This window comes from Microcystis sp. T1-4, from assembly GCF_000297435.1.
GTDB lineage: Bacteria > Cyanobacteriota > Cyanobacteriia > Cyanobacteriales > Microcystaceae > Microcystis.
The window spans coordinates 1-40,901 of sequence record NZ_CAIP01000368.1 but is presented as its reverse complement, the minus strand read 5'-3'; the positions used below and the strand labels follow the sequence as shown (position 1 = coordinate 40,901).

Here is a 40,901-nt window from a genome sequence, read left to right as displayed (position 1 = left end):
AAAAGTATTACCATCCCCCTTGCAAAAACGCCGGATTGCATCGCGATAACGGCCATTCCATTCTCCCCAACCTGTCGGGAAATTCCCCACTTCGTAACCCCAGCGATCCCAAGCTTCGGCGATCATTTCCGCATCGTATTTCTTGCCTAATTTCTTGATCTTTGCTAACAAAGGATGTTTAGGAAAAAATTGTTTTTGTTTGCCCCGATCTTCTCGTTCATGACTAGAAGGAGTTCGACCGAGAACGGGGGCCAGATCAAAACGAAAACCATCAACTGCCATGGTTTCTAACCAATAGGTGAGGGAATCAAGAACCAGATTGCAGGTGACACTATGGGAAAAATTTAATTGATTTCCGCAGCCAGTGGCCCCATCGACTAGATAATGTTCGTCGGTGAGTTGATAGTATTCCACCACATCAAAACCACCAAAACTAACCAATCGGGTGACATCGTTGCTGCCCCAATTGCCCCCTTCTCCGGTGTGATTATAGACCACATCGAGATAAACTTCCATACCCTGGTCGTGGAAAGCTTTGACCATGGACTTAAACTCTCTGGTGGGTCCCCCGGGGGAGCGATCATAAGCATAACGGCGATCGGGGGCGAAATAACCAAAGGTCATGTAACCCCAATAGTTACCACCGGGGCGATCGTCGGGGTTATTATCGTTAGCGGTTTCCTGGACCGGTAAGAGTTCGATCGTGGTAAATCCTAGCGCTTTTAGGTATTTGGCCATATAGCCGGCTCCCGCATAAGTTCCCCTGTACTGGTCGGGAACGTTGGCCACTTCCTCAAAACCCCTAATTCCCTTGAGAATATCTTCTAAACGACTAGCGGAGGGGTGATTGCTGAAACCGCGTACATGGGCCTCATAAATGATCGCTTTTTCGGCACCCAGACGGGGACGAATCCCGGTAGAAGTCCCATCTGGAGCGATCACAATGCCTTTGGGCGACCATTTACCCGTATCGTATTGCCGCTGGATTACTCCTTTGTAGTCCCCCCCTCCTGTGGCATAGATTCCAACATTTTCTCCGGCCGCGACCATGGCCGGGGTTTCTAGGTCGTGGGAAAGTTCTCGCGCGTAGGGATCGAAGAGGACTTTATTGGGGTTAAAACGATGGCCAAAATCGTCCACATCTGCCCGAAAACCGGCGTTACTGTGGCCTCTTTGCCATTTTTGATCAAATTGCCAATTGGGACCCCAACAGCGAAAAGCGTAGTAGCTGCCGTGGGCAATACCAGCGATTTTTGCCCGCCATGTATCATCCTTTGGGTTTTTTGTCAACCAGTAATCATACTTAGCGTTTTCTCCCGTCGGGCGATCGTAGATTTCCAGAAGAATCTGACTGGCATTTCTAGAATAGACGGCAAAGGTGACACTATCGCTCCGATAATGCGCCCCCAGGGGATAGGTGGCATCAGCCCAGAGATGGCTATCTAAGGGCGCATAATTACCAGATTGGGGATGATTTTGACCGATCGCTGGTAACATAAATTGGCGGAATAATATCGCCTTTGATAATAGACATTTTTTGATCGAGGAAATAAGAAAAAAATCTAAAGCTTGCTCCCCCCAAAAAACCAGCTATGCAATTTGACCTAGAGATAAATTTTCGGCTTGTAAACAACCATTTTCTCGATGCAAGTCCCATTCAAGATAGGCTAATCTTTCTTTAATGTCCCGATTTTCTGCCGTCGGTAAACTAATTTGGTTAACTAAATCACTGACTAATTCATCTAGATGGTGTAGATTGCTAGGGAAATTACTAAGTACCTAAGCAAAATTAATTACACATTTCGATCAAGCTTTTGCCTTTTGCCTCTTGCCTTGTGCCTATCTTCACTAGGAAATTTATTTTGCACGACTACTTACATAATTTTCCTCTCTAAAGCCAGAATTGACAATCATCTTCTAATAAACTAGGATAAATTCCTTGTAAGCGTCGATAAGCAATAATATCCGCTCCATACAAAGGGATAGGTAAACGGGGATCTTTGAGAGAACCATAGTGAAGTAAAGTTAATTTTAACGTAGTGTCAACTAACTGTTTTAAATTTACTTGCTCTCCCAATTCATTAACTTTTAAGCGCAAGGGACGAGGAACACCAATTTTTTCAGAAACTTGGGACGTTATCAGGATAACTTCCCGATTTGATAAAGCTAAAGCTAATCCTTTGGAGGGAGCATTTATCTGTTTTTGCTCAAAATTATAAAGTCTAGGAATGCCAGTTTTATAACATTCTACGAGAATAAATTTAGCATTAATTGCTCTAGCTCTTGCCAGTAAATTGTCAACCTCCTTTCCTTGAAATTTACCATCTCTGTAAATGAGAACTGTCTGATTTTTTAGTTCAGCTTGCGGTAAACAATTTTCCAGAATCCGTTGAGGAATTTCTTCTCCCTCGGTTAAACTATCTTCTACCCGACAGCGAACAAATTCTCCCTGTTTTCCATATAGTCGCACACTTGCACAAACATTGAGACTCCCCGGAAGATTTTTTTTGGGCATTCTTCCCACATCTAAACCAATAAAATAATCGGCAATTTCTAGAGGTTCAGCAAGAACATAGGGTAAATTTCCTAATTTGGCTAGGATTCCGGGGACAACTTGATTGAGAATATTATTATATTGGCTCTTATTATTTAAAGTCTTCTCATAAATCATTTGAGTTATAACTCCACGATCCAAAAACTTTCTTTTAATCCACGAATATAAACTCCCTTCTTCAGTATTATCAGCATTGCGATCAGATTGGGGAAGAAATACTAAAGCAATATCTACAGGAATTTCTCCTCGAATTAATCGATCAACTGCTTCTTCCAGTCTAGCTCTTTTTTCAGAGCCTTCACCTTCGACAGAAAAATTTATTTGATTCTCTGGTGGCAAAATAGTCTCAAATTTATAAAGTTTTAATCGCTTTTCTAATTGCTCTCTAAAATCTCCCACTCTCAAATTAGCTGGTTTCAGAATAGCTAAACGAATTTTACGAGCAGTATCGACATATTCTCGATGACGTTTATACACACCACCCTTCGATAATCCTTTGAGAATTTCTCTTTTTTCTCCCCTTTCTCCCTTACCAAATAAGATAGGAGTTTGCTCAAGAGAAATAGAAGGAGTCCAAAAGACTTCGGGGTATTCTTGGCTGTTAATACTTCTTTCTCTTAACTGAAAACCAAAGTTATTTAAAGTCTTTTGTGCCTCCTGTTTATATAACTTTAATAGTTCTTGTCGTTCAGCATATAAGATTTTTGTTTCCTTTAATAAGTCTCCATGATTGACTTGAAATAAACTCTCATCCTCATCTGTTACAGAGGGTTTTAAAGCTGCTAATGGATAAATATACTCCTGGGGATTTTTGCCAAATTGTACCGCAACCACTGGTTGCTCCAGATGAGCTTCTTCTAATTTTCTTCGACTCATTGAACCTGTGGCTTTTTTTAATAAATCTTCTCTTCTTTCCCCAATTGTACCCGCTATTCTAATAATTTTAGCTGTCCCATTGGTTTCTATAGTTTTAACCTTTAAACCTACTAATAATTTCGCAGCATCTTGTCTATAGGGGTGATTTTCATAAAATTGTTCTAAATCTCCACTATAGACAATACTACTGTCAACAGTTAAACAAATAGCTGGATTAGTGTCATTGATGATTTCTGCCCAAAAATCAACTTCTCTCCTTACCTGTACTTGGTTTTCACTTATCTGACTATCTTTGGGAAAAACTATTGGATAGGAAAATTTACCAAATATTTTCAGAATTCTAACTGCTAATTGTGCTGTAACTAAAGCTTTTATCTGAAAGTCTTTTAGCCAATAAATAGAATAATAGTGATCGCCAATATCTTCTCGTAAAACCTCTTGAATATCTGATAAAGCTTCTTTCCACTGTTGTGGAGAGGGAAAAAATTTTTCATCTTTAGCTAATACCCAAAAACAATTATCTTCAAAAATAACCACCACATCGGGAAACTTCCGACTGAATTGCCAACTAAAACGATTACCTATTTTTCTAGTAACTTGATAATTAAGCTTAAAACAATTCAAACAAATATTATTGGTAGTCAAGAAACTAATTTCACTCAAAAAAATCGGGAAATTGGCTGTGTTAGCTGCTGTGTAATTCATGATCTAAACCTCCTTATTTGCATAATCACAAATCGATGTAAAAGGACAATAACGACAGGCATAGCCACTTTGGGGCGGGAAAATATGATAAAAATCTTCGTGGTGATCTTTATATTTTTGTAGTTGTTGCTGATGTTTTTTGGCTAGGAAAGCTAGTTCGATTTTAACTGCTTCCATTGCCTCGGAAGACAGGGATATATTTTCTGAGCTTGTTTGGGTTTCTAAATTGTAAAAAGAAGCGACAATTTTTTCCTGAGGATAAAGGTAACTAGCCGCCAGTAAATAAACATGAGCCTGACGACGATCAAAATTAGATTGACCAGTTTTTAAATCTAAAATATGTATAGTGTCATCAGCTTCTCTAAAAATACAATCAAAGGCAGCGTACAAATTAAACCGATAGTTACCTTGCTCGATAACAATAGGTTCTGGATAACCTTCATCGCCTCTAGATAAATTAATAATCTCTTGATTTAATAAAATTGGTTGTTGATAGTAATTGTTTAAAATTACTAAAACCCTAGCTTGAATTTCTGGCGATTCTTGATTTAATTGCAGGATTTCTGCAACTTGTTCCACCCCATCAAAACTGGATAATCTCGCTGGCTCTTGATGAAACTCAAAAACTCCTCGTTGTGCCAACTTACCAATTTTTTGCGACTGATTATCTTGTGATAGTAATCTTTGGACTTCTGGTTCTTTGTTTCGCGCTTTTTCAAACCCCCGTTTTGTCTGACAATGCCAATTCTCATGGCCCATCGCCGGTTTAAGCGAGCGCCAAAGAAGATAGCTCATCGGAGGATACCAAGGCTTTTTGGGAAACTGGCAGGACACGATTTTTCCCCTCGGTCAGGATAATGCTAGGATGATACGGCAGTGTTTGCTCTAGTGTTGACTAAAATAATCAACGCCAATAAACTAACTCTAGCCTATGTTGACTGAAATAGTCAACCCTTGATATAATTTTTTTTGAGCGATTGAGAGAAAAGCAGTGTCAGAAACATTTGGACAGGTTATCCGCAAAGCTCGTCGAGAGGAGGAATATAGTCAGAGAGAACTAGCTAAGTTGATTGGGGTGGACTATACCTATCTATCAAAGCTAGAAAATGATCATGTGGGTTATCCTCCTAGTCAGCAGGTGATTGAGTCCTTAGCGACTCATTTAAAATTAAATGCTCAAACCTTAGGGGAATTGGCAGGACGAATTAGTTCAGATGATCAAAAAGTCTTCAAAGAATTAGTTCAAAAATATCAACAAATGCCGATTTTATTGCGTCGCATGAAAGACAATCCCAATTTTGCCAAAAAAATTATTTCTGAGGCGACAAAATTAGAACCAGAGGAGTAAATATCTTGGATATTATTAAACCCTATAGTTTTATTCCCAAAACAGTGATTGAAACTCAGGCAGACGATATTCTGAAGAAAGTAAAAGCTCATCGTCGTCGTCCCTTAAAAAATTGCGATCTTGCGGAAGCAGCGGCCGATCATTTTGATTTGGCTATTGAATGGATGGATATAAAGGCAGATAAAGAGGGAGAAATCGCTGCGATGATTATTCCCACAGAAAAGAAAATTATTCTCAATGAAGATGTAAAATTCTTAAAAGATTCTCAAAATTCATCCCTAGCAAAAGAAGGTTTTAAAAATTCGAGTTTAGCTCATGAAATTGGTCATTTTGTCCTTCATATTAATCAAACAGCCGTCTCTAATTTTTTGGATCGAATCAATCAGGGAGATTCCCTAGAGACAATTCAACCTTTTCTGTGTCGTACAGTTGATTCTAGCCAAAGAATTGAATGGCAAGCCCAATATTTTGCCAGTTGTTTACTAATGGCGATGAGTGAGTTAGAGAAAGTCATCAAGGGCCGTGACTTAACTAAATGGGGACATCTGTATGCGATCGCCGACGAGTTGGGAGTAACTATTACTAATCTTAGAAGTCGTTTAGAAAGTCTCCATTGGATTAAAGTCGATAAAAAAGTAATTTATCGGGGCAGTAATTTTCCCAAGAAATAGCTTCAATGTTCCGGGGGAGATTTTGCCTATCTCGATGGACTTATTTACTAATAATTTCCGTGGTTTGTGAGTTAGGAATCGGTTCAAAGTTGTGGTCGTCAGCCAGATATTCTGGATAGGTGGAGAATTGGGGTAGTATTTCTAGGGTAAAAGCTTCGGCCGCTTTTGATCGATAGCGATTCGGGTTAATAATTACCGACAAAGTGCGTCGTATTTCCACGTCTTTAATTCGGGTAGCGTGGATCACGCCCATTTGTAGTTCTTTTTCGATCGCTGTCACCGAGACAAAAGCCGCCCCTAAACCGGATTGGACGGCATTTTTAATCGCCTCGATCGAGTTAAGTTCCATCTCCACTTTTAAGCGTTTGGTATCGATCTCGCAACGAGTTAAAACCTTGTCGATGACTTTGCGAATCGTCGATTGGGAATCGAGGGTGATAAATTTTAGTCGATATAAATCCTCTTTTTGAATCATTTCTACCTTAGACAGAGGATGAAAAATCGGCAGGACTAAAGCCAGTTCATCTTCTGCGTAGGGGATAATCCGCAGGGTTTCTTGTAATTCGGCGGGAACTTCCCCCCCGATAATGGCTAAATCCACTTGACCGTTAGCAACGCTCCAAGAGGTGCGACGGGTGGAATGAACTTGTAGCTGTACGGATACTTCTGGATATTTTTGCCGAAACAGACCGATCATGCGGGGAAGAAGATAGGTTCCCGTGGTTTGGGAAGCGCCGACGATTAGGGTTCCCCCTTGCAGATTTTGTAGATCTTCGATCGCCCGACAGGTTTCTTGACAGAGACTGATAATTTTTTCGCCGTAGCTTAAGAGTAGGTGTCCCGCTTCCGTCAATTGGGCTTTCCGACCGCCTCGGTCAAATAACGGCACATTTAGCTGTTTTTCGAGGTTTTGTACCTGAAGACTGATTGCCGGTTGGGATACATACAGGGTATCTGCCGCCCGTTTAAAGCTTCCCTCAGCAGCGATCGCTTTGAGAATTCTCAGTTGGTCTAGGGTGAAAGGAATGTCGGTCATAGAAAGCCTCAAAAACAGCGACAGGAGAAGGGGAGGACAATAGCGACAAATCTTAAGCCAGTGCCGATAAACACACTGAATTGACAGTACCACACCACGGGGATCAATGCTTCAGCTAGTTCCAGTTATCAGTTACCAGTGATCAGTATTCAGGAGTCAGTATTCAGGAGACAGGAGACTCCGAGACAGGGTGATGGGGTGGTCACTGCCTGCGCGTTGCGGGGGGTTTTGGGGTGTTAGGGTTTTAGGGTTTTAGTTGAAATTCCCCCACTTCACCACTTCCCCACTTCCCCACCCCTGACTGATTACTGATCACTGTTTACTGATCACTGAAAAAGGCTGACCCAGCAATTATCGGGTTGACTTTTGTGTACCACTTAATCCTTATTAACCAAGAATCTTAATGATATTTTAAGATTTTTTAACAAACCGCCCCTAGCTGAGATGAACGTATATCCTAGAGGGGAGCGAGTATAGATTCCTATTCCCGTTCGATCGGTCCCTAATTCTCTGGAGATCAGCATTCATGCTTACTTTGCTCCGTTCCCTGCTATTTTCCACCCTATTAAGTTTTGTTGCCCCCGTCCTCCTGGTGGGTTCCATTTTAACTGCTTTATTGGCCACCAGTCACGTCCCCGGCTTTACTTGGGTTTCTCAGACCGGTTTTAGCCAAATCCTGCAATTTTTAACCATTTTCGGCGGCGGTTATCCCCTACAAGGAATGTTCACCATCGCTGTCACCTTTGCTTTTGTTGGCAGTTTATTCGATTTATTTAACTTTTACGTCTATCAAACCAATCGGGGACAGTAACAGGCAAAGGGTGACATTGACTGTCTAGAATGGGAATGAGGTTTTTATGGGATCGAATCGTCTATGCGCCCTATTTTCTACCGTTTTTGGCTACTAACAATCATTTCCCTGCTGCTCACTCTGAGTATCGGGATTATCGATCCCCAACCTAGTTTCGGGCGCTCGTGGATGGATTTACTTTTTCGCGGTGTGCAGGTTATTCAACTTTCGACTATTTCCCCTCAGCAGGAAGTCGCCCTCGGTAGGCAGATTAATCAAGGTTTACTAGAATCAGGTAAGATAAAACTGGCCAAAGATGCCAGAATTAACCAATATGTCCAAGAAATCGGGCAGCGATTAGCGGCAACTAGCGATCGCCCTGATCTTCCCTACACTTTTCAAGTGGTGCGCGACAATAGCATTAACGCCTTCGCTACTATGGGCGGATTTGTCTATTTACACACGGGATTGATTAAAACTGCCAGTAATGAGGCGGAATTAGCCAGTGTGATTGCCCATGAAATTGGCCATATCGTCGGTCGTCATTCTATCACCCAATTACGCAATACTGCCCTCGCCCAAGGACTTCTCAGTGCGGCGGGATTGGACACAAAAACTTGGGTACAATTGGGAGTCAATCTCGCCTATAATCTGCCCAATAGTCGCAAGGATGAATTAGAAGCGGACCGACTGGGTTTAAACAATCTAGCTGAGGCTGGTTATGCCCCCACGGCCATGATCTCCTTTATGGGAAAATTAGCACAACAAGGCGGTTCTACCCCGACAATTCTCAGCACCCATCCTGCCACAGGCGATCGGATTTTGGCACTGCAAAAACAGCTTAATTCGGTTAATAACAAGCAGAATCAAGGTTTAGACGAGGATTATTACCAATTGCAGATTCGTTCTCTCCGCTAATCATATTTTACAATACAATTTCCCGAACGGATAAAAACTCGGCCACCGCTTGATTAAAAGTTTCAGGTTCCCCTAAAAATGCCCAATGATTACCCGGTATTTTTTTAATCTCTAGAGAAGTTAAATACTTTTTATAGGATTGAATTTGCCAAGCAGTGCGATTTAATCCCTGTTGGGGAAGGACTAATAAACTGGGAATATCTAAAGTTTTAGTTAATCCGGCAAACCCCATGACATCCTCAAAAATTTCCCCCCGTGCCGATAAAGTAAATTTACTGCTCCAACTGCCATCAGCTTTTTGTTCGATGGCATTTTTAAACACCTCTTGCTGTAGATTTGACCAACCTTTATATTGTTTTAATTGACGAGCGATCGCTTCTAGGCTCTGATAACTATCAAAGGAACGAGTAATCTTTAAAAAGGGCAAAACCTGATAGAGAATTGGAAAAGTTATCCTAATCCAACCAGGCATTTTATCGATAAAAAAGGGATCGACTAAAATTAAACTCTTAAATACTTCCGGCTGTTGAGTTGCCCAAATTGCCGCTATTTTAGCACTCCAAGAATGACCTAAAATATGTGCTTGTGTCCAACCTAAATGATTAATTAAAGCCCTTAAATCGCCGATATAATCCTGAAAGTGATAACCGGTTGCCGGTTTACCGCTTTCCCCATGTCCCCGCAAATCTGGGGCAACAACTTGATAATTTGAGCTTAAATAATCGCCCAAACTTGACCAAACCAAAGCATGATCCGCCATGCCGTGCAATAATAGTAGAGGCATACCTCGATCGCTCCATTGTAAATAGGAAATTGCCATCGAGTTATTGGTAAAAGTCTGGCGTTGCGGCATAAATTCTCGGCTGATTTTTAATCTATAATTTAAATATCACTTAATAAAACTTCATACAATGGCACTACAATCGCCGCTCACTGGTACTAGCTTAGAACAATTGTCTTGGACATGGCAAGGTCACACCATCCCCTACACTGTGCGGGGAGAAGGACAACCCCTAGTCTTAATTCACGGTTTTGGGGCATCTATCGGTCATTGGCGCAAAAATATCCCCGTTTTAGCGGAAAATGGCTATCAAGTCTATGCCCTAGATCTTCTGGGATTTGGGGGTACAGATAAGCCCGCTTTAGATTATAGTCTCAACCTTTGGCAGCGGCAAATACAGGACTTTTGCAGGGAAAAAATGGCAAGACCGGCGGTATTTATCGGTAACTCCATCGGGGGACTGATTACCTTAATGCTGATGGCAGAATCTCCCGAAATCACGGCTGGAGGAGTAATTATCAACTGTGCCGGAGGATTAAACCATCGTCCCGAAGAATTAAATTTCCCTTTGCGTTTAATCATGGCTGCCTTTACCGGTTTAGTTAGTTCTCCCGTGACAGGAAAGTTTATTTTTGAACAGGTAAGACAGAAAAATCGCATCCGTAACACCTTAAAACAGGTTTATCGCGACCATACCGCGATTACCGAGGAATTAGTCGAAATCCTCTATCAACCCTCCTGTGATGCGGGTGCGTGGGGAGTGTTTGCATCAGTGTTGACAGCACCCCCCGGACCTTCTCCCCAGGAATTATTACCGCAAATCGATCGCCCTTTATTGGTACTCTGGGGAGAGGATGACCCTTGGACACCGATCGCTGGTTCGGTAATTTACCAAGAAAGAGCTAAAATGGGTGATAATACCCAATTTTATCCGATTGCCAAAGCCGGTCACTGTCCCCACGATGAACATCCCGAAAAAGTTAATCAATTAATTTTGAGTTGGCTGTCGGAAATAGAGAGCTAGTCAGTTATCGGAGAAATCTGCCAATCGGGGCGAAGATTTTTCGCTCCTCGTAGATAGATGTGCTGCATTTCCCCTTGTAGTTTGGGAGTATTAACGTGGAGAATTACGCGAATACACTTGTCCAGACTACCAGCGACCTGCATCTGTTGCACATCGAGGAGGGGGACATTTTGCCAGTGGGGACGTTCGCGAGCGATAGCAGCGGGGAAAATCGCATCTAAATCCTGAGTTGCCGTAAAGATAACACTAACAATATCATCGGGATCGAGACTATTGTGGATTTCGATCGCTTCGAGGAGTTCTGTTACTGCTTCTCGTATAGCTTCAATAGTATTAGCCGTTACCGTCGTCGCTCCCCGAATGGCTCGAACCTTCCACTGCACGATTGTCATCCTCCGCTAATCCTGATGAGTCAATTTTAGGGGTTAACGCGCCCTTTTTCTCGACTTTAATCTGGCCATCAGGGTCGGTATAACCACAATAGTTGTCCGTTAACTTCCAATTCAAATTCTAGACGCTGTAGGGTTGTTTGTAGCCCTAGGGGTATTTGGGAACGATTACCCGTCAGACGACTGAGGAGGGGTTTCGGTTCTTCGATAGTCTGACATTTAGTTTTATCTGGGGGTAATCCTGCCAATTCTAGCGCCCAAAGTCGGGCATCTTCCTCGGTTCCCAGGCGATCGACCACTCCCAATTCTAACGCCTGTTGGCCGGTAAAAATGCGCCCATCGGCAAAACTTTTCACCTGATTGACATCTAAATTTCTCGCTCCGGCGACGGTTTGCAGAAATTGCTGATAACTGGTATCGATCATATCCTGGAGAATTCTTTCTTCTTCATCAGTTAATTCTCGATCGAAGGAGAGAATATCTTTATAAGGGCCTGATTTAATCACTTTAAACGAAACTCCCACCTTATCCAACAATCTTTCCAGATTGTTCCCCCTCAGGATAACACCGATCGAGCCGGTAATCGTGCCGGGGTTAGCCATAATATAATTAGCCCCCATACCGATATAAACGCCACCAGAGGCGGAAATATTGCCAAAACTAGCGATTATTTTCGTGTTTTTTTGTAACCGCTTCAATGCTTCATAAATTTCTTGGGAATCCCCCACGGTTCCCCCGGGGGAGTCAATGCGGAGAAGTAGGGCGGGATATTGCCTTTCTTTGACGATTTCTAGGGCTTTTAAGACTCTTTTGCGGGTATCGGAGGCAATTGCACCTGTAATTTCTATTCGAGCGATTTGTTTGCGGGTTTTCGGTTTAAAAGGCCAGACCATCAGGTTTAAATATCTCTAAAAAAAGGACTCTTTCTAATCTAACGCTTTGATCGTTCCAGGTTAAGCAGACATTATTACATTTTCGGCCAACGCGATCATTGGTGTCAACTGAAGGACATAGCCCCCCAATTTCTTGAGAGAGCGCATCTCTTTCCCTGTGTCGTTTCCTTTCAGCTTTAACTAAGCCAAAAAGTTTAGCTCGCTTGGCTAAATAACTGACCACATCAGGGTTTTCCCCTCTAGTGACTGCTTTAGCCACATAGTATAAACTGGGAAAAACCATCGCCACTGAAATTTTTTCTTTGGGCTGACTAAGAGCCATCGCCACCTGTCCGACTAAAGGATTTAAAACCGGATAAAAAATGAGAGTAGCCAAAATTTGAATTTGTACCCCCTGGCGATGTCCAACCCATAAATAACCTAATTCTAACAATCTCTTGGTTAAGAGAAAAGCCGACTCTATCTGCCATCTTCGACGGTACAAATCACACAATTCTTGAGCAGAAAGCTGCTCAGGAGAGAGAACATTAGTCATAACATTTTCCTAAAGTAATGGCAGATATGCTTAGTTGCCGTCACCACCAAAATCTCTCCCACAAAGGGAGAGGCAGTAAAATGCCTGCCACGAATAAAGAAAAATAGTGTAAAATTTTCATGGCATATAGTTCTCAAAGTCTTCGATAGGATTATCAAAACTGTCAAGCATTTTAACTATTCGTTTTGCGCCTCCATATTGAGGACGCTTAAGCGGCTATCGTGTTATCTATCAGCTTAAAGACAATAGTTGTGTTTTGATGCTCCTCATCTATGCGAAATCTGAACAAACAGACATCCCAGCGCAGCAAATTCGAGATATCATTAATAAATTTGACAATTCCTAGAAGCATTAAGAGATGCCAAAAACAAACCCCCTCAAGATTGAATGAAGGGGCATTTATAGTATTTTTAGAGGTAATTTAGCCTACTTTTGTGGTTTCTTTTTCAGTGGATTGAGAGGGTTTTAGTTGGCAACTGATAATAAAGCCTCTTCTATTGGCTTTGGTAACTCAATAGCATGAAACCGATTCACAGAAAAAGCGTAATCTTCACCACTTTCATCAATAACCCGAATTAGACTGTTTATTTCTGCTGTCTCATCAGGGATAACGCGGTATATTTTGCCCACCTCTAGTGAAGCTTCGTAGCCTTCATTATTGAGACAAACTACGAACTGATTTGTTGGAGATGACTCTATGTTCATGGTCAATCTAGAAACGGTAACTTGAGCTTAAATTCTTTTTTGCCGATGCCATGAGCTTCATACCAATGGACTTCAGCTAACCTTACTATACCATTGGCAAGCTGAACTTGGGCTATGCCCTTTAATTTTCTCCATTTACCTTTGCCATACTGTTTTTGCAACCGTTCCCGATGACGAATTCCTGTTCCTGTGGCAATAATCTCGATATTAGTGATATCGCTGATCATCTCAAAGTCCACGATCGAGCAAGCAATCTTAAAGAGTGGCCTTTCATTATAGCATCTATTGCCAAAAAAGAGATATAAAAAAACAAACCCCCCTCAAGATTGATTGAAGGAGTATTGATGGTATTTTTAGAGGCAATTTAGCCTACTTTTGTGGTTTCTTTTTCAGTGGATTTAGAGGGTTTTAGTTGGCAACTGATAATAAAGCCTCTTCTATTGGCTTTGGTAACTCAATAGCATAAAACCGATTCTTAATGTGTAAAATGTGTAAGGGGAAGAGACGCAAAAAATAAACCTGCTCAACTGACTAAATGAAGGGGGTTATGATATCATTCCAATAGGAAGGGATAGATAGGGTTATAGCCATGAGTATTGATATCTCCGATGAAATTCTCAGTGCAACACGCATGACTGAAGCTGAGATGAGGCAGGAAATTGCGGTCATGCTCTTTCAAAAAGAGAAGCTCACCCTTGCTCAAGCGAGTCGATTTGCAGGAATGAATCGTATTGCTTTTCAACACCTACTTGCAAGTCGTCAAATTCCGGTACACTACGATGTCGAAGATTTTGAACAGGATATTAAGAACTTGCGGGAGATGGGAAGATTGTGATTGTTGTCAGTGATACATCCCCTATCAACAATCTTGCCGCCATTAATCAACTTCATCTGCTACAACAACTTTACGAAATAGTTTTTATTCCCGAAGCAGTTTATCGAGAATTAACTGAGCCTGATTTTCCGGTAGCAGGTTCAATAGAGGTACAAACCTTAGATTGGATTCAAACTCGAACGGTAACTAACCGCACAGTGATTGAAGCTCTTGCAGATGAACTAGATAAGGGAGAAGCTGAGGCTATTGCTTTAGCACTTGAGTTGGGAGCAGATCAAGTTTTGATTGATGAGCGTCGTGGTCGTAGAATTGCTGCTAGACTTAATCTTCGATACACAGGAATTCTGGGCATTTTAGTTGAGGCGAAGAATCGAGGGTTAATCTCTGAGGTGAAACCCCTACTAGACGCTTTGATTGATCAAGCAGGATTTTGGGTGGCTGCACCTTTATACAGCAGTGTTTTACAGATTGTTGATGAAGAAAAAAATAAACCCCCTCAAGATTGAATGAAGGGGTATTTATGGTATTTTTAGAAGCAATTTAGCCTACTTTTGTGGTTTCTTTTTCTGATGGTTTGGATGGTTTTAGTTTGCGCTTAAGGGTTGAAGCTGCGCTAGAGCCGAAGGTGATGATACTCAAACTGTTATTTTTTGTACTGTAGATTTTGTGGTTATTTCCTTAGGATGTCTGAACAATTGACCTTCATTTTGGTAGAAAACTTCATAATCCGGGGCCAGTTCAAGACGTAACTGTTTCCATAAACTAATTCCTTCTTGTTTAAAATCCATTTCAGCTTGCTGATTAGGAAAATCTGATAAAGGTGGATAGTCTTGATTTAAAGTCTTATCGTAAGTATCCTGCCATGGGTTTAAACGCTGAATAGTTGCTTGACTTAATGGCAATTCTTCAGGAGCAATGTTATCAATTTCATCTACTCCCCAAAGTGGGTAACTTCCATAATCTGCCCAAAGTTTGATTCTGATTGCCATAACTATCATTCCTGAATAAGTTTATTAATTAATCGAGCCGTAGGTTGGGTTGAGCTATCATTATTGCTCAGGTATTACCAATCGGCTCAAAAGGCGAAACCCAACAAACATTGTGAAAATATTCCAGGAAGTTGTTGGGTAACAGGCGTCTGAATAAGTTTGTTAATTAATCGAGCCGTAGGTTGGGTTGAGCTATCATTATTGCTCAGGTATTACCAATCGGCTCAAAAGGCGAAACCCAACAAAAATTGTGAAAATATTCCAGGAAGTTGTTGGGTTTCCTTGCGTCAACCCAACCTACGAGTCTTTATTCAGTGAACAGTTAACAGTTAACCGAGGTAATATATTACCTCCATTCAACTGAGAAACCAGGACCTACTAATCGCAGATAAACGATTCTTCCGGGCAAATTTCCTTTAAAGAGAATTTTTCCGTTAATGGGGACTCTAGAAGGCATATCTGTCATATATGCTTGATCACCTGGACCTATTGCTCCAATAATGCACCGCGATCCCTTCAATTGCTTGCCGGTAGAATCAATGATGATAGAGTCTTTGGGATAAAAATAAAGATCTCTGACTTCCCCTAAGTTTGCAACCATAAAAGTACAAACTACAGAATTATTGTCTTTATTACAATTCTGAATCTCGAAAGCAAAACCATTGCTTACACGTCTCAAATTACGGGCTTGAGCAATATCATCGTGATTCTGATAGAAGTTAGAAGATAAAGCTGTAGTTAAGGCTAAAATTGGTAGCCATCTGAAAAATCCTTTTTTCATCACCATTCGCTACTCAGTACATAAGTGTTCGCCCCCTCGCAGCTAGGTGAAGCAACAACCTAACCCAACCATAAAGGAAACTAAAAACAACAATACACTCCCCCCCCACAACTGTATTAAAAGCTACAATTTATAAATCTTTACATTCCTGTCCCTCATGGCTTACGCTGGTATCTGTACTACTCCCTTGACAGCATCAGGATTTTCAGTGATCTGGGGATTTGATTGACACTCTAGCTAAAATGTCAGAAAATGAGGGCATAAAAACAATTCGATGGAGTCAAGAAAAGAACAGACAACTTCAACAAGAACGAGGGCTAACATTTGAGATGGTCGTTACAGCAATACAACAAGGAAATGTCCTAGAAGATCTCGTCCATCCCAATGTTACTAAATATCCTAACCAGCGCATGATGGTGGTAAGAATTGGTAGTTATGCTTTTCTGGTTCCCTATATAGATTCGCCATCAGAACTATTTCTCAAAACAATTATTCCCTCAAGAAAAGCGACAAAGAAATATCTTGGACTCCAGAAAAATAATGACTAAGCTTAATCAAGAAGAACAAGAAATTCTCGATTCTTATGAAAAAGATGAGTGGCTTTCTGTCACCACACCAGAGAGAATCACCGAGATACAATCCTATGGGAAAGCTACCCTAAATAAGGATAAGAAAGTTACTTTGCGTTTGTCTTCCCTTGATCTGGATGCTCTTCAATCTAAAGCAATAGAGGAAGGTATCCCCTATCAGACACTTATCTCTAGTATCCTGCACAAATATATCACGGGTGAGCTAGTTGAAAGTAATTTCAAAAAAGGGTAAACCAAAACAACGCAACCCAACACCAAGAGACACATTCACACATACTACCCCACAACTGTATCAAAAGCTACAATTTAATAAATCTTTACATTCCTTTCGCCAACTAGCGATTGAGATTTTGGGGTTTTTGGGGAGTTCAAGAGCTTGGACTTGTACAATAAGGTTGTACAAGTCTCCCCTAAAAATCATGTTAAGCAAAGAAACCACCTACTCTCAGGCGAGAATGAATTTAGCCAGTATCTTAGATCAGGTGTGTGACGAATCTCAAATTATCGTCATTAAGCGTCGCAATCAGAAAAATGTGGCGTTAATTGCTGAAGATGAGCTTTCCAGTTTATTAGAGTGTGTTTATTTATTGCGATCGCCAGAAAATGCCCAACGTTTATTTCGCTCTTTAGCATGGACCCAGACAGAAGATGCAACTCCTCAAACATTAGCTGAATTGAAAGAGGAGTTAGGAATTGACTCCTAAAAGAGAAAATAAGCCAGATAAACCTAAAAACAATCCTATTCATGGTTATTTGCCCGTTTTTAGTCCTGATTTCAAAGCAGATTTAGCTTGGTGGTATCGGAACGAACCGAAAAAAGGCGATAAAATCTTAGACTTAGTAGCAGATATTTTGGATGGCGATCCGTTTACAGGATTGGGTAAACCCGAACCTCTTAAGTATATTGCTGCCGACACTTGGTCACGACGGATCGATTTAGAGCATCGTTTGGTTTATAAAGTCACGGGAAATAAGGTTTATTTTTTACAAGCTCGCTATCATTATCAATCAGGCTAAACTCAGACAAACCCATCAAGAACTGTTACAGGAGAAAGGGGACAAAGAACGTAGAGGGGGACAGTGAAACAACAAACATTTTCTACTCCAAGTCTGTAGCCTAAGCTACAATTTAATAAATATTTACATTCCTCCTTTCTCCTGTCGATCCTAGACATCAACCTAAAAGTCGGCACTTAAAGGGGTACGGGGGAAAGGAATCACATCGCGAATATTGGTCATTCCCGTCATGAATTGTACCAGACGCTCGAATCCTAAACCAAAACCGGCGTGGGGAACGGAACCGTAGCGACGCAGATCCAAATACCACCACAAATCATCGGGATTCATTCCCTGTTCCTGCATTCTTTGGATTAATACATCTAATCGCTCTTCCCGTTGGGAACCGCCGATAATTTCGCCGATCTTGGGTGCTAAAATATCCATAGCAGAAACGGTTTTATTATTGTCATCTAGACGCATATAAAAAGCTTTGATTGTCTTGGGATAATTAGTGACAATCACGGGTTTTTTAAATAGTTCCTCCGCTAGATAACGTTCGTGTTCTGACTGTAAATCTACGCCCCATTCTACCGGAAACTCGAACTGACGATCGGCTTTTTCTAATAACTCGATCGCTTCGCTGTAGGTAATCCTGCCAAACTCACTATTAACGATATTCTCGGCCGTACTTAACACCGTTTTATCGATACGTTCGTTAAAAAACTGCAAATCTTCGGGACAATTTTCTAAGACGAATTTAAAGATATATTTCAGAAAAGCTTCTGCTAAATCCTGATCCCCTTCCAGATCACAAAAAGCCATTTCCGGTTCCACCATCCAAAACTCGGCCAGATGACGGGAAGTATTAGAATTTTCAGCGCGAAAAGTCGGGCCAAAAGTGTAAACATTAGATAAAGCCATGGCCATTACTTCCGCTTGTAATTGTCCACTGACGGTTAAATAGGCCCGTTTACCAAAGAAATCCTCGGCAAAATTGGCGGGTTTTTTTAAATCTAAACTGGTGACAGTAAATAATTCTCCCGCACCTTCGCAGTCGTTAGCGGTAATAATGGGAGTATGTACCCAAATAAAGCCCTTTTCTTGGAAAAAACTGTGGATAGCGGTAGCGCAAGCGTTTCTAACCCGCATTACTGCTCCTAGGGTGTTAGTTCTTGCTCGCAGATGGGCAATGGTTCTCAGAAATTCAAAGGAATGACGTTTTTTTTGTAGGGGATAATCCGCAGGACAGTCACCATAAAGGGTGATTTCGGCCGCTTTTAACTCGATATTTTGCCCTTTACCCGGGGAAGGAACCAAATTTCCCGAAACAGCGATCGCCGCTCCTGTACTAATTGCTTTTAGTACATTTTCATAATCGGGTAAAGTCGGTTCGAGGATAACTTGTAAGTTGGCCAGGGATGAGCCATCATTAACTTCCAGGAAAGTAAATTCTTTTAATTCTCGTTTTGTTCTCACCCAACCCTGCACGGTGACGGATTGATCCGGTTGTCCTGTCTGAAAGATTTCCTTGATTCTGGTAGTCATCGCGTATCCCTATGTTAAGTGGGTGAGTGGAATTAAATATAAGATGAACGTAGGTTGGGTTGAAGCATGAAACCCAACGCCAGATTATGTTACGCTACCGCTAACCCATCCTACAAATAATTGTGTCTCCCTACTTAGAACCAAAGAGTAAGTGGGTGGGTGGAATTAAATATAAGATGAACGTATGTTGGGTTGAAGCATGAAACCCAACGGCCGCATGGGTTACGCTACCGCTAACCCATCCTACAAATAATTGTGCCTCCCTACTTATTTTAGAATAGAAGGTTCAGATCAGGCTAAAATCAATCTCGAACAGGTCTCATGCTTCTGGTGGAAAAATTATTAAGTAAGCCCAAAAGCCGTAAATTAGCGATTTTTTTGGCTTTTATCGGTAGCATTCTCGCTTTACCCTTTCCTATCGCCGGTATTCATAAATTTTATCTCGGTCAACCTCTCTGGGGAATTATTTATCTTCTCCTCTGGCAAACTCCGATTCCCCGGGTGGCTTGCGCGATCGATGCAGTGTGGTATTTAATCCAAGATAACCAATTTTTGGCTAACTATTTTCCCACTGCCACCGCTGCTGCCACTGTCCCCAGTTTAGAGCCTAAACAAGTAGAGGCGATCGGGGCAGCTTTAAGGGAATTAGAGCGCCTCCGGCAAGAAGGATTAATTTCTGAGTACGAATTTGAAGAAAAACGGCGACAATTACTACAATGACACCGCAAAACTGGTTAGGACGCACTTTTAACCCTTTAAAAGCCAAAATTAGCAATGATCCCTATTATCGCTTTCGTTCCCTCGATGAGATCGCTATGGCGGCACAATTGGGCATTAAAATTAATGTCAGTCAAGCGGGTGTGGATGATTGGCTGCGATTGCCGGGGATATCCATCCATCAAGCGCGAATGTTGGTGGAATTGTCGGGTATGGGGGTAGAATTGCTTTGTCTTGAAGATCTAGCGGCTGCTTTGAGTGTTCCTGTGGCTAGATTGAAAGCTTGGGAGCCGATTCTAGAATTTGCCTATTATAGTCCCGAAAGTCACCTCGCACCCCCTAAAATCAATCCTAACACCGCTTCGATCGAGCAGTTAACCACCTTACCCCTGATCGGCGATAATTTAGCAGCTGCCATTATTAAAAGCAGAGAAGAACAGGGATTATTTAAGAATATTGTGGATTTTAAAGGGCGTTTATCCCTAGACGCTCAGGAAATCTCCCAATTAATGCACTTTTTCCAGTTTTAATCCCAAATACTCAGGAAAGGAGACAGGAGACAGGAGACAGGTTTTAGGTGTTGGGGGTTGGGGTTTTGGGGTTTTGGGGTTTTGGGGTTTTAGTTCAATTTCCCCATTTCCCCATTTCCCACTTCCCCATTTCCCACTTCATAATTCATAATTCATAATTCATAATTCCCACTCCCCACTTCCCTGCAAATCTAAATGTCTTCAGATTCCTCCGCATCACTAGGGGGAACTAGGGCGACAGCAGCGATCGCATCGTCCTCATCGAGTTTTTGTACCCGGATACCTCCGGCCGATCGCGATTGGGGAGTAATAGCATCGACGGATTGACGGATGATAATGCCCCGTTCGGTGATAATCATAAATTCCTCGTTGGGGTTAACAACGTGCAGAGCCGCTAATTTATCGTTCTTTTTGCGGAATTTAATCACTCTGACTCCTAATCCCGCCCGATTTTGCAGACGTAGGAGGGTAACGGGAACCCGTTTTCCTAGTCCTGCCATGGTAATCGCTAACACCCAGGGGCCATTATTAGCCACTTCGGGGTTAATTTCTTCGCTTTCGTCCTCGGTTTCTTCTTGGTTAGATTCAGCGATTTGGGCGACAATTTGACTAGGCAGGATGTCCATACTAATTAATTCGTCACCTGAGCGCAATTTCATCGATTTTACGCCTTTAGTTGCCCTTCCCAAGGAGCGCAATTGTTGACTATCGGCCTTAAAATGAATTGCCATCCCCTGACGAGAACCGATAATGACGCTATCTTCCTCTTTAGCCAAGCGAACCCAACGTAGTTGATCACCGTCTTCGAGAGAAATGGCGATTAAACCGTTTGATCGAATATTACTAAAGGCAGCGAGGGCGGTTTTCTTGATAAATCCCTTTTGTGTGAGCATAATCAGGTAATTATCCTCGCTGAACTCGCTGACTGCCACCACCGAGGTAATTTTCTCCCCTTTGGGAATCTCTAACAGTTGCACGATGGGAACGCCGCGAGCGGTACGGGAACCGGTGGGGATATGATAGGCATTGAGACTATAGACAACCCCGCGATCGGTGAAAAAGAGGACGCTATCGTGATCGCGGCAGGTGATAAAGTGATCGATGCCGTCGTCTTCTTTCATTTTTGCGCCAGCTTTGCCCCTTGTCGCCCGATTTTGGGACTCAAAGGTATTAACGGGCATTCTTTTGATGTAACCCTGTTCAGTGACGAGAATTAAGGCCTGTTCGTTGGCAATCAGGTCAGTTTCGGCGATTTCTCCTTCCCGTTGTTCAATATGACTGCGACGGGGGGTAGCGTGAATCGTTTTGATCTGTTGCAGTTCTTCCTCGATAATGCTGTCGATCCGTTCTTTTCTGGCTAAAATATCCTGAAGATCGCCGATTTTTGTCAGTAATTCCCCGTGTTCTTGCTGAATTTTCTCCGATTCTAGGGCGGTTAACCGTCGCAGCTGCATTTGTAGGATTGCGTCCGCTTGCACCTCTGAAAGACCAAAATTCTGCACTAATCCCTCTTTTGCACTAGCTGTGTCGGCAGCACTGCGAATTAGGGCAATGACTGCATCGAGACTAGCGAGGGCAATTAGTAAACCCTGAAGGAGATGATCCCTTTCCTCGGCCTTGCGGAGTTCATAACGGGTACGACGGGTGATAACTTCTAGGCGAAAATCGAGGAAAACCCGAAGAAACTCCCTTAAAGTCAGTAATCTCGGTTCGTTATCGACTAATGCCAACATATTCGCCCCAAAATTCGACTGGAGGGGCGTTTGTTTATAAAGATTGTTGAGGACGACGCGGGGATAGGCATCTCGTTTCAGTTCGATCACTACCCGGATGCCGTCGCGATCGCTTTCGTCCCGCACATCGGAAATACCGTCTATTTTGCGATCATTGACCAAATCGGCGATTTTTTCGATTAATGCCGCTTTATTGGTTTGATAGGGCAGTTCGGTGATGATAATAGCATCTCGATCGGGTCTTCCCCTTTGTTCGATGGTTTCAAAGGAGGCGACTCCCCGCAGGGTAATGGAACCCCGGCCGGTGGTGTAAGCTTCCTGAATGCCGTCTCTGCCAAGGATATGCCCCCCGGTGGGAAAGTCCGGCCCTGGGATATAACGCTGTAATTCCGTATCGGTGAGATCCGGGTTATGGATGAGGGCAACGGTTCCATCGATAATCTCGGCCAGGTTGTGGGGGGGAATATTGGTGGCCATACCGACGGCGATCCCCGATGAGCCATTAATTAGCAGTTGTGGGACTCTAGAGGGTAAAACCACGGGTTCCTGTTGGGAACCATCGAAGTTATCGGCGAAATCGACGGTTTCTGACTCGATATCCTGTAGTAGGGCGTTGGTGGCCAGGGTGTGCAGACGACACTCGGTATAACGCATGGCCGCCGGGGGATCGTTATCGATCGATCCGAAGTTACCATGACCGTTAATCAGGGGATCGCGCATGGAGAAATCCTGGGCCATGCGGACGAGAGCATCGTAAACAGCAGTATCCCCGTGGGGGTGGTATTTTCCTAATACTTCCCCGACGACTCTAGCGCATTTGCGGAAGGGGCGATCGGGGGTTAATCCTAGTTCGTACATCGCGTAAAGAATGCGCCGGTGTACGGGTTTCAGTCCGTCCCTAGCGTCGGGCAAGGCTCGCCCGACGATGACGCTCATGGCGTATTCTAGGTAGGAACGGGACATTTCATTGCTTAAGTCTGTGGGGACGACATGATCCTGGGCGGCGGTCATAGGGGGGTTAACTCCAATAACAAGGCAAAAAAAGCGTTTTTGTGATTAAATTCGCTAAAAGTCGGGTTTTTACCCTTTTGATGTGCAGAATATGCCCATTTGTACGACTATTTTACCATAAAATCCCTCTTTTTTGGGGTTTAGAACAGTGTCAAGTCAGTAGTGGTCGCAGATACCTTGGCTGGGATGGACGGGTTAATGGTTTGCTATCCTCTTGACAGAGATTGCAGAAAGTCGAGAAGATCTTTAAAAGAAGGACAACAAGTGGCACAAAGTTCTAAATTTAGCTTTTGGGCTAGTTCAAGATTCATGTTGGTACTATAACGGGGTTTTCTATTTTCACCGATTGACAATTTGATCAATTCTTCTTTCGGTTTGATAATTAGGTGAGGGTTTGGGTGAGCTTTTCCCTTGCCTCGTCCCACATATTTAACAACTTCTGGATCAGACCAAAACCAAGCCTCTAATTCTTCTATTGGGATGCAGATATATTTCCTGATACCATTAATATTAGAACAGCTTAATTCTAAGTGATCTCGCAATCGTTTTTCATCGTTAAGAGAGTTATTCTTGGGATTACGATCTAAATCATGAACAATGATAAAAGCATCACATCCTTCCCTTGTCATCACTTTAAGTTTTGCTGACAGTTTTCTCTTTAATGTACTAGAGGATTTAGATGCCCAAGATTTTGTCCTAGTATTTGTCCCCAGCACGCGATGGATAATTTGACGAAACACATCGCAGTCCGTCTCATCTTCGGCAATTATGGCGATCAAGTTACTACTCATCGAGAATACCACTGTAAATCCAGTCTCCTAAATCTCCTTCTTCACAGAGGTACTCGACAACTTTTTCAATCTCTCCTTCTTCTAGTTTCCTAACACTTGTCCGTCCCTGGTTACGATAAACTAAGCTAATATTTTCTGGCTTTGTCCAAGCTACTACTTGTGGTGAATGAGTTGATATAATTAAATTTTCATCCCAAGTATAGGATTTAATTTCATTTAATAATTTTGCTAACATTGCGGGATGTATTTGTGTTTCTGGCTCCTCAATTATGGTTGTTGCATTAGGATGGTGAGCAATTATTTCGATCAGAATTGATAAAACTCGCAAGGTGCCATCGGAGAGTAATCCAATATTGACTCCATCTAATAATACTGAAGCGATGTACTCTTCGTCTTTACCTTGGCCTGTCTGTCCAGAATGCTCACTCAAAACAAACTTCTGCACAGTGATTTTCTTGGCAAGTCTTATTCGTTGACAAACATTTTCTAGTTCATCAAAATCATCCGTACCCACCCAACGAAATATTCTCCGAGCTAGAGTATCTGCTAGATCAAATCGACTGGCAGAAATCTTCTTACTTGTCACCTTTAATAAAGAAGGCTGTCGTCTTGATGTGCGACGGATAGGAGCTTTGCCAAGAAGACGAATCCCTTTGAAAATAGCATAAACCCACTGCATTTCTGGAGGTAAATTTAGCGATGAATTTCCAGGTATATTTGACTGTCGCAGCGAGGTAGTATTGCCAAGAATAGCAAATATTGGCTCACCATTATTATTAAAGCTTGTTAGTCCAAATTCGGTTTTCCAGAGAAGTTCTTGATCTCCATCAATATACTGACAATAATCATTCCAAGAAAAGGAATTTTCCAAGGAATTATCGTTAGTGGTATCATCTATGTCTGTATCTAGATCGTCCATAGAAAAGGGGATGATTAGCTCATACCTGTATCCTAAGCGCCGGTTAGTCGGTGTTCGAATTTCAACCTGCAAAATTGAGGGAATGCTATCACTATCAATCATCCGAGAGCCGATCGATCTACCGATAGCACAGGATGAGATGGCTTCAAATCCTTCTAGGATAGCGGATTTCCCCGCACCGTTTCTCCCCACTAATACCCCAACTTGGTTAACTAGGGATAGGGAAACTGGACCACCTAGCACACCCCAACCATCGAGGGTAAAAGATAATAGTCTAGGCTGGTTCATATTAAAACAATTCTAGTTTTTGGGACCATACAGGGCTTTATTAGTTAATTATATCCAATCTATCTGATCTTCCCTCAGTTTTCTGGGCTGGTGGCTGGCGATCGCATCTGAAGACCACTTTTAGCAGTTTTTCCCTCGATAATTTAGGATAAAATAAAAATGCGATCGAGAGTTAATACCATGGCCCGATCGGCAGCTCGAGAATCGATGATAATTGAGCTTAATGATCCCTTAACTCCAGCGAAAACTATTAACCTGATTTTCCCAGCGCAAAAATTACCCCAAAATGCTTACTCCTCTCCTCTGGCAAAGTGCCAATCCCCACCCCGATAATCTGGAGAATTTCCAAATTATTAGCCAATGGTGGCAAGATTTAAATCTTAAGGAAGTCTTCTGGCAACAGCGTTTAATTCCCGATACTGGCTCTCTGGAAGATATTAATTGGGAGCAGCAAGGTTTTGATGAAAAGTTTAGCATCCAAATGCCTCAAATTCGGGGGATTACCCTCTATTGGCATAAATCTACTTTTGCTGACGAAAGAAGCATGACACCTAAACAATTAATTTTAGATCGGGAACGGGAGCAATTAGACATTTATCCTCAATCCCAACCTAGTTTAGTTATTCGGGTGACGAAACCCCATCTAGTTTATCAAAAATTCGAGCTAAAAAATCCTCTCCTAGTCGGCAAAAAAGCGGAAAGTGAATATATTTTACTGATCAGGGATAAAGAACAGCAAATAGAAGTTAAAATTAATCTCAGTCCCGAAAATTATCGGCAATTTCTAGAAACCATGACCGAGGATCAATAAATAATGTGGCAGGGAAACCTAGAACTAATTTACAAGCAAAAAAATCTCGCAACCGAGATTAATCACGTCTATGCTACCGCTCCTTTAAAAGTACAAAGACCTTTTTATCCCGAAGGAAAAAACCTTTGTCATACGGTGATTTTACACACGGCGGGGGGAATAGTTGGGGGTGATGTTCTGCAACAAAAAATTCATCTCCAAGCCGCTACTAATGCCCTGATTACCACTGCTTCTGCTGGAAAAGTTTACCAGAGTAACGGTCAGATGGCACAGCAATTAATCGAGATTAAAATCGATGACAATGCCGGGTTAGAATGGCTACCCCAAGAAACAATTATCTTTAATGGTGCAGCATTTCGCCAACATTTACGAGTGGATTTAGGGGAAAATAGCAGTTGGCTGGGATGGGAAATTACCCGTTTTGGCCGCAGTGCGCGAGGCGAGAAATTTTTAGCGGGAGAATGGCATTCTAATTGGGAAATTTGGCGATCGGGACAACCTTTATGGATTGATCGATCCTTCCTGTTGGGTGGTAAAATGATCGAGGGATTTTCTGGTTTAAATAATAGTGCCATGATCGGTACTTTAGTTTATATCGGTCAACCGGTGGGAAGAAATTTAATCGAGAAAGTGAGAGATTTTTCCCTAGAAGGAGAGATGGGAGTTACTAGCACTTTAGGAGATGGTCTTTTATGTCGTTATCGGGGCAATTCTAGCGGTGAGGTGCGACAATGGTTTCAGCAGGTTTGGCAAATTTTAAGACGAGAAATAAGCGATCGAGAGGCAATTATTCCGCGAGTTTGGTTATCTTGGTAAAGGCGGTTAATTGTCATTTTCTCAAGTCACTTGAATGCCTGTATCGGTGATTGGGGCTATCCAAAATTGTAGATCGGGAGCGACGAGAATTTCCCGGGCCTCTTTAACGATAGTTTCCGCCACTTCCTGAGATGAACAGAGAGTAAAAACCGTCGGGCCAGAGCCTGACATCATCGTTCCCAAGCCGCCTAAATCCCCTAGAACCTGTCTTAACTCGGCTACGAGGGGAAATTCGGGTAAAACCACCTTTTCGAGGTCATTATGGATAAATTTGCCGATAGCGGCTGGTTTTTTCTGTGCGATCGCTTGTACCAAAGCCCCGGAACTCACCTGCTGACGACGGTGATGAAAGTCCTCTGGAGAAGACAGATAGGTATCCTGAAATTTTTGCCGATAGCTTTGGTAGGCCCAGGGTGTAGGAACGGATAAATGATCGTATTTAGCTAAAATAACCCATAATCCAGTTAGAGGAGCGATCGGATCGAGAATTTCTCCCCTTCCCGTACAGATAACCGTTCCTCCTGTCACACAAAAGGAAGTATCGGACCCCAATCTTGCCGCTAAAGTTTCTAATTCCGGACGGGTTAAGCCTAATTCCCAGATTAAATCGATACCGACTAACACCGCCGCCGCGTTGGTGGAACCCCCCGCTAAACCGGCAGCCACGGGAATATATTTCTCGATGGTGATATCGATGCCGCCGTAATTGGCAAAGACGCGGGGGAATTCCTTCGCCATCAAAGTGGCAGCCCGATGGGCGAGATTACTGCTATCTTGGGGGACGAGGGGATGAGAGCAAAAGAGACGGAATTCCTGCAATCCGTTCGGCCGGAGAGTGATGCGATCGCATAATCCCACCGTCTGCATCACCATGACTAACTCGTGGAAACCATCAGGGCGATCGCCAACGATTTCTAGATATAAGTTAATTTTAGCGGGGGCTAGAAGGGTATAACTGTGCATTTGTCAAGGAAAAAAATCTAAAATTTTGGCAATTGACCTAATTTTTCCGCCAAGTCAATCCATTGCGATAAACTGAGATCTTCGGCGCGAGCGAGGGGATTAATTTCTAATTGTGTCAGGATTTGGCTTAATCGATCGCTATCTAGACAATTTTTTAGATTATTGCGTAACATTTTGCGCCGGTTGGCAAAACCCCAGCTAATTAAAGTGGATAAAAAAGCCGGATTACTGACATTATTAGGCAAAACACGGGGTAAAAGCTGAATTACCGCCGAATCCACTTGGGGAGGTGGAGAAAAGGCCCGCCGGGGTACGTCACAAATCCATTGACAATCAGCAAGGTATTGAATGCGGACGCTGAGAGCGCTGTAAGCTTTGCTGGAGGGGACAGCGACTAATCTTTCGGCGACTTCTTTCTGGACTAAGAGGGTAATACTCTGGTACGGGGGGGTGAAGGGATGGGCGATCGAACCGAGCAGCTTTTCGAGGATCGGACCGGTGATATTATAGGGAATATTAGCCACTACTTTATTAACTGGCGGCAGTTGCTCGGGTTTAAGGCTAAGAAAGTCCCCCGGGATGAGATGAAAGTTATCTTGTTGGCCAAATTTTTTATTTAAAATTGTCCATAGATCTCGATCGATTTCTACAGCGACAACCAATTGAGCGCCATCGAGAAGACGACGGGTTAAAATGCCTGTACCAGGGCCGATTTCTAATACCCGATCCTCTGATTGTAAATTAGCAGCGCCGATGATGCGATCGAGTATCGATTCATCTTTTAACCAATGTTGTCCAAAACGTTTACGCGGTTGAATTTTCATCCCTCTATTTTAAAGTCAGAGGGTTGTCCTCGACAATAACACCCCTGAAAATATCGGCCATGCGATCAATAAGCGCATCAATTATCATAGAGCCTAGACAAAGATAGCAAAAAAATTAGATACAATGTCAGATTTGAACGATGTTTTCGCAATTGTAGCCGGAGCGGTTCCGGGGGCGTTATCTCGTTATCATATTACCGAATGGACAAAAGCAAAATTCGGCTTGCGCTTTCCATCTGGAACCTTTATTATTAATTTAACTGGCTGTCTAGCTATCGGCTTTTTTGGGGCTATTTTACCCAGTTTTCCCTTTTATTCCCACGCACTAGATTTAATGGTTAGAACGGGATTTTTAGGAGCTTATACCACCTTTTCTACCTATAGTTTAGATATATTGATCCTCTGGCGCAATCAGCAAAATTTTCTCAGTCTTTTTTTTGCCGTTGCTAGTATCATTTTCGGATTGATTGCCGTGAGAATCGGGGCAGCTATTGCCCAATTTTTTCTAGGTTAAGTAGGTAGGCGTTAAAAACTATCAGATGCCCCCCTTATCAAGGGGTGATTAAGGGGAGATCGAACCTAAAATCCATTTTAAATTTAATTATAACCAGCTACTTAATTCTCCAATTTATTGACTATTGAAGGACAGGAGAGACAGCATGAATTTTTTCAGGGGACGTTATAGTTTATTCGTGGCGATTGGGGCTATTTTTGGGGCTTTGAGTCGTTTTTATATCGGAGAATTAATTGACAGTATTTTCGGTCAAGAATGGGGATTTTTGGGAACATTTTTTGTCAATGTTTCTGGTTGTTTAATTATTGCCTATATTTTTACTATGGTTAAGGAAAATATTCGCATAATTGCCCCAGAATTAGGATTGATGATTGCCACGGGTTTTTGTGGTTCCTATACAACTTTTTCCGCCTATAGTTTGGAGGTTAACAAGTTTTTAGAGCAGGGAAACGTGACTTTCAGTTTAATTTACTGGTTGGGCAGTGTTCTTGGGGGGATGATGGCGCTTAAAATTGGAGTTATTTTAGCAAGAACGGGGTTTCCTAGATGAGTTATTAAATAGATTTTGCATCAGATGCCCCCTGCCCCTAGGGTTGATTCATAGTAGGGTTGATTCATGAATCAACCCTACTACCTTAATAAGGGGGATGTCTGACAACTTTTAACACCTAACTACTTAAGCATCTCAGCACAATTGAGACCATTTTTTTCCTTTCCTACTCAGTGTTAATAAGTAATGTCTCCATTGGTTTGAAACCAATCGATGGCATCGGCTAAAGCTTGTCTAATCGGCGATTGGGGTAAGCCTAGTTCTTGCACTGCCTTCGAGGAATCGTAGTACATGGACTGTTTTGACATTTTCACGCCATCAAGGGGTATAGAGGGGGATTTTCCGAGGACAGGAAGAACTTTTTCATCTAACCAAGCTATTAGTAAAGGAATCCAAAAAGGTAAAACAATTTTCGGGGCATTTATGCCGGTAATTTTGGCTAATTCTGTCAACAAAGTTTTTAAAGAAGTGTTTTGATGACCTAAAATATATCTTTCGCCAGTTCTGCCCTTTTCTAAAGCTAATAAATGTCCCCAGGCCACATCGCGCACATCAATTAGATTTAATCCCGTATTCACATAAGCGGGCATTTTTCGTCGCAAAAAACGGAGAATAATGTCGCCGGTGGGTGTAGGCTTAATATCAAAGGCTCCTATGGGCGTACTAGGATTAACTATAACGATATCCTGTCCTCTTTGTGCTGCTTTCAATGCTTCCTGTTCTGCCCAATACTTCGATTTTTTATAATAACCCACTAATTGATGGGCGGGACTTTGATAAGTTTCATCGACACTTTCACCCTTTTTACCCACTCCAATAGCGGCCACGGAACTGGTATAAACTATTCTGGTAATTCCCGCTAGATGCGCCGATTCTAGAACATTTCTTGTACCTAAAACATTGTTTTGGTAGAGTTGATGTCTATCCTTTTGCCAGAGAGAATATTGTGCCGCTACATGAAAGAGAACTTCGCATCCGACCATTAATTTAAATAAGTTCTCATCATTTAAATTACCCCAGACAATTTCGATATCTAAACCCCACAAATTTCTGAGATTACTGTGGGGACGGACGAGGACGCGCACTTGGTAGCCTTCGACTAAAAGCAATCGCACTAAATTCGCCCCGATAAAACCCGTTCCACCCGTCACAAAAGCACGCATTGCTCAAACTTTCCCCTATTTTCGCTTCCTATCGGTAACTGACATTTAATCACCTTAACTTTATTATTACTATACCTTAATCTTAGTCAAGATTTAAGCTTTTCTTGATATAATTTTGGGTCTGGTTATCTTAAACTAAGAGCAGCCAATCTTCAGTAAAAACACTCCTATGGATACATCTTCAGACACGAGTTTTGTTTGTCCGATTATCATCGAAGACGACAGAACAGGATTAGACACAGAAACTATCCGACGGGCTTTAAGGGATAATTTACTCTATATTCAAGGTAAATTACCGGAATTAGCCAGCAAAAACGATCTTTACATGGCCCTAGCTTATACCATCCGCGATCGTTTATTGCAGCGTTGGTTAACCACCCAACAAACCTATCTAAAAAAAGATGTCAGAACCGTTTGTTATCTCTCGGCCGAATTTTTAGTCGGCCCCCATTTGGCTAATAATTTAATTAATCTCGGTATCTACGAACAAGTGCAGAAAGCTGTCAGCGAATCGGGATTAAAACTAGAAGAATTAATTGCTCAGGAAGAAGAACCGGGGTTAGGAAATGGTGGTTTAGGTCGTTTAGCTGCCTGTTATCTCGATTCCCTTTCTACCCTAGAAATTCCAGCTATTGGTTACGGTATTCGCTACGAATTTGGTATCTTTGATCAAGAAATTCACGACGGTTGGCAGGTGGAAATAACCGATAAGTGGTTACAGTATGGAAATCCCTGGGAAATTGCCCGACCGGAATCATCGGTAGAGGTAAAATTTGGCGGTTATACCGAATCCTACATCGACGAAAATGGTAATTATCGCAGTCATTGGATTCCCGATTATGTAGTCAAAGGAATTCCCTACGATACCCCAATTCTCGGCTATCGAGTTAACACCGCTAATACCATGCGTCTCTGGAAATCAGAAGCTTGTGAATCTTTTGATTTTGGTCGCTTTAATCGTGGCGATTATTATGGCGCGGTGGATAATAAAGTTCACTCGGAAAATATCAGTAAAGTTCTCTATCCTAACGATGAACCAATTCAAGGCAAAGAACTGCGTTTAGAACAGCAATATTTCTTTGTTTCCTGTTCCCTACAGGATCTGATTCGTATTCACTTACATGAGAACCCCAGTCTCGATAATTTTCATCAAAAATGGTCGGTACAATTGAATGATACTCACCCTTCTGTCGGGGTAGCTGAGTTAATGCGCTTGTTAATTGATGTACATCATTTCGATTGGGATAAAGCTTGGTTTATTACTCAAAATACCTTCGCTTATACCAATCATACTCTTTTGCCAGAAGCTTTAGAAAAATGGCCTTTGAGTATTTTTGGTCGTCTTTTACCGCGATTAATGGAAATTATCTACGAAATTAACCATCGTTTCTTGGATAAAATTCGCATTATTTATCCCCATGATGATGGCAAAATGTCCCGTTTGTCTATAATCGATGAAAGCGGCGAAAAATACGTCCGTATGGCTCACCTCGCCTGTGTGGGTTCCCAGGCAATTAATGGGGTGGCAGCTCTCCATACAGAATTACTAAAAAAAGATGTTCTTCGCGATTTCTATGAACTCTTTCCCGAAAAGTTTAGCAACAAAACCAATGGGGTTACTCCCCGACGCTGGATAGTTTCTAGTAATCCCCGCTTGACTTTTGCAATTACCGAAAAAATCGGCGAAAATTGGATTAAACATCTGGAGGATTTACGCGGTTTAGAAAACTATGTGGATGATGGGGGATTTCGGGACTCTTGGCGACAAATTAAATACGATATTAAGGCAGATTTAGCCAATTATATCGATAAAAAAGTCGGGATTAAAGTTGATCCTAGTACCCTCTTTGATGTGCAGGTAAAACGCATTCACGAATATAAACGGCAACATCTCAACGTTTTACATATCGTTACTCTCTATCATCGCCTCAAAAATAATCACAATCTCGATATTACCCCCCGTACCTTTATTTTTGGTGGTAAGGCAGCCCCGGGTTATTTTATGGCCAAATTAATCATTAAATTGATTAATTCTGTGGCAGAAGTGATCGATAATGATCCGACAATTGGAGGACGTTTAAAAGTGGTTTTCCTGCCCGATTATAATGTCACCTTCGGTCAACGGGTTTATCCAGCTGCCGACTTGTCTGAACAAATTTCCACGGCCGGGAAAGAAGCTTCGGGAACCGGTAATATGAAATTCTCTATGAATGGGGCCTTAACTATCGGTACTCTCGATGGGGCAAATATCGAAATTCGTGAAGAGGTGGGGGCGGAAAATTTCTTTCTTTTTGGCTTGACCACCCAGGAGGTTTATGCTAAGAAAGCTGCCGGTTATAATCCCCAAGAATACTATTACCATAACGAAGAATTGCGGGCAGTATTAGACCTCATTGGTTCGGGATTTTTTAGCCGGGGTGATAGTAGTTTATTTCGTCCGCTTGTGGATAATCTTATCTACGATGATCCCTATATGTTACTGGCTGATTATCAGTCCTATATCGACTGTCAGGAAGAAGTCGGTCGCGCCTATCAAGATCAAGAACATTGGAGTCGTTTAGCAATTCTTAATGTGGCCCGCATGGGGAAATTCTCTAGCGATCGATCGATTCGGGAATATTGCGAGGAAATCTGGCGGGTACAACCGGTAAAGATTGAATTACCCGATTATATTCAAGCTAATGCCGGTTTATCGGTAAATTAGAACAAATCTAGGCAGTAGGAGCTTGTTTATTTATCCTACTGCCCACAGGTTAACCGGCCCTGGGCGACTCTAATCTAGATTTTTACGGGATTGACGGGGCTCGAACCCGCAACTTCCGCCGTGACAGGGCGGTGCTCTAACCAATTGAACTACAATCCCATTTTTGCGACAATTCTGATTGTAACTTCATCATCAGGGTTATGTCAAGCACCTCTAGGAAAATTTTTTTGAGGGAGAGGGAATTATGAATTATGAATGATGAATTATGAAATGGGGAGAGGAGGAATTATGAATTGGGGAGTGGGGGGAGACCACTGCGAGCCGTTGCGGGGGGAGAGGGGAGTGGGGAGAATAAATAAAAATAATCTCCTGCCTCCTGCCGACCGCCTGATCTCAACAAGCAATTTAAATTACGAACAGCTTATCAATACTGAATTAAAGCCAAAAAATCCCCAATTAGGGACCGAACCCTCTTTACAATGGGATTGTAATTAAGCTTGTTGGGAGCCTGAGCTATGACTAACCCGAATTCGATCGAACATCTATCGCAGGAATTACTCGATCTAGACCAAGTAGATGCCGATACTGGAGCAGATTTGCGACAAAAAGCCCAAGAAATCCTCGCTGAAACCAGTATTGACCTGCCGATTCGAGAAGCGATCGCCGATAGTCTCAGTCAAGGCAATCAACTACTTACCCTCAAAACCGTCGGCAAGGAAGAAAGTTACTAGCACATTTGGGGTCAAAAGTCAAGATGAAAGAAAAAAAATTTTTTATCTGGCTGGGGCGATTTTTGGCCTCTTTTGGACTTTTATCGGGAATAAGTGGCTGTAATTCCCCTCTTTTGATTACTCCTCAAGTTCCCGTCGGTGGTTTAAATAGTTTTGCCCCCGATCAATTTCCCAGTTATAGTGCTGATGGTCGCTATTTAGCCTTCGCTTCCGATCGCTCCGGTCGTCGTAGTATATATTTATTCGATCTGCAAGAAAAGCGCCTAGTTAATCTTCCTAACCTAAATCGTGGCGATTCTAGCCAAGATCAGCCATCTCTGAATGCTGACGGTCGTTTAATTGCCTATATCTCCAGCGAACGCGGTAAAAGTGATGTCATGGTGTATGATCGTTCCCAGTCCCGTGCAACCCTATTAACCGCTAACCTGCGGGGAAGCGTGCGTAATCCCACCATTAGCGGTGATGGTCGCCAAATTGCCTTTGAAACCAACCAAGACGGTCAATGGAATATTGCCATCGTTAACGGCCAATTTTAAACTTGTTCTACTCGGTCTTAATCGTTAAAACCTGCGGAGGAGTGGCATCTGGTGGATATAAAAAATTTACCTGTACTACACGCCAATCCCCCGGAGGAATAGTCAGAGTCACTAAAGATTCTCCCTCTTGTCCGCGTCTTTGGACGAGATGGAAAAATCTGCTTTCTGCCCGTCCTTGGTCATCGCTATAATTGACGGCTACTGTTCCCCGAAAAAACACTTGTGGGGCAGCCGGATCGAGAAAACGCAAACCCTGACCGATAACATTCTCTTTAATCGGTGTTTCTAGCGCAATAGTCACCGTTTTCGCCTCATCACTTCGATTAAATAGAGGTAAACTTAACCTATATTCCACACCGTAATTACCATGAGCTTGATAGGCCGTATCGGGATAGCGAACTAACATACTAGCACTTTGATTTTGTTCCGTTCCCAGTTTGCCTCCAGGTAGGGTACTAATCCCATAGGCTATAGATTGACCAGAATCAGGAATATTTAACCATAAAGAAGCTCGATCGACCAATCGGGCGGGCCAGGCTGAACCTTGGGACACCCCCGCTACCCGTCCATAAATTATCTGTCCTTGACTATTGGGAGGAGTGGGCGCTCGATCGCGCGGAGTCGATAAATCGCCTTTTTCCAGCAGATTTTCCCATTCTGTCAGATTTGGGGGTCTTTCTTGCCCATTTTCGTCTAGGGCTGCATAAAGAGCTAAACTAGCAGCGTAGAGAAGACCGTCACTTTCCAGACGGAGATAAGTGGATCTACCGTTTAAGGGTGGAGTCAAATCGCGCACGGGAATCGCCGCATTTAAGACCATAAAACTCTCCCCAGGGGGAATAATAATCCTATCGGGAAAAATATCCTGACGCTGCCCCATTAAAATATCCCCCATTACCCGACTTCCTGGACCGGCAAAAACCGTCCCCTGATTATTTTCCACTTGTGCAGGTAAATCGATAAAAGCTGCATCCGGTTGACTCAAATAACTGGCCCCTTGCAGAATTTTAACGGTGACTGGATTAGAACTAGGATTGTGGAGTAATATCCCCAAATAAAGGCTGCGTAAATTATCGGGGAAATTCCCCCTAGCTACATGGTGGGCAAAAATATCAAAGCGTCCCTGAAAAGCATAATTTAAATGGGCCGAGGGAAAACTTTTCTCTTGGGGGGGAAAAGTGGAAAGTAAAATCCCTTCTCCTAGCAATAATTCGGGACTATTGCTATTAAAAACGGGAACTTGATCTAGTTGATTCGGTAAAGGACGCACCTGGGCCGGTCGAATTATTTCTACACTAGGGGGAGTTTGGGCAATGGGTAGCAAAACAGGCAAGATCACGCAAATTACCATCTCAAGATCATTAATTTTTGATCATAGCATTCCTCAGCTACGATAGGAGGAAGGCAGTCATTGGTGTCAACTTCAGCAAGAAGCTTAATTATCAAGAGTAGCTGATCATCCCAGAGAAAGGAAATAAAAAACGGTAAAACCAGACGGAGAAGTCGGAGGTGAGTCAGTGAAAATGCGCTCTAAGCAACGACCGAGAAAAGAGGAGAATCCCGACTTACGCCTTCAATATCAGTGATCAGCCTTGGCAATTCCTCAAATGGTAGAAAATTAATTCAATACTTAACACATACTTGATTTACTCCCTTAAAATATCTCCGGGGAAATCATGAGAAATTAATGAGAGATAGGATTTTAAGTTTACTGGTAATGGTAGCTCAGGATCGAAGCTTACTGCTATACTTACTTACGGACAAAGATAATAAACAAAATTTATGGGCGACTTTTTTGATAACGTGAGCCGTTACCCCCGCTATCTGATTAGCTTTAGTTTAGGGATTTTCTTCGCCTTTTTCGGCTGGTTAGCCCCTTTATTAAAAAATCCCCTCACAGCGATCGCACTTGTGGGTTTTCTGGGGGGAACTTTCGCCTTTCTTTATTTCACCCTCAAAGCCATGCTCGGATTAGCTTGATACAATGGTAGGGGTTTCGCTGTTTTTAGGGGACAAAAATTATGGCTAACGACCGTCGAGTATCTCGCGTGTCCTCGCTAATTAAGCGCGAGGTCAGCCAAATGTTATTAATGGAAATTAAAGATGATCGCGTCGGTGCCGGTATGGTGAGCGTTACCGATGTGGACCTCTCCCACGACCTACAACACGCTAGGATTTTTGTGTCTATCTACGGCAACCAAGATGCAAAGGCCGAAACTATGGCCGGTTTAAAAGCTGCCGCGGGATTCGTCCGGCGTGAACTAGGCCAACGTATCCGTCTGAGACGTACCCCCGAAGTGGTCTTTCTAGAAGATTCTTCCCTCGAACGCGGCGATCAAATGTTACACCTTCTCGATCATATTAAAAGCGATAGACCCCCAGAAGATGACGATTCCGATATCAGTGACCAGTGAACAGTGATCAGTAGAGGATAACTAAATTTAGGCAAAACTGGCAACTTAAAACTTAAACCTGATAAATTTCCAGAAACTAAAACCTAATTGGTTAGGCTAAAATCTCTGATGTGCTTAGTTTCTAACTTTCTTTTTAGGTAGGAGAGTTGCCAGATTCTGCCCTTTGCCTCTTGCCTCTTGCCTTCAGAAACTGATAACTGATAACTGATAACTGATAACTGATAACTGAATAGTGAGCGATCGCATTTTATCCCTAAAAGAACGTATTGGTCAGATGATAGTAGTCCGCGCTTCCGGCTATCTCTTTGACCAACAAATCCGCTATCCTGCTTGGGAACCCGTCAACGCCACCCTGAAACATTGGTTAGAAACCCTCCACCTCGGTGGGGTGATTCTCTTAGGAGGCAGCGCCGCCGAAATCGCTTTCCGCAGCCAACAATTACAAAGTTGGTCCGGCGATAATCCTCTCCTCATCGCCGCCGATATCGAGGAGGGAGTCGGCCAAAGGTTTTCCGGCGCTACTTGGTTTCCCCCCCCGATGGCTTTAGGAAAAATAGCCGAAAAAAGCTTGACAAAAGCCACAGAATATGCTAGAGAAATGGGAGCAATTACCGCTAAGGAAGCACTAGCGATCGGGATTAACTGGATTTTAGCCCCAATTGTCGATGTGAACAATAATCCCGACAATCCCGTTATTAATATTCGTTCCTTCGCTGAAACTCCCGAAATCGTCGCTAATCTAGCTCAAGCTTTTATTTTAGGGGCGAATTCCTATCCAGTTTTGACCACGGCCAAACATTTTCCCGGCCACGGTGACACCAGCAATGACTCCCATCTCGATCTTCCCATCATCAACCACGATCATCATCGCCTAGAAGCGATCGAATTGCCGCCCTTTCAAGCAGCGATCGAGTCGGGGGTTGATAGTATTATGTCAGGCCATCTGTTAATTCCCGCTTGGGATGCCGAATTTCCCGCCACTCTTTCCTCGAAAATTCTCGGGGAAAAACTGCGCCAAAATCTCGGTTTTCAGGGTTTAATCGTCACCGATGCCCTGATTATGGGAGGAGTAACCAAAATTGCCAGCGCTGCCGCCCTAGCAGTGAGGGCGGTACAGGCGGGGGCCGATATACTGTTAATGCCTCCCGATCCGATCGAAGCGATCGAAGCTGTGTATAGTGCCGTGCAAGCGGGTACAATTAGCGAAGCGAGAATTAATGATTCTTGGCAGCGTATTCAACGAGCAAAAGAGAAATTAGGGCAAAGACAGCCATTCTTAGAATCCTTAAGCAGTTTAGCGGCACCGCAAGCTCTAGAGATTGTCAGGGATATTTTAAAAGATTCCCAAACAGTTAGCGGTAATTTACCGATTAAAGCTACTCAAGGCCGCAATTTAATCATTATCGATGATTTACTCAACTGTGACTTTCTCGATCGCTCTTGTCCGGCGGTGACAATTCCCCGACAATGGGGTTATCAAACCCAAATAATCGACCGTAGTACCTTTAATCAGTCCCTCGTCTCCCCAGAAACGACTCTCCTACAAGTATTTATCCGTGGTAATCCTTTTCGGGGTAGTGCTGGATTAAGCGACGAAACGAAAGCTATCTATCAAGCTTTGCTGAAAACTGGACAAATTCAAGCATTGATTATTTATGGTAGTCCCTACGTTTTCCAGTGGTTTCGTCAACAAAGCGGAGAAATTCCCTATCTTTTCAGCTACGGACAACAACCAAGCGCCCAAAAAATTGCCCTAGAAACTATTTTTGAGGGGCCCACTAGCGGCGAAAATCAGACCGATACTTTCGTTTAAGGGCAAAAATTGCCTAGTAACCATTGTGCAATGCGATCGGAGGCACCGGCCGCTCCCATTCTCTGACGACCATTAAAGGCGATTTCTTGCCACTTTGGGGGATTTTGTAATAAATATTCTAACTTGTCTGCCACTGACTCGGCACTATCGCCCAAGAGAATTGAACAGCCTAATAAACGCTGTTGCAGTGTGGCAAAATGAGCAGTAAACTGTGGTCCAGATCCCGCAATTGTGATCGCCGGTTTACCCAAACCGACGAACTGTTCCGTGGCAGTTCCCGCCATGGCGATCGCTAGATGGCAACGGCCTAAATATTCGGCGTAATCCCTTTGAGAAATAGTTATAAATACTTCTTGACAAATAAACTTATTTATGCTGTGTTCTCGCCAACCCTGGGAAGTTAAAGCAGCCGTAAAAGATTCTAGGGGGAGGGAAGGAGCGATCGCCGCCAAAAATTCCAGCTTGTAATCGGGAAAACGGCCGATAATGGCCGCCACAGCTGCGAGAATTTGCTGCCAATTGTGGAGAGATTCGGGAAAGCGCGAACCGGGTAGCAGCAGAATAGTTAGGCAATCTTGGGGAAAATCGCCCGTTATTGCGGGTAAAAGGTCATCCATCATCGGATTACCCCCATCGACAACGGCAATTGACCACTGTTGTAAAATTTTGCTAGTTAAACTATCCCGGGGAAAAACTCCCCGACAGCGAGGATGAGCCATTAACCAGCGTTCCCAGGGATAATAGTAGGAACCCCAGAGGCGATCGATCATCGAGCTACTATCTAACCATCCCTGCTCATCCCGGAGATAGTATTCCGATTTAGCCGTTCCCACAAAAGCATAATCTGTCTCGCTCAACCAAGCAAGGGCCAGGGGTAAGATATCTCCCACTGCGACAATTTTTCCCCCTTCTTGGCCCCAATTTCTGACCAGACGGTATTGACGGGAGGTTAATCCTAATAATCCCTCCCGCAGATCTCGCCATAATTGTTTGACATCCCCAGTGATAAAACCCCCAGAGGGCATTTTTTGACCTCGATCGAGAAGGGGAATCCCCAGACGAGTATAAGCATAACCGTTACCCACTAGGGGTAAAGCAGTAATATCCGGACAGTGGGGAGATGATTGCAGTCTTTTGATAATCCGGATCGCGATCTCATCTTCACCGTGGCCATTACTCAAAAATAATAATTTCACTGTTTTTCTTAACTTCTAGCTTAAAGTCCTAAACTTCGGTTGTTTTATTACCTTCGACCCTAGACAATGCTGATGGTTAGGGAACCATCAATTTTATAAAAGCAGTTAACCAACTCCCATTTAGTCTAATCTACCAGAAGGTTTCGCCGATCGCTTATCTCTGTCTTGATAACGACCATTTGACCAAAGGTAAGACTAAGAGATAAGAGATTAGTTTAACTGCTTTTATTTTTCTCGATCAAAAGACCAAATTTTGCCCCCCAGAGCCAAGGATGTCAGAAAGCTGCTCTGATCGCTATATTAAAATCAGTGGTTAATTGGCATCCTAGCGGGAAAAAATGATTATCGACTTGCCTGATCGAGAAGCTACTGTCAATTTAGGGGAAAAACTGGGGCAAACCTTGGCCCCCGGCAGTGTAATTTTATTAAAAGGTGATTTGGGAGCGGGAAAAACCACCTTAGTACAGGGAATTGGCCTAGGATTGGGCATTCAAGAGCCTATAGCTAGTCCTACCTTCACCCTCGTTAACGAATATAGCGAAGGCCGCCTTCCTTTGTATCATTTGGATTTGTATCGTTTGCAGGGTCAAGATATCGAGGCCCTGTACCTAGAAAATTATTGGCAGGGAATCGAGGTGGATTTAGGGATAGTGGCGATCGAATGGTCAGAACGTTTAACTTTTTTGCCGGAAAATTATCTAGAGATTACTTTACTCGATCGAGGCGCTCAGGGACGACGAGCGCTCCTCAATTTTGTCGGTGGGGAGGAAAAAAATAGCGACCCCACAGGAATCGCCATCAGCACTTGACTCTTTAAGCAATCAAACTTTAGCGGTAACTCTGGGCATCTAAGATAGATGTTGGGTTCGATCCCCCCTTAATCCCCCCTTGATAAGGGGGGAACTGATAGTTT

General features: G+C 42.9%; 45 protein-coding genes, 1 tRNA gene and 1 pseudogene. 25 read left to right on the top strand and 22 right to left on the bottom strand.

Annotated elements, in window-relative coordinates:
• The 3 genes from MICAI_RS17555 to MICAI_RS17545 all read right to left on the bottom strand — a co-directional run.
• The coding region (locus tag MICAI_RS17555; protein WP_039900465.1) for an alpha-amylase family glycosyl hydrolase at positions 1 to 1,497 on the bottom strand (1,497 nt) is incomplete at its 3' end.
• 394 nt (positions 1,498 to 1,891) lie between these two features.
• Positions 1,892 to 4,135: a Piwi domain-containing protein gene (locus MICAI_RS17550; protein ID WP_008205290.1), complete on the bottom strand. Its 2,244-nt coding sequence runs from the start codon at positions 4,133 to 4,135 to the stop codon at positions 1,892 to 1,894.
• Between the two features lie 3 nt (positions 4,136 to 4,138).
• Complete coding sequence (locus MICAI_RS17545) at positions 4,139 to 4,930, bottom strand: PD-(D/E)XK nuclease family protein (protein WP_008205288.1); 792 nt, start codon at positions 4,928 to 4,930, stop codon at positions 4,139 to 4,141.
• 196 nt (positions 4,931 to 5,126) lie between these two features.
• Here MICAI_RS17545 and MICAI_RS17540 point away from each other — a divergent pair, with 196 nt between their 5' ends.
• Positions 5,127 to 5,483, top strand: a complete 357-nt coding sequence (locus tag MICAI_RS17540) for a helix-turn-helix domain-containing protein (RefSeq protein WP_008205286.1) — start codon at positions 5,127 to 5,129, stop codon at positions 5,481 to 5,483.
• A gap of 5 nt (positions 5,484 to 5,488) precedes the next feature.
• A complete protein-coding gene (locus MICAI_RS17535; RefSeq protein WP_008205284.1) occupies positions 5,489 to 6,154 on the top strand; it encodes an ImmA/IrrE family metallo-endopeptidase in 666 nt (221 codons plus the stop codon).
• Positions 6,155 to 6,194: 40 nt separating this feature from the next.
• On the opposite strand, the gene MICAI_RS17530 is transcribed toward MICAI_RS17535, so the two are convergent.
• Positions 6,195 to 7,190 carry a LysR family transcriptional regulator gene (locus MICAI_RS17530; RefSeq protein WP_008205282.1) on the bottom strand — a complete coding sequence of 332 codons (996 nt, stop codon included), beginning with the start codon at positions 7,188 to 7,190 and terminating at the stop codon, positions 6,195 to 6,197.
• Between the two features lie 526 nt (positions 7,191 to 7,716).
• On the opposite strand from MICAI_RS17530, the gene MICAI_RS17525 reads away from it, so the two are divergent.
• The gene (locus MICAI_RS17525; RefSeq protein ID WP_008205280.1) at positions 7,717 to 8,001 is read left to right on the top strand and encodes a hypothetical protein; all 285 of its coding nucleotides are present in this window, start codon (positions 7,717 to 7,719) and stop codon (positions 7,999 to 8,001) included.
• A gap of 63 nt (positions 8,002 to 8,064) precedes the next feature.
• Positions 8,065 to 8,898, top strand: a complete 834-nt coding sequence (locus MICAI_RS17520) for a M48 family metallopeptidase (RefSeq protein WP_008205278.1) — start codon at positions 8,065 to 8,067, stop codon at positions 8,896 to 8,898.
• Between the two features lie 7 nt (positions 8,899 to 8,905).
• On the opposite strand, the gene MICAI_RS17515 is transcribed toward MICAI_RS17520, so the two are convergent.
• Positions 8,906 to 9,751 carry an alpha/beta fold hydrolase gene (locus MICAI_RS17515; protein ID WP_008205275.1) on the bottom strand — a complete coding sequence of 282 codons (846 nt, stop codon included), beginning with the start codon at positions 9,749 to 9,751 and terminating at the stop codon, positions 8,906 to 8,908.
• A gap of 58 nt (positions 9,752 to 9,809) precedes the next feature.
• Between MICAI_RS17515 and MICAI_RS17510 the strand changes: the two genes are divergently transcribed.
• Positions 9,810 to 10,703, top strand: a complete 894-nt coding sequence (locus tag MICAI_RS17510; RefSeq protein WP_008205274.1) for an alpha/beta fold hydrolase — start codon at positions 9,810 to 9,812, stop codon at positions 10,701 to 10,703.
• On the opposite strand, the gene aroH is transcribed toward MICAI_RS17510, so the two are convergent.
• The 3 genes from aroH to MICAI_RS17495 form a co-directional block, all read right to left on the bottom strand.
• Positions 10,700 to 11,095, bottom strand: coding sequence for a chorismate mutase (aroH, locus tag MICAI_RS17505; RefSeq protein WP_008205272.1), 396 nt, complete (start codon positions 11,093 to 11,095; stop codon positions 10,700 to 10,702). The genes MICAI_RS17510 and aroH overlap by 4 nt on opposite strands.
• A 68-nt stretch (positions 11,096 to 11,163) precedes the next feature.
• Positions 11,164 to 11,985, bottom strand: a complete 822-nt coding sequence (gene sppA / locus MICAI_RS17500; RefSeq protein ID WP_008205270.1) for a signal peptide peptidase SppA — start codon at positions 11,983 to 11,985, stop codon at positions 11,164 to 11,166.
• A complete protein-coding gene (locus MICAI_RS17495; RefSeq protein WP_008205267.1) occupies positions 11,969 to 12,520 on the bottom strand; it encodes a hypothetical protein in 552 nt (183 codons plus the stop codon). The genes sppA and MICAI_RS17495 overlap by 17 nt, the downstream gene beginning before the upstream one ends.
• A gap of 202 nt (positions 12,521 to 12,722) precedes the next feature.
• On the opposite strand from MICAI_RS17495, the pseudogene MICAI_RS27965 reads away from it, so the two are divergent.
• A pseudogene (locus MICAI_RS27965) lies at positions 12,723 to 12,866 on the top strand (type II toxin-antitoxin system RelE/ParE family toxin); the annotation flags it as partial.
• 119 nt (positions 12,867 to 12,985) lie between these two features.
• Here MICAI_RS27965 and MICAI_RS17490 read toward each other — a convergent pair.
• Both MICAI_RS17490 and MICAI_RS17485 read right to left on the bottom strand, forming a co-directional pair.
• Positions 12,986 to 13,225, bottom strand: a complete 240-nt coding sequence (locus MICAI_RS17490; protein WP_008205265.1) for a hypothetical protein — start codon at positions 13,223 to 13,225, stop codon at positions 12,986 to 12,988.
• Positions 13,226 to 13,227: 2 nt separating this feature from the next.
• Complete coding sequence (locus MICAI_RS17485; RefSeq protein ID WP_039900464.1) at positions 13,228 to 13,464, bottom strand: hypothetical protein; 237 nt, start codon at positions 13,462 to 13,464, stop codon at positions 13,228 to 13,230.
• Positions 13,465 to 13,814: 350 nt separating this feature from the next.
• Here MICAI_RS17485 and MICAI_RS17480 point away from each other — a divergent pair, with 350 nt between their 5' ends.
• Together MICAI_RS17480 and MICAI_RS17475 are read left to right on the top strand one after the other, a co-directional pair.
• On the top strand, positions 13,815 to 14,060 hold the full coding sequence (locus MICAI_RS17480) for a UPF0175 family protein (protein WP_002748168.1): 246 nt from the start codon (positions 13,815 to 13,817) through the stop codon (positions 14,058 to 14,060).
• The gene (locus MICAI_RS17475) at positions 14,057 to 14,566 is read left to right on the top strand and encodes a DUF3368 domain-containing protein (protein ID WP_008205259.1); all 510 of its coding nucleotides are present in this window, start codon (positions 14,057 to 14,059) and stop codon (positions 14,564 to 14,566) included. Before MICAI_RS17480 ends, MICAI_RS17475 begins: the two co-directional genes overlap by 4 nt.
• Before the next feature lie 129 nt (positions 14,567 to 14,695).
• On the opposite strand, the gene MICAI_RS17470 is transcribed toward MICAI_RS17475, so the two are convergent.
• Positions 14,696 to 15,049 (bottom strand): hypothetical protein, encoded by a 354-nt coding sequence (locus tag MICAI_RS17470; RefSeq protein ID WP_008205255.1) that lies wholly within the window; start codon positions 15,047 to 15,049, stop codon positions 14,696 to 14,698.
• A 346-nt stretch (positions 15,050 to 15,395) separates the two neighbouring features.
• The gene (locus MICAI_RS17465) at positions 15,396 to 15,836 is read right to left on the bottom strand and encodes a hypothetical protein (protein WP_008205253.1); all 441 of its coding nucleotides are present in this window, start codon (positions 15,834 to 15,836) and stop codon (positions 15,396 to 15,398) included.
• Positions 15,837 to 16,072: 236 nt separating this feature from the next.
• Here MICAI_RS17465 and MICAI_RS17460 point away from each other — a divergent pair, with 236 nt between their 5' ends.
• The 4 genes from MICAI_RS17460 to MICAI_RS17445 all read left to right on the top strand — a co-directional run bounded on the left by MICAI_RS17460 (position 16,073) and on the right by MICAI_RS17445 (position 17,437).
• Positions 16,073 to 16,378 (top strand): hypothetical protein, encoded by a 306-nt coding sequence (locus tag MICAI_RS17460; RefSeq protein WP_002779895.1) that lies wholly within the window; start codon positions 16,073 to 16,075, stop codon positions 16,376 to 16,378.
• Entirely contained in the window at positions 16,371 to 16,652 is a 282-nt protein-coding gene (locus MICAI_RS17455) for a hypothetical protein (protein ID WP_002779898.1), read from the top strand. The genes MICAI_RS17460 and MICAI_RS17455 overlap by 8 nt, the downstream gene beginning before the upstream one ends.
• Before the next feature lie 187 nt (positions 16,653 to 16,839).
• Complete coding sequence (locus MICAI_RS17450; protein ID WP_002751836.1) at positions 16,840 to 17,124, top strand: type II toxin-antitoxin system Phd/YefM family antitoxin; 285 nt, start codon at positions 16,840 to 16,842, stop codon at positions 17,122 to 17,124.
• Positions 17,114 to 17,437, top strand: a complete 324-nt coding sequence (locus MICAI_RS17445; RefSeq protein ID WP_002751834.1) for a Txe/YoeB family addiction module toxin — start codon at positions 17,114 to 17,116, stop codon at positions 17,435 to 17,437. Before MICAI_RS17450 ends, MICAI_RS17445 begins: the two co-directional genes overlap by 11 nt.
• A 162-nt stretch (positions 17,438 to 17,599) precedes the next feature.
• Here MICAI_RS17445 and asnS read toward each other — a convergent pair whose 3' ends face one another.
• Positions 17,600 to 18,964, bottom strand: coding sequence for an asparagine--tRNA ligase (gene asnS / locus MICAI_RS17440; protein WP_008205249.1), 1,365 nt, complete (start codon positions 18,962 to 18,964; stop codon positions 17,600 to 17,602).
• A gap of 321 nt (positions 18,965 to 19,285) precedes the next feature.
• Here asnS and MICAI_RS17435 point away from each other — a divergent pair, with 321 nt between their 5' ends.
• Both MICAI_RS17435 and MICAI_RS17430 read left to right on the top strand, forming a co-directional pair.
• Positions 19,286 to 19,684, top strand: a complete 399-nt coding sequence (locus MICAI_RS17435) for an NINE protein (RefSeq protein ID WP_002788179.1) — start codon at positions 19,286 to 19,288, stop codon at positions 19,682 to 19,684.
• Positions 19,681 to 20,211, top strand: coding sequence for a ComEA family DNA-binding protein (locus MICAI_RS17430; RefSeq protein ID WP_008205245.1), 531 nt, complete (start codon positions 19,681 to 19,683; stop codon positions 20,209 to 20,211). The genes MICAI_RS17435 and MICAI_RS17430 overlap by 4 nt, the downstream gene beginning before the upstream one ends.
• 191 nt (positions 20,212 to 20,402) lie before the next feature.
• Here the strand turns inward: MICAI_RS17430 and gyrA are convergent, their stop codons facing one another.
• The 3 genes from gyrA to MICAI_RS17415 all read right to left on the bottom strand — a co-directional run bounded on the left by gyrA (position 20,403) and on the right by MICAI_RS17415 (position 24,953).
• The gene (gene gyrA / locus MICAI_RS17425; RefSeq protein WP_008205242.1) at positions 20,403 to 22,955 is read right to left on the bottom strand and encodes a DNA gyrase subunit A; all 2,553 of its coding nucleotides are present in this window, start codon (positions 22,953 to 22,955) and stop codon (positions 20,403 to 20,405) included.
• Positions 22,956 to 23,161: 206 nt separating this feature from the next.
• Positions 23,162 to 23,746 carry a DUF4276 family protein gene (locus MICAI_RS17420; RefSeq protein ID WP_002751824.1) on the bottom strand — a complete coding sequence of 195 codons (585 nt, stop codon included), beginning with the start codon at positions 23,744 to 23,746 and terminating at the stop codon, positions 23,162 to 23,164.
• A complete protein-coding gene (locus tag MICAI_RS17415; protein ID WP_008205240.1) occupies positions 23,739 to 24,953 on the bottom strand; it encodes an AAA family ATPase in 1,215 nt (404 codons plus the stop codon). The genes MICAI_RS17420 and MICAI_RS17415 overlap by 8 nt, the downstream gene beginning before the upstream one ends.
• A 286-nt stretch (positions 24,954 to 25,239) precedes the next feature.
• On the opposite strand from MICAI_RS17415, the gene MICAI_RS17410 reads away from it, so the two are divergent.
• Both MICAI_RS17410 and MICAI_RS17405 read left to right on the top strand, forming a co-directional pair.
• Positions 25,240 to 25,764: a hypothetical protein gene (locus MICAI_RS17410; protein WP_008205235.1), complete on the top strand. Its 525-nt coding sequence runs from the start codon at positions 25,240 to 25,242 to the stop codon at positions 25,762 to 25,764.
• Positions 25,765 to 25,767: 3 nt separating this feature from the next.
• On the top strand, positions 25,768 to 26,580 hold the full coding sequence (locus MICAI_RS17405) for an urease accessory protein UreD (RefSeq protein ID WP_008205233.1): 813 nt from the start codon (positions 25,768 to 25,770) through the stop codon (positions 26,578 to 26,580).
• A 21-nt stretch (positions 26,581 to 26,601) separates the two neighbouring features.
• Here MICAI_RS17405 and ispE read toward each other — a convergent pair whose 3' ends face one another.
• A complete protein-coding gene (ispE, locus tag MICAI_RS17400; protein WP_008205231.1) occupies positions 26,602 to 27,543 on the bottom strand; it encodes a 4-(cytidine 5'-diphospho)-2-C-methyl-D-erythritol kinase in 942 nt (313 codons plus the stop codon).
• 17 nt (positions 27,544 to 27,560) lie between these two features.
• The gene (gene rsmA / locus MICAI_RS17395; RefSeq protein WP_008205229.1) at positions 27,561 to 28,367 is read right to left on the bottom strand and encodes a 16S rRNA (adenine(1518)-N(6)/adenine(1519)-N(6))-dimethyltransferase RsmA; all 807 of its coding nucleotides are present in this window, start codon (positions 28,365 to 28,367) and stop codon (positions 27,561 to 27,563) included.
• Positions 28,368 to 28,491: 124 nt separating this feature from the next.
• On the opposite strand from rsmA, the gene crcB (MICAI_RS17390) reads away from it, so the two are divergent.
• Both crcB (MICAI_RS17390) and crcB (MICAI_RS17385) read left to right on the top strand, forming a co-directional pair.
• The gene (gene crcB / locus MICAI_RS17390; protein ID WP_008205227.1) at positions 28,492 to 28,881 is read left to right on the top strand and encodes a fluoride efflux transporter CrcB; all 390 of its coding nucleotides are present in this window, start codon (positions 28,492 to 28,494) and stop codon (positions 28,879 to 28,881) included.
• Between the two features lie 145 nt (positions 28,882 to 29,026).
• Complete coding sequence (gene crcB, locus MICAI_RS17385) at positions 29,027 to 29,431, top strand: fluoride efflux transporter CrcB (protein WP_008205224.1); 405 nt, start codon at positions 29,027 to 29,029, stop codon at positions 29,429 to 29,431.
• A 176-nt stretch (positions 29,432 to 29,607) separates the two neighbouring features.
• Here crcB (MICAI_RS17385) and hpnA read toward each other — a convergent pair whose 3' ends face one another.
• Positions 29,608 to 30,594 carry a hopanoid-associated sugar epimerase gene (hpnA, locus tag MICAI_RS17380; protein WP_008205223.1) on the bottom strand — a complete coding sequence of 329 codons (987 nt, stop codon included), beginning with the start codon at positions 30,592 to 30,594 and terminating at the stop codon, positions 29,608 to 29,610.
• A gap of 169 nt (positions 30,595 to 30,763) precedes the next feature.
• Between hpnA and MICAI_RS17375 the strand changes: the two genes are divergently transcribed.
• Positions 30,764 to 33,298, top strand: a complete 2,535-nt coding sequence (locus tag MICAI_RS17375) for a glycogen/starch/alpha-glucan phosphorylase (RefSeq protein WP_008205221.1) — start codon at positions 30,764 to 30,766, stop codon at positions 33,296 to 33,298.
• 85 nt (positions 33,299 to 33,383) lie between these two features.
• Here MICAI_RS17375 and MICAI_RS17370 read toward each other — a convergent pair.
• Positions 33,384 to 33,457 (bottom strand) — tRNA-Asp (locus tag MICAI_RS17370).
• 356 nt (positions 33,458 to 33,813) lie between these two features.
• Here MICAI_RS17370 and MICAI_RS17360 point away from each other — a divergent pair.
• Positions 33,814 to 34,029, top strand: coding sequence for a hypothetical protein (locus MICAI_RS17360; protein WP_008205219.1), 216 nt, complete (start codon positions 33,814 to 33,816; stop codon positions 34,027 to 34,029).
• Positions 34,030 to 34,052: 23 nt separating this feature from the next.
• A complete protein-coding gene (locus MICAI_RS17355; protein WP_008205217.1) occupies positions 34,053 to 34,565 on the top strand; it encodes a TolB family protein in 513 nt (170 codons plus the stop codon).
• Positions 34,566 to 34,572: 7 nt separating this feature from the next.
• Here the strand turns inward: MICAI_RS17355 and MICAI_RS17350 are convergent, their stop codons facing one another.
• Positions 34,573 to 35,916 carry a DUF3370 domain-containing protein gene (locus MICAI_RS17350; protein WP_008205215.1) on the bottom strand — a complete coding sequence of 448 codons (1,344 nt, stop codon included), beginning with the start codon at positions 35,914 to 35,916 and terminating at the stop codon, positions 34,573 to 34,575.
• A 431-nt stretch (positions 35,917 to 36,347) separates the two neighbouring features.
• Between MICAI_RS17350 and MICAI_RS17345 the strand changes: the two genes are divergently transcribed.
• The 3 genes from MICAI_RS17345 to MICAI_RS17335 all read left to right on the top strand — a co-directional run bounded on the left by MICAI_RS17345 (position 36,348) and on the right by MICAI_RS17335 (position 38,792).
• Complete coding sequence (locus MICAI_RS17345) at positions 36,348 to 36,545, top strand: DUF751 family protein (protein ID WP_002737592.1); 198 nt, start codon at positions 36,348 to 36,350, stop codon at positions 36,543 to 36,545.
• A gap of 41 nt (positions 36,546 to 36,586) precedes the next feature.
• A complete protein-coding gene (gene rbfA / locus MICAI_RS17340; protein WP_008205213.1) occupies positions 36,587 to 36,979 on the top strand; it encodes a 30S ribosome-binding factor RbfA in 393 nt (130 codons plus the stop codon).
• Between the two features lie 232 nt (positions 36,980 to 37,211).
• The gene (locus MICAI_RS17335) at positions 37,212 to 38,792 is read left to right on the top strand and encodes a glycoside hydrolase family 3 N-terminal domain-containing protein (protein WP_008205212.1); all 1,581 of its coding nucleotides are present in this window, start codon (positions 37,212 to 37,214) and stop codon (positions 38,790 to 38,792) included.
• On the opposite strand, the gene MICAI_RS17330 is transcribed toward MICAI_RS17335, so the two are convergent.
• Positions 38,789 to 39,988: a lipid-A-disaccharide synthase-related protein gene (locus MICAI_RS17330; RefSeq protein ID WP_008205209.1), complete on the bottom strand. Its 1,200-nt coding sequence runs from the start codon at positions 39,986 to 39,988 to the stop codon at positions 38,789 to 38,791. The genes MICAI_RS17335 and MICAI_RS17330 overlap by 4 nt on opposite strands.
• A 338-nt stretch (positions 39,989 to 40,326) precedes the next feature.
• Here MICAI_RS17330 and tsaE point away from each other — a divergent pair, with 338 nt between their 5' ends.
• A complete protein-coding gene (tsaE, locus tag MICAI_RS17325; RefSeq protein WP_008205207.1) occupies positions 40,327 to 40,797 on the top strand; it encodes a tRNA (adenosine(37)-N6)-threonylcarbamoyltransferase complex ATPase subunit type 1 TsaE in 471 nt (156 codons plus the stop codon).
• The last annotated feature ends 104 nt before the right edge of the window (positions 40,798 to 40,901 follow it).

What these genes read in the sequence shown, in the direction of transcription:
- MICAI_RS17375 (WP_008205221.1), top strand. Translation starts at nt 30,764, where the DNA reads ATGGATACATCTTCAGACACGAGTTTTGTTTGTCCGATTATCATCGAA.
- MICAI_RS17550 (WP_008205290.1), bottom strand. Translation starts at nt 4,135, where the DNA reads ATGAATTACACAGCAGCTAACACAGCCAATTTCCCGATTTTTTTGAGT.
- MICAI_RS17470 (WP_008205255.1), bottom strand. Translation starts at nt 15,049, where the DNA reads ATGGCAATCAGAATCAAACTTTGGGCAGATTATGGAAGTTACCCACTT.
- tsaE (WP_008205207.1), top strand. Translation starts at nt 40,327, where the DNA reads ATGATTATCGACTTGCCTGATCGAGAAGCTACTGTCAATTTAGGGGAA.
- MICAI_RS17510 (WP_008205274.1), top strand. Translation starts at nt 9,810, where the DNA reads ATGGCACTACAATCGCCGCTCACTGGTACTAGCTTAGAACAATTGTCT.
- MICAI_RS17435 (WP_002788179.1), top strand. Translation starts at nt 19,286, where the DNA reads ATGCTTCTGGTGGAAAAATTATTAAGTAAGCCCAAAAGCCGTAAATTA.
- rbfA (WP_008205213.1), top strand. Translation starts at nt 36,587, where the DNA reads ATGGCTAACGACCGTCGAGTATCTCGCGTGTCCTCGCTAATTAAGCGC.
- MICAI_RS17490 (WP_008205265.1), bottom strand. Translation starts at nt 13,225, where the DNA reads ATGAACATAGAGTCATCTCCAACAAATCAGTTCGTAGTTTGTCTCAAT.
- MICAI_RS17350 (WP_008205215.1), bottom strand. Translation starts at nt 35,916, where the DNA reads ATGGTAATTTGCGTGATCTTGCCTGTTTTGCTACCCATTGCCCAAACT.
- MICAI_RS17495 (WP_008205267.1), bottom strand. Translation starts at nt 12,520, where the DNA reads ATGACTAATGTTCTCTCTCCTGAGCAGCTTTCTGCTCAAGAATTGTGT.
- sppA (WP_008205270.1), bottom strand. Translation starts at nt 11,985, where the DNA reads ATGGTCTGGCCTTTTAAACCGAAAACCCGCAAACAAATCGCTCGAATA.
- MICAI_RS17530 (WP_008205282.1), bottom strand. Translation starts at nt 7,190, where the DNA reads ATGACCGACATTCCTTTCACCCTAGACCAACTGAGAATTCTCAAAGCG.
- MICAI_RS17525 (WP_008205280.1), top strand. Translation starts at nt 7,717, where the DNA reads ATGCTTACTTTGCTCCGTTCCCTGCTATTTTCCACCCTATTAAGTTTT.
- rsmA (WP_008205229.1), bottom strand. Translation starts at nt 28,367, where the DNA reads ATGAAAATTCAACCGCGTAAACGTTTTGGACAACATTGGTTAAAAGAT.
- MICAI_RS17545 (WP_008205288.1), bottom strand. Translation starts at nt 4,930, where the DNA reads ATGAGCTATCTTCTTTGGCGCTCGCTTAAACCGGCGATGGGCCATGAG.
- MICAI_RS17345 (WP_002737592.1), top strand. Translation starts at nt 36,348, where the DNA reads ATGGGCGACTTTTTTGATAACGTGAGCCGTTACCCCCGCTATCTGATT.
- ispE (WP_008205231.1), bottom strand. Translation starts at nt 27,543, where the DNA reads ATGCACAGTTATACCCTTCTAGCCCCCGCTAAAATTAACTTATATCTA.
- gyrA (WP_008205242.1), bottom strand. Translation starts at nt 22,955, where the DNA reads ATGACCGCCGCCCAGGATCATGTCGTCCCCACAGACTTAAGCAATGAA.
- MICAI_RS17420 (WP_002751824.1), bottom strand. Translation starts at nt 23,746, where the DNA reads ATGAGTAGTAACTTGATCGCCATAATTGCCGAAGATGAGACGGACTGC.
- MICAI_RS17465 (WP_008205253.1), bottom strand. Translation starts at nt 15,836, where the DNA reads ATGGTGATGAAAAAAGGATTTTTCAGATGGCTACCAATTTTAGCCTTA.
- MICAI_RS17480 (WP_002748168.1), top strand. Translation starts at nt 13,815, where the DNA reads ATGAGTATTGATATCTCCGATGAAATTCTCAGTGCAACACGCATGACT.
- MICAI_RS17355 (WP_008205217.1), top strand. Translation starts at nt 34,053, where the DNA reads ATGAAAGAAAAAAAATTTTTTATCTGGCTGGGGCGATTTTTGGCCTCT.
- MICAI_RS17460 (WP_002779895.1), top strand. Translation starts at nt 16,073, where the DNA reads ATGTCAGAAAATGAGGGCATAAAAACAATTCGATGGAGTCAAGAAAAG.
- aroH (WP_008205272.1), bottom strand. Translation starts at nt 11,095, where the DNA reads ATGACAATCGTGCAGTGGAAGGTTCGAGCCATTCGGGGAGCGACGACG.
- MICAI_RS17405 (WP_008205233.1), top strand. Translation starts at nt 25,768, where the DNA reads ATGTGGCAGGGAAACCTAGAACTAATTTACAAGCAAAAAAATCTCGCA.
- MICAI_RS17455 (WP_002779898.1), top strand. Translation starts at nt 16,371, where the DNA reads ATGACTAAGCTTAATCAAGAAGAACAAGAAATTCTCGATTCTTATGAA.
- hpnA (WP_008205223.1), bottom strand. Translation starts at nt 30,594, where the DNA reads ATGCGTGCTTTTGTGACGGGTGGAACGGGTTTTATCGGGGCGAATTTA.
- MICAI_RS17450 (WP_002751836.1), top strand. Translation starts at nt 16,840, where the DNA reads ATGTTAAGCAAAGAAACCACCTACTCTCAGGCGAGAATGAATTTAGCC.
- MICAI_RS17520 (WP_008205278.1), top strand. Translation starts at nt 8,065, where the DNA reads ATGCGCCCTATTTTCTACCGTTTTTGGCTACTAACAATCATTTCCCTG.
- asnS (WP_008205249.1), bottom strand. Translation starts at nt 18,964, where the DNA reads ATGACTACCAGAATCAAGGAAATCTTTCAGACAGGACAACCGGATCAA.
- MICAI_RS17430 (WP_008205245.1), top strand. Translation starts at nt 19,681, where the DNA reads ATGACACCGCAAAACTGGTTAGGACGCACTTTTAACCCTTTAAAAGCC.
- MICAI_RS17415 (WP_008205240.1), bottom strand. Translation starts at nt 24,953, where the DNA reads ATGAACCAGCCTAGACTATTATCTTTTACCCTCGATGGTTGGGGTGTG.
- MICAI_RS17410 (WP_008205235.1), top strand. Translation starts at nt 25,240, where the DNA reads ATGCTTACTCCTCTCCTCTGGCAAAGTGCCAATCCCCACCCCGATAAT.
- crcB (WP_008205224.1), top strand. Translation starts at nt 29,027, where the DNA reads ATGAATTTTTTCAGGGGACGTTATAGTTTATTCGTGGCGATTGGGGCT.
- MICAI_RS17360 (WP_008205219.1), top strand. Translation starts at nt 33,814, where the DNA reads ATGACTAACCCGAATTCGATCGAACATCTATCGCAGGAATTACTCGAT.
- MICAI_RS17515 (WP_008205275.1), bottom strand. Translation starts at nt 9,751, where the DNA reads ATGCCGCAACGCCAGACTTTTACCAATAACTCGATGGCAATTTCCTAT.
- crcB (WP_008205227.1), top strand. Translation starts at nt 28,492, where the DNA reads ATGTCAGATTTGAACGATGTTTTCGCAATTGTAGCCGGAGCGGTTCCG.